Below are 57671 nucleotides of genomic sequence, written 5' to 3' on the forward strand. Positions count from 1 at the left end.
GGTGATCGATCTAGACATCACGAAATTGTATGCAATATTAAAAGAAAAAAGGCTAGATTCAATGCAAATTACCTGAAGACAAAAGGTATTCTCATGGAAATCTAGAAGGTGAAGGCAGACTGAAATGAGTCTGCCTTTTAGTTTTGTGATGATAAAGACATGTGCCAAAGGTTTATTGATGTACAATGGTTCTTTTTGCGGTTTCTTTTCGGTGTCTTGTAAATTTCTGTATGTCATAATAAATGTAATATAAGGCAATCTTGTGGAAGGGGAGTAAGGGGATGGAGAAGGTCCTTTCTTCACATGTTGGTGTGAAAATAAATGAATGGTATAAAATGATTCGTTAATTTAGTGTTTCAGATGCAGAGATTTTGAAAGCTGAGGTAGAACAAGAAATTGAACGAATGGAAGAAGACCAGGATTTACTGATTTACTATCAATTGATGTGCTTTCGTCATCAGCTTATGCTTGATTATATTAAACCCTCAGAGCAGCGCTCTTTATCCATAGCAGACTTAGTAGATAAAATAGAAAACTCCAACCATAAATTGTCCGGCATGCTGCAGTATTACAACGCGTTTTTTCGTGGAATGTATGAGTTCAGTATAAAAGAATATGTACAGGCCATTCAATATTACAAGATCGCTGAGCGGCAGCTCGCACTGGTTGTCGATGATATTGAGCAAGCGGAGTTTCACTTCAAGGTGGCTGAAGCCTACTATATTATGAAACAAACTCATGTTTCTATGCATCACATCATAAAGGCGCTTGAAATATACGATCAGTATGAGTTATACAAGATTAGAAAAGTTCAATGCTTATTTGTAATAGCAGGAAATTATGATGATTTTAAGCAGTATGAAAAATCATTAATACATCTGAATAAAGCCTATTCCATCGCTGAAGAAATAGCGGATAAAAGGTTGATTGCCAAGGCACTTTTAAATATAGGAAACAATTATGAAAAAAAACAAGATTATGCAAAGGCTATCCAATATTATCAAGAGTCTCTTGAAATATCAGAAGATGGTGTGGACGATGTAAAATCGGTCATATATGTTAACCTCTGTTGGGCACTATATAAGACAGGAGAAAATGATGAAGCATCCAAATTAGTGGATAAAGCTTTGGAACTTGTCTCTCATAAAGAGAACCCGCACGAAATTTTATTAATACGTTCTATAAGAACAACATATGAAAGTAATGATGAGGAAGAGATTCAAGCTATGCTACAGGCATTTGAAGAAAAGCAGTTGTTTGTTTTCGTAGAAGAATTCACTAAAAACCTTGCAGTGATTCATGAAAAAAGAGGAAAGTTTGAGAAAGCAACAGAATATTACAGGAAGGCATTTCAAGCCCAACATAATATTCAAAAAGGAGAGTGTCTTTATGAGTGTTAAAAAAATGATTGTTATAAGCTCTATTATCCTTCTAGGTGCAGGTGTATATGAAGCATCTAGCTTGATTAAACCAGCATCAAATCGGAATACAACAATGGAGGAGTCGAATAGAAATACAACTTTCATTCCACAAAAAATCGATCGAAACACGACAATGATCAATCGAAATACAATTTCTCAAAACGTATAGGCAAAATTAAAACAGACCATACAGGGTCTGTTTTTTTATGGGGACAGATTGGGGACGAACCTTTTCAGTAAACACACATTTTTTATCAGAATGGCTCATCATAGAACCTTATTAAATCAGTCTTTTTCAGGGAAGAACAAAGTAAAACCCCTGACTTTTATGGCTAGGGGATTTTTTCTGAGAACTTTCTTCAAATGTTAATCACAAAAAAACAAAGGCACCACAAGTGAGAAGTGTAACGCCAAGAGATACCAAACTGATAAGTGGCGTAATAGTTCGCATTAATTCCGCTTCGACATTCACTACTAAAACCAGCTTTCTCAATTTCTTTCTCTTGCAAAATGCCCACTATCTTAAAAAAACCTGCATTTTTGTTGTAATTGCAATAAAAATATTTTATTCTTACTAGTATAAGACCTTATAAATGCTTCACCTGGTTCAGACTAATATCAGAAAAGGATTGATAAACAATGCATATAAAAAAAATAACAACTGAAAATGACTTACAAGTTGCTCTTAATATTAGAAAGTCGGTCTTTATTGATGAACAGCAAGTACCTGAGTCTGAAGAATTTGATCAATTTGACACTCTTCAGGAACAATGTCAGCATGTCTTGGTATGCCATGACAATGAACCTGTCGGCACAGGTCGGGTGCGTATTGTGGATGGTACAGGTAAATTGGAACGAATTTGCATCCTAAAACCTTATCGTAAGTACGGTTTAGGCAAAGTGATTATCAGAGAACTGGAAAAAATCATGCAAGAAAAAGGAATTACAAAGATAAAGCTGCATGGACAAACACAAGCAGAAGGTTTTTATAAAAAACTTGGTTTTCAAACTGCTTCAGATGAATTTATGGAAGACGGGATTCTGCACGTTTTAATGATAAAAGAATTATCTTTAAGTAGAGATCATGTCTAATAAAAAAAAGTATGTTTCTTACGGTTTAGGTGTACTCGTATTAAGTTTAGGAATTTCATTAACAATACAATCAGGACTAGGTGCTTCCCCATTTGATGCCCTTTTAGTTGGCCTTTCCAAAGAATTTGGTCTTACCGTAGGGAGCTGGGAGGTCTTGATTTCTATCATCATCTTAATTTGCAATTCTATATTAGTGAGAAAAAAACCTGTTTTTTTAGGTTTGATTACAGCGTTCGTGACTGGAATCGGTATTGATCTGTGGTTACTCCTCATCAAATATGTCATTGATACAAGCACGTGGTTTAGCAAACTGACTTGCTTTGGAGCTGGTTTGATATTCATTGGTCTTGGAACAGCCGTATATCTTCAAACAAAATTCGCATCAACACCAATTGATCATTTAACACTCATTCTTCGAGATATTTCAAAAAGAACCATCGCATTTTCGAGAACAATATTATATGCATTTTTCTTCATATTAGCTTTTATATGCAAAGGACCTATCGGTGTTGGAACCATATTAACTATTTGTTTCGGAGGCATCATTCTTCACTTTTTCATGCCTATTGTTAACCGTCGGTTATTATCAAATTGATGATTTGGCTGGGTACGATAAAACAATGGAAAAGCTTCAGCAGCAGTAAGGGTAGAAGTGAATAGAGGATAGCACTCAAAATGACAAATTCTATATTGACAGTGGAGAAATATATATGGCACTAGAACCCTTCACGTTAGGGAAGATTACTTACGAAGAGTTGCTGGAGGCTTTATCATAAACAAAGCTCATGGTAGACTTTGAATGGACAGAAACATGACATAACTCTTGAAAGGATGATTGTGGTGGTGAAAACAGATAAAGTCTCCTCCTGAATACATGAAATAACATTCAGGAGGAGATAAAAAATGTTTAAACAAATAGATGAAAATTATCCGAGAAAAGAGCACTTTCATCATTATATGACGGTAACCCGATGCTCATATAGTCTGGTGATCGATCTAGACATCACAAAATTGTATGCAATATTAAAAGAAAAAAGGCTAAAAGTATATCCTGTGCAAATTTATTTGTTAGCAAGAGCTGTGCAAAAATTACCGGAATTTCGGATGGATCAAGTGAACGATGAACTTGGTTACTGGGAGATTCTCCATCCTAGTTATACGATTTTAAATAAAGAAACAAAGACGTTTTCAAGTATTTGGACGCCTTATGATGAAAACTTTGCTCGGTTTTATAAAAGCTGTGTAGCGGACATGGACACTTACAGCAAAAGCAGCAGCCTATTTCCGAAACCTCATATGCCAGAAAACATGTTCAATATTTCAAGCCTGCCGTGGATTGATTTTACTTCTTTTAACCTTAATGTATCTACAGATATAACTTATTTACTGCCAATATTTACGATAGGCAAGTTTAAGGTGGAAGAAGGAAAAATCATTCTGCCCGTTGCGATTCAAGTACATCATGCTGTTTGTGATGGCTATCATGTCGGTCAATATGTTGAATATTTGAGATGGCTTATAGAACATTGTGAAGAGTGGTTAGATTCATTGGATATGTCCTGAATGTCAGGAGTGATTTGCAAGAGGTGTTCCCGTGGAATTTAAAAGATAGCTTAAAGCAGACTTAAATGAGTCTGCTTTTTTGTTTTTTGATGAAAATTTAAACGTGACAAGTAGCTATTAATGGCAATAAAGATTTGTTTCTCATTTATTTTTGCGGTTTCTTTTCGGTGTTTTGTAAATTCTATCATGTGATAATAAATGGAATATAAGGGAACTTAATGAATTGTGAGTAGGGGATGTAGAAAATTTCAGCTTGAAACTGTTTTCAAGAGTAGGCCTGAAAAGTGATTTGTGATGATTCTGAGTATATTTAAGCTTCTAAGTCAATTAAAGATAGGTGATAAACTACGTAGTAATGGAATATAGAACGTTAATTCAACCATAGCAATTCATTATGCTGCTAGGGTTTACAGGAAATATGGTTTCGATTTTGATAAATATTAAACAAGTTATGGTTTATGACAACGTAAAAAAGATTAACAAATTAAATAACAGCCCAACAAAAGGTTAAATAAAATTTTGAAATTATTAAAACAAAATCAATGCGGAATACAACAATCAAAGAACAACAAAAAACATGTCGAAACACGACGATGATTGCTCGACGCACAGCATCTCAAAATGTATAAAACATATGAAAACAGACCTTAAGGAGGTCTGTTTTCATATTGGCTTCAGTCAAAATCATCATGAACATGAGGAAGATGTAAGTGTTGTATGCACTTTTGTTGTGCACAACATTTTATGTCAAGCCTCAAGGTTGTGTAAATAACCATCAAGATAAAAAGACATTGTATTCATCACATCTGTTTTAAAATCTCGTTTAAATTCATGCAAATTATGATTTTCAATAATAGTAATGACTTCATCTGGTAAAGTGGCAGTGAGTTTGCATCCAGTGATAATCGCTGCTTCAGCTTGAAAAATATCCATCACTTGCGCCTCATTGATCACATCATTTGAACAAAGTAAGTCTGTCATTTCCGTTAGCTTTTGAAATAATAACAGTTTTGATTGAAGCATGGTATCAGAGTCGATGTTTCTTTCCAAAACAGACGTGCGAATGGCTTCTAATCTAATGTACATAGGATTTTTATCAATGATTTCTTCCAATTCTTTCAGAAAAAGTTGTTTGATATCCTGAAGGTTTTTGATCTGTGTTTCAGAAATAATTTCAATGAAGCGTTCTAGTCTCTTTACATATTCCCGGCATAATAGTTGGAAGAAAAGAGCTTCTTTTGTTTTGAAATAAACAAATAGTATGCCCTTTGATAGCTTCGTTTCTTTGGCGATATCTGACATTTTGATTTGGTTATATTCATGTGTCTCAAAAAGCGCTGCTGCTTTATCTAAAATCGCTTGAGCTCTTAGAGCCTTCGCTTCATCTGTCATCGCTCGTTTCATTATTTTCAACCTCCATTTCAAAGGTAATTTTGATTTGGAGTCAGACAAAGAGATATTTAGGGGAGCAAGTGATTAGCTGAATCTTTTAATGATTTTGTCAAACGTACGATCACCCAGGAGATTTTTCATAAACACCATAGGTTTAGCACCAAACCCAACCAAATAGCGCGTTTTAGGTTTCGTTACAGTGACAGCTTTCACAATTGTATTTGCAATGACATCTGGTTTTGTTAAATTACTTCCTGAATACGTTTTTACCATATTATCTGCTGATTTGTTGGCAGCTTCTTTATAAGCTCCTTTTGCTGAAGCAGTTTTAAGTTTTTCTGCTGCAATGACGCCCCAATCGGTTGCGATCCCGCCAGGTTCCACAACAATCACATCAATACCAAATGGTTCAACTTCTAACCGTAAGCAATCAGAAAAACCTTCTACTGCAAATTTTGTAGCGTGATACCATGCGCCAAATGATGTCCACACTTTACCACCCATAGAAGAAATATTGACGATCTTTCCATAGTTGTTTTGTCTCATATTAGGCAGAACAAGCTGCGTCATTCTGGCCAGTCCAAACAGGTTGACTTCTACTTGTCTTCGAGCTTCTTCCATAGATACATCCTCCACCGCACCATATGAGCCATAGCCCGCATTATTGACAAGCACGTCGATTCTTCCTTCTTTGTCCAAAATCTCACGTACACAGTTTACCATAGACTCTTCATCAGTGACATCAAGTGAAATGGTGTGAATTCCTTGAGAGATGAGATCCTCCATCATTTCTTTTCGACGAGCAGCACCATAAACAATAAAACCTTTCTTATTTAATTCAATTGCTGTGGACTTTCCAATACCTGCTGATGCACCTGTGATAAGAGCAACTTTTTTACTCATTCGTTCTTCCTCCTTTTGATGACCTTTGGTCAATTATATTTGACTTATGGTCAATTATAAATGACTGACGGTCAACTGTAAAGGGGAATATGAAGATGTTTTATCATTTGTTTTAATGGTCGAATTTATGACCATGAAACGCTTTAAGAGTACAAAAAAGGTGTTTAATACTTTGACCGCCAATGGCCGGAGGATCTGGTGGTCATTTTAAAAATATGAATGATATACTTATCTCAATAAATACTGGGAGGCATCCATTTTGAATTTGAAATCATTCTGGGAGAAAGATGAAGAGAGTCCTTTTACGTTAGAAAAGATAGATGAGGAACAAATTCGTGAAGCAGAGGGAACACTTGGAGTCACTTTACCCGATACATACAAAAAACTCATTTTAGAATGGAATGGTGGTTTTACAGTTCGTAATGCTTTTCCAACCGAACGGCCGAATTCATGGGCAGAGGATCATGTTCAATTCGATCATCTAAGAGGAATCGCTAAAGATGATGGAATTATGAATAGTGTTCAGTTAAGTGATGAATTGGAGCTACCAGAGGGATTTGTTTTCATCAGCGGGGAAGAAGATACATGGATTGCCATGGATTATCGAGAAACGAAGGAACATCCTCCTATTCACTATTTCGATTTAGAGCTGGAAGTAGATTTTAAGCTGGCAGATAGTTTCGATGAATTTGTTAAGCGGTTATATACAGCTGGCGACGCCATGGTTGAAGTAATAGAGATTGAGGAGGAAGCTTCGGATTTATATATCAGTAAAGAAGAGCTTGAACACATTTTTGAGAGAGGAGACCTTCGTCAGCAGAATCTCTTCAAAATGGCACATTATCCGATGGAAGACATTGAAGAGATCGCATGGTTTTTCTTGCGCATGAAACAGTGCATCAAACAGATAAAAGATCAACATGTCTTGTATGAAACAGCTACTGCTATTCACTCCAACCTTCTGTTAAACCCAGATATGCCAAGGAATGACCGTATTAATCAAGAGCTGCAAGAAATTGCTGAATTTCTAGAAAATAGTGAAGATCCGAATACCGCCTTTTTGGGAGAGGACATTCATCCAGTGAAAAAACGATAGTGAAAGATGAAAAGCCCTTTCTAGGGCTTTTCGAAAGTAGTTTATGATCTCTTTTTATTTAAAATTTTCATAATGAATAATGCTATATATGAAGCAATGAATGAGCCTAAAGTGTAAACAACAGCCCAGCCAAAGAAAGAGACATTGAAAAGTGTAAATGTCAGAATGAGCAAAATGATAAAGCTCACAATTGGCATGAAATAAACCTTTTGTACAAACAATGTGACGATAAAAGAAGCGATGATCATACTGACTGGAAGCAAGCCGAATGCGAATTCTAAATGAGTCATATCCATTCTCCTTTTAAATGACTTAGCTACATTTGATTTGTTCTCATTGTCTCTCTTACACTCAAAATTCATAGTACATCGGGTTTTTGAGTTTAATAAATTATATTAGACAGAAGAATCAATAACCATATCATAACACATAAAAATGAAATTATTTCATTTTATGTAATTTAAAGGGTTTTTGATGATTTTAAATCTTTCTTTTTGTCATCTTATTGAAAGTCATATTTAAATAAAGTATAGTAAATTTATATGATATAGAGGAGGATGGTTAAAAATGATGCATGCAGGAAGATTACGCCAGAAAACTTTGAATCAGTAATTTCATATGTTCAAAGGCTCTGTTTTCATCAAACGGAGTAAACGGGGTAGTCTGCACATTTTTAATGATCTTCAGCGGGAAAGTATGCAATTTCACTAGAAAAGAGGCAGCTAATCGGTCTGTCTTTTTTTGTATGTTTTTTATGATGCAAAGAAAGGCATATGTCTAGCTTTGTTTACTCTGACCACATAAAGTAGCCTGTTTGTGGGTTTTGTGATGATATTCTTGATGCCTATTGATCATGACTAAATGAACAATTGGAGGATTGGATATGAATAGACTGGAATTAAAGCAGTTAGTCAAACATCACGGATTAGAGATTTTAGAGAATACCATCAAAATAAATGAATCAGGTGTGGATTTCCGTGTCGCTCACGTCGAAGATTTACATGGTGATCAATGGATAATAAGAATGCCTCGCAGACCTGAATCAATGAAACATACCTTACAAGAAAAAAAGACATTAGATTACATTAGTAATCAGGTTCACTTTCAGGTTCCTAAGTGGTCTATCTTTACAGAAAGTCTGATTGCTTATAAACAATTAGAGGGGGTACCGGCGGCTAGTATTGATGTGGAACAGCAATCTTATGAGTGGAGATTTGACCAAACGAATGTACCGCAAGCTTATTATGAATCATTAGGAAGAGTTTGAGCGAATGTACATTCCTTAGATCAACAGCCTTTTAAAACGATCGGTGTGGACATGCTCAGTGCTCATGAATTAAGAGGATCAATGAAACAGCGAATGGAACGTGTCAAATCGCAATACACCATTAACAGCGGTTTATGGGAGCGCTGGCAAGAATGGCTAGCTAAAGATTCTTTATGGCCGCCTTTTGTAGGAGTGAAGCATGGAGATTTGCATCCTGGTCACATTCTGATTGATGAAAATCAATGTGTTACCGGTGTGATTGATTGGTCTGAAGTGGGGGTTGGTGATGTATCTGCAGACTTTTTGTCGCATCAACTTCTCTTTGGGAAAGAAGGATTAACGAAACTTATCCATGCGTATGAAAAAGCAGGCGGGAGAACTTGGTCAGGAATGGATGAACATATAATAGAACTTCTGACGACAAGTGCGATCACTGTGGCCGAGTACGCACAGAGATCAGGATTGAAAGATATGTATGAAACGGCAGCATACATGTTGGCAAACGAAAGCTAATCAATCAGAACAAATCCAAAAAAAGCCCCTAAAAAGGGCTTTTTTTAATCTAATTCATGAAAAAACTGTTTGAGTTGATCAATGAAAACGGATTTGGATTTTCCTTTTTTATAAATGAACTCAATATTGATGTTGAAATTGATAGATGGCTCAATTGAAATTTGTTTTAGTGTTCCTTGTTCTACTTCATTTCTAACACAATGATGAGGAAGAAACGATAGTCCCATTCCTTGTAGCACTAAATTTTTTGCAGTTTCCATATGATCAACCTCAATGGAAATGTTCGGTGTGATGTTGTTTTTTTGAAATAATCGGTGGAGCATCAACCAATCAAATGACCCATAGTCAAAGAAAATAAAAGGTTGTTCTTCTAGTTCATTCATATTGATGTTGCCTAGGCTGGCAAGCGGGTGATGAGTTGGGACGAACAGCCCGATTGGATCGCTGAAAATCGGGATTGATTCAATTTGAGGATGTGTTTCAGTCCTGACAATGCCAAAGTCTACTTGGTTGTTAATCACTTTTTGGACAACATCCTTTGAATGTCCTGTTACAATTTTCACTTTCAGATTTTCGTATTTTTCTTTTAGGGCGGGCAATATGTTAGGCAATAGATTATTGGAAATAGAGGATGCGCATCCAATCGTCAATTCATAAGGGAGCATCGTTTGTTTGAGACTATGCTTTGCTTCTTGATAAGAATGGAGAATCTTTTTGGCATGCGGGTAAAACTGTTCATCTTTTTCCGTCAGAGATAGTTTATTTCTCTGTCTATCAAATAATTTCAGGTCTAATTCTTTTTCTAACGATTGAATACGTGCCGATACAGAAGGCTGGGTTAAATACAATGCTTCTGCAGCTTTATTGATACTGCCTAGCTGGCATACATAAATAAACGCTTCTATATTCTCAATATTCATGTTATCCCCTTATATGACGTTCTTTAAATGTTTAGTTTTTCAAGCTCATACACTAATTTTACAGCTTCTTTCGCCAAAATGACAGTAGGGTCAATCACTTTCACAGCTTTGGTTGACCTTAGAACTAAAGGAATTTCTGTACAGCCGGCAATGATGGCTTCTGCTCCTTGATTGATTAAAATTTCTGCAGCTAACGCCAGTTCACTTTCGCCTTTACTCAATTTCCCTGCTTTCACGGCATAAATCCCATTCATCACACTTTTCTGAAGATTTTCACTAGGAGTCATGACATCAATCTTGTGATGGGCACAAGCTTTTTGATAGAGCTGGGTTTTTAATGTGCCATCAGTACATAGTAAGCCCACAGACGTATAGTGATGTTTGTTCAGGTGCTTTGCGGTTTCTAATGGCATATTCATGATAGGGATATGAGTGGATTGTTGTACGTTTTCTAAAAAGAAGTGAGCGGTATTGCATGCAATCAGAATAAAGTCCGCTCCTGCGCGCTCTAATCTTTTAGCTGATGCAATCATATATTCTGTAGGATCTTCGCCTTTCCCAAATATGGCATTGGTTCTATCAGGGATTTGCGGATCATTATCAGCAATCACATGGAGATGATCCTGATCTTTTATCGCTGGTGTATGAGAAATGATTTTTTTCATCAGATCAATCGTCGCTAAAGGGCCCATACCACCCATAATACCAATTGTTGTAGACATGCATATCACCACATTTCATTTTTTTCTATTATAAAAAAAGAAAGGATGGTGAGTGTTATAGAAAAGTTCTATTTGTATATAGAAGGTTGATTAAAAGCACCTTTTATTTTCTTCTTTATCTGTTTTGCGGTATGAGTTGCAATCTAATCAAAAAACATTAGAATAAAGAAAAATTGATAAAGGAGCAACCATATGAATTTCAATTTGGATGAAGCTTTAGATATGTTGAGTCGAACTCCTCGTACAGTAGAAAGTCTTTTGTCAGGTTTATCGAAGGATTGGCTTCACAGTCGTGAAGGGGAGGGAACGTGGAATCCCGTTGAAGTCATTGAACATTTGATTGAAGCAGAGAAATTCAACTGGATTCCTCGATTAAATGTCATTCTTGCTGATGGAGAGAATGCCCCATTTCCTGCATTTGACCGCTACTCCCATTTGAATCAAACTGAAAGACAGATAGAACAAGCACTAGCGGAGTTTCATCATGTGCGGATGGAGAATGTGGCATACATTCAGCGTATGACACATTCAAGTCTTGATCTAGAGAAAAAGGGCGTCCATCCAGAATTCGGCGTCGTGCAAGTGAGCGAATTACTTTCTGCGTGGGTTGTCCATGATTTCACCCATATCTCCCAAATTGTTCGGGTCATGGCGGAACGATATCGAACCGATGTGGGTCCGTGGAGCGCTTATTTAGGGATTTTGAATAGGAAATAAATGTTTAATGACGCTTCGCGGCCCACTCAGATTGAAGAATGGCATATTGATATTCATCGACCCAATGTCCCTTCGACATATAATTTTGCAGCAAATGTCCTTCGCGTCTCATGTCTAAACGTTCCAGCACTCGAATGGATTTTTCGTTGCGTACATCTGTAAAGGCAATGATTTTATGCTTGTTCAGTGTAGTGAAAATATATTCGATCATTGAATTCAAGGCTTCATGAATATAGCCCTTTCCTTGAAATTCAGGCGCGAGTGTAAATCCTATTTCAACGATTCTAGGCTCGCTGCCGAGTGTATGAATGGCGCAATCTCCTATCAGCTGATTGGATTCAGATAAGGCAATCGCGTATTGAAACCACGTCCCTGGTTGATTAGGTTGTTGCGTCATTTGGTGTTGAACAAATGATTCAGCGTCTTCGTGCGTGTAGTTTTCCCAGGATTGAAATGTGGCAATAGAGGGGTTTGATCGGTATTGATAAAATGCTTCAATATCCTGCTGATCAAACTGACGAATCACGACCCGGTTTGTTCTTGTAAATATGCTGTTTGCATTCTTCATGTGTTACCCTCACTTTTTAGTTTGTTCTTGATTTGAAAAAGTCTATTAGCCATTCAGATAGCTGTTTTTGCGCTTTGGTCACAAATCGATCGGCATAATACGTTAATTCAAGATGCCGAACAGGAGCAGGGGCAGAAATAGGGATAGAGACAATATTAGGCCATGCTGAATGTTGCTTTAACAGCCCTCTTGGCTGGATGGTGGCGCCGATCCCGGCTTCAACCAACTGCAATAGTGAAGTGGCAGACCCAACATCCATGACCGTGTCCAATTCAAAACCGTGTTCTTTACATACGTCATCGACCAAATCTCTTCCTAGATAGCCTTTTGGATACATGACCAGTGCATGCTTTGTCAGCTCTTTTAGCGTCACTTCACGCCTTTTTGCCAGTTCACTGTCTGAATGAACAAACAATTCGTAGGGCTCATCGCCAAGTGGTATTTGAATCAGTCGTTTATCCGCAGGCCCGCGCAGCCCAATTCCGATATCGACTTTATGTGAGAGCACCTCGTCACGAACAAAGATGGTCGAAAAAGCCTTTAGGTTGATCTCTGGATACAGCGTTTTAAATTCTACAAAAAGCGGAACAAGCTGAAAGTCAAGATCAGAGGGAAGGACGGCAAGCCGAACGGTACCCCGCTGTTCAGATAACAGTTCTTTCATGGCATTTTTTGCATCTCGTTCAGCCTGAAGCATTTTCATGCCATATTGATAAAGAAGCGTACCAGCTTCAGTTGCAACTACTTTTTTACCGATTCGGTCAAAGAGCGGCATCCCAACTTCAGCCTCAAGCAGCTGAATCTGTTGGCTTAATGTAGGCTGTGATATACCTAGTTGCTCTGCAGCCTTTGTGAAATGTAAATGATCGAATACAGCCATAAAATAGGTAATGTGACGAGTATCCATATGCCATCCTTTCATTAATGATAGTATTTTCCTATCATCATAATACGAATTATTGTATTGATCAATGAATGAAGCGGATTTATACTCATAGTAACCTCAACAAGATGAGAGAGGAAGAAGAGTATTGATAAAAAAAATATTTTATTTAGCTGCTTTATTTTTAGCTGCCTTAAACTTGCGCCCAATCATTACATCCGTGGCTTCTATGATGAGCATGATTCAATCAGACCTTGGCGTTAGTGCACTCACGGCAAGTCTTTTAACCACTTTGCCGGTCTTGTGCATGGGAGTGTTTGCCCCTGTAGCAACGAAACTAAGCCGCCGGTTTGGATTAGAGAGAACTCTTTTTTTCTCGATTTTTCTTATCACAATTGCGACTGGACTGCGTGGTACAAGTCAAACGGTTACCATCCTTCTCATGACTGCTTTTGCAGGAGGAGTTGGAATTAGTTTTGCCGGACCATTGTTGTCTAGTTTTATTAAAAAGTATTTTCCGAAAAGTCCTGGGATTGTCAGTGTGTACTCTATATCGATGACAGTTGGCGCTGCACTTGCTTCGGGCTTGACCATTCCGATTTACCTTCGCAGTGAGCATAACCTTCCACTTGCGTTAGCCTGTTGGGCGGTTTTAGGCGTGATTGCACTGATTTTATGGCTCGGTCTAGCTCGTAAAAACCAACAAGCAGATCATGCAGATGTGCCGCTGAGATTACCGCTGCGAAACAAAAAAGCCATTCAATTCACCTTGTTCTTTGGCTTTATGTCTAGCATGTTCTATTCGTTAACAGCGTGGATTTCACCCATTGCGCTTGATTTTGGGAATAGTCCGCAGTATGCCGCCATGCTGCTTACGATATTTACGCTCATTCAGATTCCGGTGGCATTACTTGTTCCAGCAATCGTTAATCGTCTAGGAAAGCCGAAATTATTTCTGATCTTATGCAGTTTGTCAGAGCTGATTGGCCTCATATTCCTTCTACTGCCAATGCCGATCCTGCCAGCTGTTATTTTTCTAGGGATTGGAGCAGGTGGATTATTTCCTTTGGCGCTTATGCTGCCTATTATTGAAACGCGTACACCAGAAGAAGCCGGTACATGGTCCGCGATGTCACAGATGGGCGGGTACATCATGGGAGGATTTGGTCCATTTTTAATCGGTTTGATTTTCGATATCAGCGGACATTTTCAAGCTGCTATTGTCGCAATGCTCGCCATCGTGATGCTGATGATTGGCGTTCAGTTATCGATGAAGTTAGGAAAAAAACGTGAAGAGGTATCCAATTAAAGATCAATATACCGCTGCTTTTATATCATGACTCAATTTAAATCGCCATAGCCTATTCCTAAGTAGGCTATGGCGATTATTTTGCTCAATCTTTAAAAGATGCACCTGAATGAATTATCGTGAAAGAAATTTTTCAACTTTACGAGTGGCCATTTCTGCAGCCTCCATGATCATTTCACCTAATGTTGGGTGAGGATGAATCGTCATGGCTAAATCTTCTACTGTAGCACCAATTTCAATAGAGAGAGAAAGTTCTGATATAAGAGTAGATGCCTCTGCACCTACGATTTGTGCTCCTAAAATAAGGCCAGATTCAGCATGGGCCACAATCTTCACAAATCCTTCTGGTTCTTTTAATGCCAGTGCTCGACCATTAATAGAGAACATTGTTTTTCCAGTAACAGTCGGAATGGATTGTTGCTTGCAATCCGTTTCGCTCAGTCCAACACTCGTCAATTCTGGGCTAGAAAACACAACAAGTGGGATCGCTTTATAATCGATCATCGAAGGTTTCCCGGCGATTGCCTCTGCTGCCACCTTCGCTTCATAGGAAGCTTTATGAGCCAGAGCAGGACCCTCGGTGATATCACCAATTGCATAAATGTGCGGAATGGAAGTTCTGCATTGTTCATCAATTTTAACTAGTCCGTTAGGGGTAATGGACAAACCGATAGAATGGAGACCTAATGTTCCATCTGTATTCGGTTTTCTTCCGACAGTAATCAGTGCATATTCCGCTTGCACCGTGTAACTTTCTTTCTGTTTCTCATAATGAAGATCAATTCCGCTCATATGCTGCTCGGCACCTATGACGTTTGCTCCTGTAATCACGGTGATGTTATCTTCTTTCAATTGTCGAACAACAGGTGAGACAAGTTCACTTTCAAAACCAGGCAATACTTGATTGCCGCCTTCTAGAATGGTGACTTTTGATCCAAACCTTGCAAACATCTGTCCGAGTTCAACACCAATATATCCACCCCCAACTACGACAAGGCTTTTAGGGATTTCGGGAAGGGATAGTGCTTCAGTGGAAGACAATATACGACCTCCGAAAGGGAGTGATTTAATTTCAATTGGACGAGAGCCGGTTGCTAATATAAGGTGTTTGAAGTTGATTCGTTTTTCACCTTTTTCGGCATGTTGAATCACCGCTGTATGCTGATCGAACAAGCTTGCATCGCCTTCCAAAATGGTAACTCCAGCTGACTTTAACAAAAATTGGACGCCTCCAGCTTGTTTTTCCACAACAGCTTTTTTGAACGCTTGAGCTTCATTGAAAGAACCGCTTTCTTGAAAACCACCCCATTGTGTGCGGAGTTTGAACCGCTCTGCTTCTGCTATTAGCGCTTTAGAAGGGATACAGCCTACATGGGTGCATACGCCACCTAACTGATCACGTTCTACAATCGCAGTCTTCATGCCGAGATGAGCTGAACGTAACGCCGCCACGTAGCCTCCCGGACCTGATCCAATCACCAATGTATCTACTGTTTCTAAATGAATCATTTCTTACACCTCCAATTTCAAAATATGATGATCATAATATATTATAGTCATCATATTTTGGCGAAGTCAATCCCATCTGAGTGAGGAAAGATGGATTTTAGTCAATTGACACAAGATAATATGATAATTATAATATTTTAATAAATACACTTAGATGAGTTAAAAGGAAGGAGAAAAGAGGATGCCTTATCCGAAAGGTCATAAGTCAAAAGTGAGAGAGCAGATCATCGCTAGTGCTGCACGAGCATTTCGAACAAATGGCGTCCGTAGTATCAGTTTGCCATACATTATGAAAGGGGCAGGTCTAACTCATGGAGGGTTTTACGCTCACTTTAAGAACAAGGATCAGTTGGTGATAGAGACTTTTCATTTTGCTATTACTGATACGATCAAGCTGCTGCAAAGTGTTGCAGACAAGAAAACAGACCAGCCTCGAATTCAGACGATCATTGACTTTTATTTAAGTTCCGTTCACCGTGATCAGACGGAGATCGGCTGTATATTGCCTGCACTGGCAGGGGAGATTGCTCAATTATCGCAAGAGGTACGTAAAACCTATACAGATGAATTGAAACGGTTTATGGCGTTTACAGCTGATACGGGAAACATAGATCTCTCTACCAGTTACGCACTAGTAAGCAGCATGATTGGTACAATTGCTCTTGCACGAGCTGTCAATGATTCGCAGTTCAGTGATCAATTGTTAATGGCAGGTAGAACACAGGCAAAACACATTTTAAATTCAAATTAAAAAACATAGGGGATGTTGCGATGTTGATTAGAGAAGCAAGCATAGAAGATTATCCACAATTAAGACAAATCTATTTAGAATCCCGACGTCAGAGCTTTCACTGGCTCAATACAGAAGAAATCAAACTGCAAGATTTTGATCAAGATACGCAGGAAGAGCAAATTTTCTTAACTGAGGAGAACAATAAAATCCTTGGATTCATCTCATTATATGTACCAGATCGTTTTATTCATCTCTTGTTTGTACATCCAGAAGCTGCTGGTCAAGGGGCTGGCGATCTGTTGCTGAAACATGCGATCAAAGTGCTCGGAACACCAGTCACCCTCAAATGTGTATCCGAAAATCACAAAGCTTTGTCTTTTTATCAAAAAAGAGGATGGAAGGCTGTTGTAGAGGAAGGGGAGCCTGGGGCGAAGTACTGGGTGCTTGCTTATGAATAAGGATAAAATTGTAAAATAATCTAATGTGACTCACACGTTAGGTATTGGTGATCCTGCTTAAAAAAAGCCTCCATAATAGAGGCTTTTTAATTTACTTTCTAACCGTTATATAAAGAGCGCCTAATAGAGCGCCATTTGATTTATACATCCATACTTCTACTTGGTTACTACCTGAATCTTTTAACCCTTTAATATCTCTACCGGATACAGAGACATACTGTGATCCTTTCACAACAACAGCATATGAGGCAATGTCATCAATAGGATAACTAGATCCTACGTTAATTGTGATATTTCTTGCATTTGTTTTAATTGGAGCATCCGCGGATAAAGATTTTAGCGTAATAGGCATAGATGAAAGATGATTAGTTTGAACGGATTCTTGAGCAGAAGCAACCCCTCCAATAGTAAAAGTCAATGCAGAAACAGCAATAAGAGAATACATAGATTTCTTCATTTTCATTCTAAAGCACTCCTTTTAAATTAGTTTACAAGTCATTAATTCGATATTAAATCGAGATATTCCTGTTAAAAAGTGTTAATTAATTGTGAACATTTTCCTTTCGGGATGAATTGAAATTTTCTGTGAAGAAAACGACTTAATATCTATCTATTAAAAATTTAAAACATTATTTTTTAGTAAGAATATTGCTCATTACTCGTATTGCTAAAGCTCCTTCTCGATTTGAATATCTACCTATTTTAAGAAATTTCCTCAGAGAATTGTGAAGAGGAAAAGTCTAATCTTTTCCCATGGATGATATTGAAAAAAATCTAGCCATTTCCTAATTCTATCTTCATTCATTCGCCGCTTAAAAGATCATTTACAACTAAAGAAGTGACACGGCATTGACCGTTTGCGGGACTCTATTTTGAACTAGATTGTGAAAGCCAAGCTTTATCAAGAGCATCATAATTATTTCAGTTTTGTAAGGTCCTATCATTAATGTCATTTCAGTGTGAATGTAAGTATTCAAGTCTATATAGGCTTTTTCAAGAATTAACAGGTCTTGGTTCTTATTGAATGTTTTTTGTATAAATGAATAAAGATAGACTATATGTTAAAACGAACACAAATTACAGAAGAAACTTATGTTAAAAGGAGGAACGATTATGAAAAAACTTTGCCGGGAAGTCTGGATCGAAGTTAATCTTGATGCAATTAAAAGAAATATCGAAGCCATTCAAGCGCATATTCCAAAGAAGAGTAAGATCATGGCTGTCGTGAAGGCGAATGCTTATGGACACGGTTCAGTGGAGGTAGCGCGGCAGGCACTAGAAAGCGGTGCGACGGAGCTCGCAGTTGCTAGCTTAGAAGAAGGGATTGTATTGCGAAGAGCAAAAATAGAAGCACCTATTCTTGTGCTTGGATTTACACCGCTCGATTGTGTGAAAAGGGCCGCAGCCTGGAGAATTGATCTCTCCGGCCTTCGAGAAGACTGGATTGCTCAAGCAAATGAGATCTTAGCGGAAGAAGAAAGCAAGCGACGGCTTGGGATTCATGTCAATGTTGACACGGGGATGGGGCGATTAGGTGTACGGACAAAGGAAGAGCTGTTAGCGGTGGTGAAGGCGCTTGAAAAGAGTGAAAACCTGAGGTGGGATGGAATATTTACGCATTTCTCCACTGCGGATGAGCCTGACCCTGATTTCACGTTGCTGCAGCACAGCATCTTCATTGATTTTCTTCGGTTTTTGAAAGAAGAAGGGATCAAACTGCCGACCGTACATATGAACAATACAGCTGCTTCGATTGCGTTTCCTGAATTTAGTGCCGATATGATCCGGCTTGGTATCGGACTTTATGGATTGTATCCCTCGCAATACATTGAAAGCTTAGACGCTGTTCAGCTAGAGCCCGCTCTCAGTTTAAAAGCAAGAATTGCGTTCGTGAAGAAAATGGTGACAAAGCCAAGAACCGTCAGCTATGGGGCAACCTATGTGGCAAAGCCTGACGAAGTCATTGCAACCATACCGATTGGTTATGCAGATGGGTACTCACGTGCTTTATCCAATCGAGGGTTTATGCTTTTCCGCGGAGAAAGAATGCCGATTGCTGGCCGAGTCACAATGGATATGACGATGATCAGCTTAGGAGAGATGAAAGCAAAGCAAGGCGAGGAAGTCGTCATTTATGGCCGTCAAAAGGGCGGAGAAATTTCTGTTGATGAAATTGCTGAAATGCTCAATACGATTAACTATGAAGTCATTGCAACATTAAGCCGCCGTGTTCCAAGGTTTTATCGTCGAGGCGGGAAGATTATTAAAATATCGACGCCGGTGATGTATGTGTGAAAGTAAGGACAGCATGAAATTGCAAAAATCCCCCTTTATAAAGGGGGATTCAGATTGTAGAGAAACTCATATTTTTCTACAATCTTTTTTATTTTCATCGTAATGATGATGGATTTGAGTTTCACGTCTTATTTCGGCTTAAGCTCGATACTCTTTATCTAAAATAAGAATGGGTTTAATCGTAGATCCATTTTTAGAATCTTCAAAAGCTTGTTCAATCTCTTCTAATTCGTAGAATTTTGCTAGTTTCTCAACTGGGAATTGTCCATTTTTAAAGAACTTGACTAGTTTAGGAATGAATAGTTGAGGAACGGCATCTCCTTCTATCACACCTTTTAACGTGAGCGCATTGAGCATGAGATCATTTGTCACATTAAACGTTAAATCGCGCTTTCCTACTGCTACTGTTGCACAAGTTCCTTTGACACGCAGGCAGTGAAGAGCAGCTAACGTGACTTCTGGTACTCCAGTTGTTTCAAATGAGTAATGTGCTCCTTTTCCTTCTGTGATTTCCTTCACTTTTTCAGCTGGATTCTCATGTTTACTGTTGATGACATGTGTTGCACCTAATTCTTTTGCTAGCTCAAGGCGGCTATCATGGATATCAACGGCAATAATCGGATCACAGCCTGCAATTTTTGCTGCCATTAACCCACTTAAACCAACAGCGCCTGTACCGAACACAACAAAGCTTGTACCTGGAGCTGGAGCAAGTGAATTTAAGACAGTACCGCTCCCAGTCATTAAGCCGCAGCCGAATGGTCCTAAATAACGTAAATCAGTTTCTTTGTCTACTTTTACCACATTTTTCTCATCAACCGTTGCATATGTACCAAATGACGATTGACCAAAAAATTGTGATACATCTTGATGATCATGTGTATGGATAGGCGTTTCATTATGTTTATTACGACCAGAAAAATTCAGTGGAATCATGTTTTCACATCCACCAGCGTTCCCGTCAAGACAATTATGGCAATGACCGCAATAAGCGAAACCTAGTACAACGTGGTCTCCTTCTTGAACGGTTGTGACATTAGAACCTGCTTTCACGACAATGCCAGAGCCTTCATGTCCTAATAGAGCAGGACGCGGGACAGGGAGCGTGCCATCTAATACAGTGGCATCCGTATGACAAACGCCAGATGCAACGATTTTGACAAGCACTTCATCTGCTTTTGGATCATCTAGTAATAGTGTTTGTTTCTCGAAATCTTTTTCATTTGTTGTAACCATCGCTTGAATTTCCATATCATGTGCCCTCACTTTTTGTATAGTATGATATTCTGAAGAAAGGTTAGATCAAATGTCACAAAAAATTCATTTCTTTATGACTAAGTTGATTGTAGGACGAAAGATTTTCCGTTTCAATCAGCAAAAAATCTTTTTTGTATAGGTTTTCAACACAAATGAATTTATGTATCTCTAATCAACATTTTTTAAAAAGTGTCTAAAGGAGGGGCCCATGATCAAAAAAGAGGATCGCCGTGTTGAGCGAACAAAAGAAACACTTCGTCAAACATTCAAAATACTAGTAAAAGAAAAAGGATATTCGCACGTAAAAGTGAAGGATATTGTGGAAAAGGCAAACTATAATCGGACGACGTTTTATGTGCATTATGAAAGTAAAGATGAATTAGCAGCAGATGTTATTCACCGGGAAATGGTCGATTTCGAATATGAATTTTGTAAGCCGACTCGTGAAAATCCACTGTTGGATTTAACTCGCATGAAACCAGAAGGCACTGATGTATTTCAATATATCGTTGAAAATCGCGACTATTATGATTTATTAGTGATGGAAGACCGAATTCCCCACATACAAGAAAAATTGCTTAAAAAAATACAATATATTTTCCAAAATAGAATGTCGTTTGTGAGTGATCAGTATGCAGAAATCAACGACAGTTATTTTGTCCAGTATCGTTCATACGGCATCTTTGGTTTTATCATTGAATGGATCAGAAATGACTACAATGCATCTCCCTCAGAAATGGCACGACGTATTATCAATTTATTATATATTCAATCCTCACTTATGATTCAGTTGAAAGATGAAGAAACGATTATGAAAAGGTAATGTCATATAAAAGTGATATATGTAGAATGATATTAATAGAAATAAGTGCACTCTGAATTTATGATGGTCACAATTTATCCGTTAAAAGCTCATGCAGCTGAGACAAATGGTTGGACGAAGCGAGCGGACTTACCGGAAGAATGTATTAATGCTGGGGTAGGAGTAGTTGATGGAAAGATTTATTTATTTGGTGGAGCAAGTGAAAAAAATAAGTTAAATAATCAAACATTTATGTATGACCCTAAGAAAGATATCTGGGAAGAAAAAACGAGCATGCCGAGAAATAGAACAGGCGGTACATATGCTACAGTAGGTAAGAAAATATATCTAATAGGTGGAAAAAACGAAGAGACAAAAACAGCTTATAACACAATTGATATATATGATACAGAACTTGATCAGTGGGCTGAAGAACCAATTCAAATACCTAGGGATACTGTACCTAAATTATACAATAAGGGAACTTTGCACGCAGTTGCGGTGGAAGAGAATATATATATTGTATCTTCAAGAAATACTTATACGAATAATGTCTATTGTTACAATAAAACTACTGGTGAATGGAAGAATCTGAATTCATCAGTTTTGCCTTCTCGAAATGGGAGAGCCATTTCTGAAATTGACGGAAAAATATATGTTGCAGGTGGCGAAAATTCGTTTGGTCATAGTAGAGAAAAGAATTTGTTTCAGTATGATATTGCAACAGATACTTGGAAGAGGCTTATCGATGTTCAATTGACATCTTATACATATGAACCCTCCTATGAAACTTACAACGGTAAGTTCTTTATTATTGATGGGCAATTATATGGTGATAATTAGGAAAAAATATGGTAAACAAAGTTCAGATTTTCAATCCACAGGATGGTCAATTTAAAAATTCAGCTTATGAATTGCCAGAAGGAAGAGTATCAGCTGTTGCAACAATTGTTGATGATCAATTATATGTCATTGGCGGACGTGACTACTCTTATAGTATGAGAAATCTTTCTGTAAAAAGTGATTACAGATCAGTGATTTCTATTTCATTAAAAGACTTACAAGTGACTGAGGATGAAACAAAGCCGGATGATGGGATAGCAGAAGACCCAAAGGATCAAGATGGGACAAAGCCAGGTGATGGCACAACAGAAGAGCCGAAAGACCAAGATGGAACAATTCCAGGAGAAGAAACTGCGAAAGGTATACTTTCCATTACCATGAATCAATGGGTTACAAAAGGATTACTGCTCTCAATGAAAGAAATCAACGATTTTCTTAACTGGTGTAAAGAAAGAAGCTTTGGAATCGGAATGAACTTTTATGAGATCAATAATGAACACAATAAAGGACCTTTCACAAGTAAGAAAGATTATGTCGTGTACCAAAATATCTTAATGTTTGATATCAAGCAATATTAATAAAATGAAAGCTGCTGATAATAGATTAGCAGCTTTTTATATTTTGCATTATTGTTAAAATTAGGATGAACATCATAAAAAAACAAGATATTTTTTTAAAAATCTGCTAAACATCCCATAACCACGTCCGATAATAGAATTGTCAGGGTTGATAAGCCCTAGAATAAAGGACTTTTTTCAGACAAGGACGTCTGTCAGGTCCCACATACATGGAGGTAATAGGAAATGAGAATTAACCACAATATCGCAGCACTTAACACATTAAACCGTTTGTCTGCAAACAACGGTGCGAGCCAAAAGAACATGGAGAAACTTTCTTCTGGTCTTAAAATTAACCGTGCAGGAGATGACGCAGCAGGTCTTGCGATCTCTGAAAAAATGCGTGGACAAATCCGCGGATTAGAAATGGCTACTAAAAACGCACAAGACGGTATCTCTCTTATCCAAACAGCTGAGGGTGCATTGACTGAAACTCACTCAATCCTTCAACGTGTACGTGAGCTTGTTGTTCAAGCTGGAAACACGGGAACACAAGACGATACAGACCTTGGTGCTATCCAAGAAGAAATCGCTAACCTAGTTCAAGAAATTGGTAACGGTTCTGGCAAAAACGGTATCTCTGATCGTACAGAATTTAACGGAAAGAAACTACTTGACGGTTCTTTTAGCGCGACTGGTGCTAATGCAAAATCATTAACTTTCCAAATCGGTGCAAATAAAGCACAAAAATTAGATGTGAACATCGAAGCAATGTCTTCTACAGCACTTGGTGCGGTTGGTGATGATGGCGCTCTTATTGCAGACCGTGCAGTTGCCGACATCGATGTAAGACAATTTGCTGATCCAACTGATGCTGACGCAATTTCTTTTGATGACCAATTAGATATCGTTGATGGAGCGATCAAACAAGTATCTAACCAACGTTCTAAACTTGGAGCAGTCCAAAACCGTCTAGAGCACACAATCAACAACCTTGGTGCTTCTGGTGAAAACTTAACAGCTGCTGAGTCTCGTATTCGTGACGTTGACATGGCGAAAGAAATGAGTGAGTTCACTAAGAACAACATTCTTTCTCAAGCGTCTCAAGCAATGCTTGCACAAGCGAACCAACAGCCACAAAACGTACTTCAATTACTACGTTAATGAAAGGCCCCTTGATGGGGCTTTTTTTTATGCTGTTTTTTCCTTCACATTTTCTCCAGTCTTATGATTCTTAAATCCCTCTGTTAAATCATGAAAAACGACCTTTAAATTTGGCATACTCTAGCGAAACAATCATAATGAATAAGACTTTTTCCTTATTTATTCCTTTTTTGTTAAACATATTCCATTAAAGTTCGATAAATGGATTGTAAGGCTTACAAAAAAATTCTAATTTAGAACTTTTAGACATGGATGTCTAATTGGTTCAAACACATGGAGGTCATTTAATATGAGAATTAACCACAATATCGCAGCACTTAACACACTGAACCGTTTGTCTGCAAATAATGGAGCAGGGCAAAAGAACATGGAGAAGCTTTCTTCTGGTCTTCGTATCAACCGTGCAGGAGATGACGCAGCAGGTCTTGCGATTTCTGAAAAAATGCGTGGACAAATTCGGGGGTTAGAAATGGCGTCTAAAAACGCACAAGATGGTATTTCTCTTATTCAAACAGCTGAAGGTGCATTAACTGAAACACATGCGATTCTTCAACGTATGCGTGAGTTGACAGTTCAAGCGGGTAACGTAGGTACACAGCAGACTGAGGATTTAACGGCGATTCAAGATGAGATTAAAGCACTTGTTGAAGAGATTGATGGTATCTCAAGCCGCACAGCATTTAACGGAAAGAACCTTTTAAATGGAGATGTTACAGACGGATTCCAATTCCAAATTGGTGCGAACAAGGAACAACATATTATTGTTGAAATTGGTAAAATGGATGCAGAAACATTAACAGTTAAAGATATTGATGTAAGTGTTGATGGCTTCAATTTCGATACTGAAATTGAAAAAATCGATGCGGCAATCGGCGCTGTATCTAAACAACGTTCATCACTTGGGGCGGTCCAAAACCGTCTAGAGCACACAATCAACAACCTTGGTGCTTCTGCTGAAAACTTAACAGCTGCTGAGTCTCGTATTCGTGACGTTGATATGGCGAAAGAAATGAGTGAGTTCACAAAGAACAACATTCTTTCTCAAGCTTCACAAGCAATGCTTGCACAAGCGAACCAACAGCCACAAAACGTACTTCAATTATTACGTTAATTAAAAGCCCCCGTTGAGGGGCTTTTTTTATGTTGATTTTAGCAATTGATGTAATTGAAAGTCTGGAACGGCTTCATAGAAGAAAGCTCGATTTAATTCATCATTCTTTTGATCCCACCTATGCCACCAGTGGCCGACCTCACCAGTGGAGTCAGCTTGAATCATGTCTTGCAGCTGCTCTAGGTTGATGATTTTTCTCGGTTCTATTAAGAATGAATGCATACGATGATATGCCTCAAGGTATTTAGTTTGTTTTGTTTGAACGGCATATTGTACATAATAATTGAAAAATTCTTGTACAAATGTCAGATGCGGAATGGGGGTTCCTTTTAACTCGACGCCTTCCCATGCCATATCCGCAATTGCACAAAGCCACCAGCCAAGCTCATTGGCATGCTGCATTTGTTGTAAGGTATGCCGTTCAAAAGAAATAAGCTCATCTTCTTGTGCTTGTTTGAGCATACGCTCAAGTGTCTGTGCCTCAAGAGCTGCCTTTGTCATTCCCTGACCATGTATTGGATCTAATGTGCATAAGGCATCACCCATGACCAATAAGCCGCTTGGCCAATCTTCCATTTGTTCATAGTGGTTTCTGACACAAGCCGGAACTCTAAATCCTTTTGGTTTCGTATAGGGAATTAAATGAGTGATGGCTTCTGCTATCGAGGGATTGGTCAGCCTAGCGGTCTCTACATCAAACTGATCAGCGTCCGTTGTTGGATAATGAGAGCCGCCAGCTGCTGAGAGAAGAACCGCTACTAAATCATGATCTACTCGTTCAAACAGTCCTGTTGGAATTTTCTTATTTGGCTGTCCAATGATGACCATTGGTTCCAGATTCGGTGCCTCAGGTGGTATTTGGTAGTATCTTGTGCTATAGCCAAGAGACACGATTAGCTCATCTGTCTGGGGCAAGGTTCGTCCTGCGCTTTTCAGCCATTTTGGCAATTTAGACATTCTTCCAGACGTATCAATGACTAAGTCCGCACTCATTTTGTTGATGATTCCAGGCTTTATCCTCCGATCTTTGACCTGTAATCCACTCACTTTAGTCGTTTCTTCTTCAAAAAGAAGAGCGATCGCTTCATGTTTTTCTAAAAATTGAACACGTTCCTCACGTAACATTCTTTGCATCAGCACCCACTCTAGCATGGCACGTCGTGTGACAGCTGTTTCTTCAGTATCCGTGAGTACTAACTCGCCATCTTTTGTCAAAAATCGAGATGTCTGATGCCATGTGTTGTACCCGCCCATTTCGAGTAATTCTTTTGTATAACCAGGAAATAGACGTTCCACTATTTGTTTGCCTAGTGGCAGCATTCTATGTGGATGAAAAGCTTGAGGCGTGCCAAGACGATTCTCAGGAGCGTCTGGCAATTCGTCCTTTTCAATAATCAATACTTCAAGGTAAAAACTTGATAAAACCTTTGCAGCGAGCATTCCCGTTATTCCGCCTCCGATGACGATCGCCCGCTCATACTTCATGGGTTGTGTCACAACATGCGCCTCCAGTGAATATATAAAATGGTTACATGACCATTTCATCATATGTTGATTTTCTAAGTATAGCAAATTCTTGTTTTTTTGAATATAGAAAGGAATTGGCATACTTTTTACTCGTAAATATGAAAAAAACTTCAATCTTGATCATTATTTTTAAAAAATAATAATCAAATTTGAGAGGAATGACCGATAAATACATTAAGGGGGTAGAGAGAATGGATATACTACAGAGTATTGTAACCGCAGCACCTTATATGATGAAGATTTTAAAAGATGAAGTGACGATGGGTGTCATTGATCGAGAAAAATTCTTGCTGTATTTGCCATCAAAAGATGTGGATTTTCAAATACGGACAGGAGATCCCATTAAACCAGATGATCAGAATATGAAAAATGCGCTTAGAGGAGAAACATCAAGTACATTCGTACCTGAATCGGTGTATGGGACGCCTTTAAATGCAATGGGATTGCCGATTTTCGATGAAAATCAACAAGTCATTGGTGCAATCGCTTTAGGTTTTCCACTTAAAAATCAAATAGAACTTGAGGCGTATATGGAGTCATTGAACGACATCATTCAAAGTATTCAAGAAAAAGTACATGTGGTGGCGGCTCATTCAGAAGAGCTCTCTGCGACAAGTGAGGAAATGACATTACAAACACAGCAAACACTTGAAAGCTCGAAAAAAACTTCAGATATTACTAAAATGATCAAAGGTATCTCTAAACAAACGAGTTTGCTAGGATTGAATGCTTCAATTGAAGCGGCCAGGGCAGGAAAAGAGGGAGCGGGTTTTAGTGTGGTAGCAAGCGAGGTTCAAAAGCTCTCAAGCGAAACCTCACGTGCAACGGAAAATATAGAAAGCTCATTACAAGGGATTTCCTCTAATATACATACATTACTTGAGAGTATGGGCCATATGAAAGGGTCATCTTCAGAACAAGCTTTATTAGTGACGGAGTTTAGTGAAATTGTAGATAGGTTGACGACGGTTAGCAAAGAAATGAAAGAATTTATGCAAAAGGTGATGTCAACGTAAAAAACGAATCCAAAAAGGGTTCGTTTTTTTGTTGGCTCGTTATTTTCTGTTTTTCTGATCAAAGCGATAATCGTATGTTTCACCTTTGACCACATTTAAAAACTCATGTCCAATTTGAACGAGCTGTGCATTTTCCCATTTAATCAGAGGATCTTTATCAGGGTACTTCCAGTAGATTGTTTTCTTGTGATGGGTGAGTTTGTTTTCAATTTCTGCTCTGACCGCATTCTCTTTTAGCTTTCCTCCGCTATGTCGATATGTGTTAATGGTATAGGTTCCATCAGGTGATGATATCGAGCGGATAAATGTTCCGTGAGACACGCCTTGAAGAGAGAAGCATTTCCAGTAAATAATTCCGGCGAAGCTAAGACATAAGATGGCAAGGATGATGGTGGTTTTCTTTTTAAACATGAATTCCTCCAGGTGTAGATCGCAATATTCTAATATATGAGAGAGATTACAAAAAGATTCATATAGTCCAAAAGTTCTATTCATTTCAATTATCGGCCATTTTTTCTCAACATTCAACAGTTAGCCCGTAAAGATAAGGAAAATTTAAGGATGCATTCAGATCACACTGGTCATTCGAAAACACTTTACAAAAGAATTTGCGATCAGTAGACTTATGCTCATATAGAGAAATGGGGCAGATGGAATGAATCAAATCATAGATACGTATCAAAATTATGAAGAGCTTTCCGCTCATGAAAGAAAAGGGATTGACTATCAGATTCTTCATCAGCGGAAAGGGGATCAGCTTCTCGTCCTGTCACCTCATGCGGGCGGAATTGAATCTGGCGTGAGCGAGCTGGTCCATGAAGTAGCAACCGATTATTCTATGTATTTATTCGAGGGCCTTAAAGTGAAAGGCAATCATGTTCTTCATATTACGAGCACACGTTTTGATGAGCCGATTTGTCTTTCTCAAGTGCATACACATCATTATACGTTTGCACTCCACGGCTATGGAGAAACAGACGTCCTACAAACTTTAGTTGGCGGTACCGACAGGGAAAAAGCTGCTGAAACAGTGAAGCGTCTCACACAAAATGGCTTCCATGCCTTACTTTTATCTGAATCGGATCAATTTGCTGGAACACATCCTCAAAATATTAATAATCAGTGCCTCACAGGAAAAAGTGTTCAAATTGAAATTAGCCAAGCTCAGAGAAGAGCTTTCTTTCAAGACTTTAGGCGGAGCCGTAGGCGTGATACACAAACCGAACAATTTTATCAATACACAAATGCGCTGAAACAAGTGTTAAGCCTTTATGAATAAACTTCTGACGTCACGTGTGCTGACGCTTTTGTTTGATATTCAGCTTCATTTTCTGCGACCTTGCCGGCTCTCATTAAATAAGAAGTAAATTCTTTTTGAAATTGAATGCCGGCTCTTCGCTGTTCAAATAGAGCAAGCCGTTTTTCAGCAAAAGCCCGAGTGACATGAAATGTTTGAGCAATATGCAAAATGGCTTGCTGCCTAAGGTTTGGGAACGTCATTTGCAGCAGCATAAAAGTCGGAACACAAAAGTGATACATGAATTGTTTTGCTTGAAACTCTTGCAGTTCTCGAAAGAGCTTGTGCATGTTAAAGTGGTTGCCTGTATGCTTCAGCACATGACAAAGCTCGTGGGCGAAATCCTGCCACTGTTCTTCTGACGATAAGGCTCTGTTTAAAATAATACTGTAAAGACCTTGATGTTTGATCATCATGCTGCCAGTATCCTCGTAGTGTACCCATACATGAAATTCAGCTGCGATCCTATGCATGTCTACATAGGCAGGGCCGCTTATTTGCAGTTGAGTGTATAACCGTTTAATATCTTCTTCTAAATGGGTTAAAAAATAAGTCATGTCAAAACCTCCATACAAACGTATGTTCTATTTTTGCCGTAAAAGAAAAGTCCATATAGGACTAAATGGCTAATAAAGCTATCGCTTACTTTTTATATCGGCTTGTTTTTAACAATTTTAACATAAAATCAAAGAAAATTGGAAGTTTTTCCTGTTTTTTTTGTTCTATTTTTTATTTTTTACAAAGATAAAACGGCGATTGAATTCAAATTTTACCATAGTCTTATGACGAAAACAAACAAATTTGTCTTACGTTTGCCACCGATTGATGAGCAAGATCAAACATCAATTTAGCAAAAAGGAGTGCAAAACATGGTACAAATTTATCAAGATTTTATTCCAGTTGGAAACGGAAATCGCCCAGGATATGCTATGACGCCGCTTTATGTAACTGTGCATAACACAGCCAATACATCTAAGGGAGCTGACGCAAAAAGTCATGCGGCATATGTCAAACGCTCAACAACAGAGGTAAGCTGGCACTTCACAGTGGATGACAGAGAAATTTTTCAGCATCTCCCTTTAAATGAAAATGGGTGGCATGCTGGGGATGGACATGGAGATGGCAACCGAAAATCGATTGGCATTGAAATTTGTGAAAACGAAGATGGAAACTTTCAACAAGCTGTCAAACATGCCCAGTGGCTTATTCAAAAGCTTTTAAAAGAACATGGCATTCCATTAGCAAATGTGGTGACGCATCAGCATTGGTCAGGAAAAACATGTCCACGTCTGCTGCTAGCTACATGGGATGAATTTAAAAGAGGAATTGAGACTGCAGGTGATCCGGAAACGGTGATCACATATGTGGTGAAAAGCGGGGATACGCTAACGAGTATTGCCAAAGCCCATGGTGTCACAGTGAGTGATTTACAGACATGGAATCAGATTAGTGACCCGAACATGATTCGAGTTGGACAAGTTCTCAAAATTTATCATGCAGAAGAAAAGCTCAGTTATGAATTGCCGGATGGGGTGTTAAAGGTGACATCACCTCTGACGAAGGGGGAGCATGTACGTCTCGTCCAAAAAGCGCTTGCTGCTGTGTATTTTTATCCTGATAAAACAGCTGTAGATAAGGGCATTGATGGCGTTTATGGGGAAAAAACAGCCAATGCCGTCGCGCGATTTCAACTAATGAATGGTCTAACAAGTGATGGGGTATACGGTCCTAAAACAAAAGTGAAGCTGCTTCAACTATTAAATCAGTAAGTCTTTCTTTTTGGCCGCTTGAATGACGGCTTCACTCTTTTCATGTAATCGGCAGACATAAGGGGATGGCTTAAATTCAGCAAACTGAACATATCTCAATTGTTTAAGTTTCTTTTTCATAATGGCACCTCAATCGTTGCAGCAGTTGGTTTTATTGTATGCAAGTAGATGTGAAAACGGAAGTAGGACGCGGATGAAGTTCCGCGTCCTTTAGTGTAATCAAGCTTTTTTATTTTTATACTCATCTAGGAGCTGTTCATTCTTTTTGAAAATACGCTCCGTATGGGGACTTACTTTGTAATCAGCCATACTAATATGGCGCTTTTTCTTTAAAATCTTAAATGGGTTTTTCTTGCGATTGTTATTATCCCCTTGAAGTGCGTGTTCCATCTTCATCACCTTCCTCTTCGTCAGGCAAGATTAGGTCATAAATCGTTGTAAGTGAAGTCATTAATAAATAGTCGAATTCAGTGACAATTTCCTCAGAGGTCAGCTTAATCACAAAGTGTGCATCCGCTACTGAAAACGGGATGAGAACCAATTTGCCGAAATCATCGTAATACACTTCCTGCCTGTCAAGCTTTGCTTGAATGAGCGCTCTCTGATCAAGTGTCCGCAGCAGGTCATCTTTTTGCTCCTGCGTATCATAAGGACAAAGAACTGCTTGAATATTCATTTTTTCTGCAAAAGAATAGATCAGTCGTTCAATTCCCTCTATATATGCTTCTATACTTCCATAATATACATGGATCGGTTCGTTTTTCAATAGGTATTGGTACGTTTTTAGTTTATTAAGGTAAGAATGAAGCAGGTCGTTATTTTGTTCTAGGAGTTGATGGGTGTCGGTTTCAAGTTCATGATTTCCGAGTTTTTTAATATAGGAGCTGAGGAAAATAAAGGCATCAGTTAATGCGAAAAAAACAGCAATAATCAGGTAGTGCATCCAATCGGTGAAGATTGAAGCAGGGTCATTTGTCCAGTACACAACAGCACCCGCTACATAAATCCAATACCACGTTTTACGAATCGCAAACATCTTTTCTTTTACTTTTTGTTCAAAGCGCCATACCGCAAATACATATACAGCAAGAGCGCCTAGCAATAACCAAACAGTCAATTGAAAAAATAATAGCATGTTCTTCTCTCCCATAGACAGATGGATACTTATTTATTTCTATGGATATGATTGGAAACCCTGCTTCATGAAAAAATGGCTTGCAGAAAAAGACCATTTGAGGATGCAAACAAATAAAAAAAGACCTGTTAGACAGGTCTTTGATATTAGAGAATCGCATTTAACACAAAGTATATAAGTGCCCCTAGAGTTCCCGAAATCGGTAATGTGATCACCCAAGTGACAAGCATACGTTTTGCCGTACCCCAGTTGACTCCTTTTACTCTATGTGCAGATCCTACACCTAGAATAGAAGATGAGATCACGTGAGTGGTACTAACAGGTAAGTGAATAAATGTTGCACCGAAGATAATAGCTGCACCCGTTAAGTCTGCAGATACTCCGTTTACTGGACGAATCTTCATGATTTTACCGCCGACTGTTTTAATAATCTTCCAGCCGCCAATAGACGTACCTAGTCCCATTGCAAGCGCACAAGAGAATTGTACCCAGAAAGGAATGTCGTCTGTTGTATGCAAATTACCTGCAATTAAAGCCATCGTAATAATTCCCATCGCTTTTTGCGCATCGTTTGTTCCGTGGGTATACGATTGCAGTGCAGCCGTTAAAATTTGAACACGTCGGAATTGTTTATTTGTTTTTGCGAGATTGTTGTTTCGGAATATAATTTTGATAATGGTATACACGATATATCCCAAAACAAAAGCCAGGATAGGTGAAAGCAAAAGTGCTTGAATGATTTTAATGAATCCCGAATAGTTTAAAGCGCCAAAACCAGCAGAGGCAATAACAGCTCCTGCAATTGATCCGATCAGTGCGTGTGAAGAACTACTCGGAATCCCGTAATACCAAGTAAGCAAGTTCCAAGTTATCGCTGCAATTAATGCAGCCAAAATGACGACAGATCCGTTTTGAAGTGTAAAAGGATCTGCGATGTCTTTTGTAATGGACTTTGCCACACCTGTAAATGTCATTGCTCCTAAGAAGTTCATAAACGCTGCCATAATAATAGCATGTCTTGGCTTTAACGCCTTTGTTGAAACTGAAGTAGCAATGGCATTTGCTGTATCGTGGAATCCGTTAATGAAATCAAAAGCAAGTGCACAAATGACAATAAGTATGGTAAGGATGAGTAATGTATCCATGTTTAACTAACCCCGTTACGCATTCTTCATAATGATTGTTTCTAGATTGTTGGCAACACTTTGACAGGAATCTGCGATTTCTTCAAGTGTTTCGTAAATTTCTTTGTATTGAATGACCTTAATTGGATCCGTTTCTTTTCCAAACAAGTTCTTTAGTGATTTGCGGTGAAGATTGTCACAATTATGCTCAATCTCTTTAATTTTGATTGCGTGCGGATGAATATCTTTCAAGCGATTATCAGCCAGTAATTCAATAGTCGTTAAAATTTCTTTCGCACATTCTCTGATGTAGTGGCTGAATTTGTCGATATGTTCGTCAGAGCTTGTAATTGAATAAATTTCTAAAGTTGCTGAAAAATGCTCAATGCCGTCTAAAACATCGTCGAGGCTATTCGTCAATTGAAGAATGTCTTCACGTTCAATCGGTGTAATAAAGGCTTTGTTCAGCTCTTTAATCATGGTATGAACATGATTATCACCTTTTGTCTCATATTCCTTCAATGTGTCAGAAAATTCTTTCAGAGTGGTTTGATTTGTTACTTTATAGCTAACAAAATACTCAGCAGTTTCATCTAAATTTTTAGCAATTTCCGTTAACAAGACGGAAAACTTGTCTTTTTTCCTTTTTAACATGTAAAAACCCTCCATTGTATAAATGAGACAATGCACACATCAAATAATTATATATTCTTTTGTCGAAAAAAAACAGGTGTAGTCGAAAATTTCTTCACTTTTTCTATTTGATCTTATTCTGACCTAAAGATGTGATCTCAACTCACCTTTTTCAGAAAGGGGAAAAGAAAGCAAAAAAGCGGACCATTTTTGGCACCGCTTAAAAGTTAAGAAGCTGAATAAACAAGCTTAAACCGCTCACAAACAAGAAGCATATCTTCCTTAAATGTTAATCCGTACGGCTTAAGGGCTTCTGTGAAAAATTCTTCATGTTCTTTGTACCAATAGTCATATGAAAGATCGCCTTCACCTTCTGCTTTTGCAAATGATTCAGGAACCTCATTCATTGGCATGATATCTACTTGTGTGATCTCTATGATGGCTTTTGGTTCCTCCCTGCTGTCCAAAATGACCGCATATTGACCGGGTTTTGGAAGAGGCTCTTGTTCTTTTTCGTAAAAAAGGTATCCAGAACAAGTGGCTGTTTTTTTCCCTTGTTGTACAAGGTCAAGCAAGTGATCTGGATCTGCGCCAAATGCCCAAGCAGAAACAGAGGCGTGATCAGGAGTTTTTTCTGATTTTTCCTCCCAATAAGATTCCCAAAATAAAGTGCTTTTGTGGTTCATCCTTTTTCCCCCTTTGTTATGAGTTTATTATATCGTGAAGTTTCAAACTTGGAAATCGTATGTCTTTATTACTACAAACTGTGCATGTCATATGTTTTGAAAACATGTGTTTTGTTTGGCAGATATAGGATGATAGAATGAAAAATTTTGAAATTTTAGAATAATCTATTGTATTCTGGTCAAGAAGTCGGTAAGGTCAAAGTAAGAATATGGAAGGGGTGTTGTTCATGAAACGCATTTCTCTAACTGTTTTGTCCATATGTCTGTTTGTTTTCTCGTTTTTCCTGCCGGTCAGCCAAGTCACTGCAAACGAAACTCATGGGAATAAAGTAGCTGTTGGCAAAGATGGTATGGTGGCTACTGCACATCCGCTTGCATCGGAGATTGGTGCTGACGTATTGAAAAAAGGTGGGAACGCAGTGGATGCTGCTGTTGCCATTCAGTACGCACTTAACGTAACAGAGCCAATGATGTCTGGAATTGGCGGTGGCGGATTTATGATGGTTTATGATGGGAAGACAAAGGAAACTTCCATCATCAATAGCAGAGAGCGAGCACCACAGGGCGCAACACCTGACATGTTTTTAACAGATGATGGAAAAGTTATTCCATTTGCTGAGCGATCTACACATGGAAATGCGGTAGGTGTTCCAGGGACTGTAAAAGGTCTTGAAGCTGCATTAGATAAGTGGGGTACTCGTTCTATGAAGGAATTGATTGAGCCCTCCATTCAACTTGCAGAAGATGGTTTTAAAATTGATTCTGTCTTGGCAAAAGCGATTGATGATCATCAAGGAAAATTGAAAAAAACGGCCGCAGCGCCAATTTTTCTTCCGAATGATCAGCCGCTCGAAGAAGGAGATCTGCTTGTCCAGCCAGGTCTTGCAAAAACATTTAAACTCATTGCGAAAAAAGGAAGCAAAGCGTTTTATGAAGGGAAAGTAGCAAAGGCACTTGCAAATACAGTTCAAGATTTTGGCGGGACGATGACTTCAAAAGATATCAAACGTTATGAAGTCAAGACTGACAAGCCAATCTGGGGAGACTATAAAGGATATCAGCTTGCAAGCATGCCTCCACCAAGCTCAGGCGGGGTGTTTATGCTACAAATTCTCAAAATACTTGACCATTTTAACCTGTCTCAGTATGACCCCAAATCATTCGAAAAATATCAGCTGCTTGCTGAAACGATGCACCTCTCCTATGCTGACAGAGCCGCATATGCCGGCGACCCCGAATTCGTAGATGTTCCACTAAAAGGACTACTAGACGATGATTACATTTCAGAAAGAGCCTCTCTCATTCAATTAGATCAAATGAATCGCAGCCCGAAAGAAGGAGATCCTTGGGCATATGAGGATGAGAAAAATCCATCCCCAATTGTTCCTCAGCCAGAAGATAAAACCATCGGTGAGACGACCCATTTCACTGTTGCAGATCAGTGGGGAAATGTTGTGTCATTTACAACAACCATTGAACAATTATTTGGTACAGGGATTCTTGTTCCAGAGTATGGATTTTTCTTAAATAATGAACTGACTGATTTTGATGCAAGACCTGGCGGGGCAAATGAAGTCCAGCCCAATAAACGTCCATTATCAAGTATGACCCCGACGATCATTTTTAAAGATGGAGAGCCTGTCATGACTGTTGGGTCTCCTGGTGGAACGACGATCATTGCTTCTGTTTCACAGACGATTCTCAATTTACTTGAATATGACATGGAGCTTCAGGATGCGGTAGAAGAGCCAAGAATCTACACAAACAGCTTAACTTCGTATCGTTATGAAGTAGGTGTCCCTCTAGATGTAAGAACAAAGTTAAATGATATGGGTCACCAGTTTGGCAGTTCCCCTATTGATATAGGGAATGTGCAAGCTTTACTGATTGATCGAAAAGCAGGGATATTCACTGGAGTAGCTGATTCAACGAGAAATGGAACTGCTGTTGGTGTCAATCTAAAGGTAGCTGCAGATCAATAGCATTTCCCGGGAAAAGAAGCGCCTCATCAAGAAGGCGTTTCTTTTTAGTTTTCATTAAAATAAAAACACAGTTGACACCTGTGAATAGTTTGAATAATATATAGACTAACATCAATCATACATAGCTGATCGGACAACCGAAGGCTCTTGGCATTGACGTACAGGACTTTTTTGTACTTCAATCGCTGAGGGCCTTTTTTGCGTATAGAACTGAAAACGGCAAGGTTGGTGTCACTATTCAATGTGAAAGGGAGCGGATAACATGAAAAAAAGGATATGGATGTCTATTGCGATGACACTTTTCATCATCACAAGTGCCGCATGCTCAAATGCGAATGAAGCCTCAAATCAAAATGGAAAGGTTGAGCTGTTGAATGTGTCATACGATCCTACACGTGAATTGTATCAGGAATACAATCAAGCCTTCCAGACTTATTGGAAAGACAAAACCGGTGAAGATGTGACGATACAGCAGTCTCATGGAGGGTCGGGTAAGCAGGGGAGATCGATTATTGATGGACTCGAAGCAGACGTGGCTACACTTGCTCTTGGGTACGACATTGATGCCATTGCAGATCGAGGGCTACTTTCAAAGGATTGGCAAAAAGAATTTCCGAATCAGTCCACACCTTACACGTCTACGATTGTGTTTCTTGTGAAGAAAGGGAACCCCAAAAATATTAAAGACTGGGATGACTTGCTTCAGCCAGGTGTATCTATCATCACACCAAATCCAAAAACGTCAGGCGGTGCAAGATGGAATTATTTAGCCGCATGGGCATATGCCGATAAAACCTTTCATGGGGATGAAGAAAAAACGAAGGATTTTGTGAAAAAGTTATATGAACATGTCGAGGTGCTCGATTCAGGTGCTCGCGGCGCCACAACAACTTTTGTCGAGCGCGGTCTTGGTGACGTGTTAATTGCTTGGGAAAATGAAGCCTATTTAACACTGCATGAATTAGGCAAAGACAAATTTGAGATTGTCAGTCCCTCCATTAGTATTCTAGCAGAGCCGCCCGTTGCCGTTGTCGACCAAAATGTGAAACGAAAAGGAACAGAGAAAGTGGCAAAGGCTTATTTAGATTATTTGTATTCTAAAAAAGGACAGGAAATTGCGGCGAAAAACTATTATCGACCAAGAAATCAAGAAGTGCTAAACAAATATAAAGATCAATTTAAAGAGATTGATATGGTGACCATTGATCAGGCATTTGGCGGATGGCGAAAGGCGCAGAAAAGATTTTTTGATGATGGCGGATTATTTGATCAAATATATAGCGGACAAAAATAGGGGGCGACGTGATGAAGAAAGGCTATACTGCCGCCAATAAAAGAAAACGTGTATTGCCTGGATTCGGGCTGAGTCTCGGAGTGACACTTGTTTATGTCAGTGCGATTGTCGTGATTCCTTTATCTATGGTATTTATTTGGACGGCTTCATTAGGAGCAGAAGGAATTTGGAATGTCTTTAGTGATGCGCGGGTGCTAAAGTCGCTGCAGCTTACGGTTACGACTTCTTTTGCAGCTGCACTCATCAATGCAGGTTTCGGTGTACTGATCGCATGGGTTCTCACGCGGTACTCGTTTCCAGGAAAGAACATCCTGGATGCCCTCATCGATTTGCCGTTTGCTCTTCCAACGGCAGTGGCTGGCATCGCTTTGACGACTCTATATTCTCCGAATGGGTGGATTGGGCAATTTTTGCATGTGAAGGTGGCTTACACCCCGCTCGGTATTATTTTGGCACTGATTTTTATTGGCATTCCATTTGTCATAAGAACGGTTCAACCGGTCATTGAGGGGCTTGAGCAGGAAGTGGAAGAGGCCGCAGCCATACTTGGTGCTACAAGAAAACAGACCTTTTTTCATGTACTGCTGCCTGCCTTGTTTCCAGCGGTGCTGACTGGATTTTCTCTTGCATTTGCAAGAGCACTCGGTGAATATGGCTCCGTTGTGTTTATAGCGGGAAATATTCCGTTTAAAACAGAGATTACACCACTGATGATCATGTCTAAGCTTGAGCAGTATGATTATCAAGGTGCCGCAGCCATTGCCTGTTTCATGCTGCTCTTATCATTTGTCATTTTGTTATTGATTCACGGATTGCAGTGGTTTGTCGAGCGGAAAAAACAAGTGGAAGTGAGGTGAGACGATTGGAAAGGGAGCTTCTTAAAGAGCACCGCATCAAGTACAGGAGTCCTGTGACGGAATCAAAAGCGGTGAAGAGTATGTTGATTGGTGTGGTGTATGCTTTTTTGATTTTGTTTTTACTCATGCCGTTGATTGCTGTGTTTTCAAAGGCTTTTGAGAAAGGATGGAGTTCTTATCTTCTTGCCATCTCACATCCAGACACGCTTGCGGCAATTAAATTGACTGTTTTCATTGTGATGATCACATTGCCGCTTCAAATGATTTTTGGGGTCAGTGCTGCTTGGCTCATCACAAAATTTCATTTCCCGGGAAAACGTTTGTTAACGACTGTCATTGATCTTCCGTTTGCGGTGTCACCTGTCATTGCAGGACTTGTATTTGTACTTTTATTTGGTTCAAATGGACTTTTAGGACCGTGGCTATTAGCAAATGGATGGAAAGTGATTTACTCTGTACCGGGGATGATTCTTGCGACCATCTTTGTGACATTTCCTTTTGTTGCGAGAGAATTAATTCCGTTTATGCAAAATGAAGGCATTCATGAGGAAGAAGCATCGCTTACGCTTGGTGCCAGTGGGTGGAAGACCTTTTTCCTTGTGACACTTCCAAATATAAAATGGGCCCTTTTTTACGGCGCCATTTTAGCAGGGGCAAGGGCGATTGGTGAATTTGGTGCAGTGTCAGTTGTATCCGGTCATATCCGCGGAATGACAAATACAATGCCGCTTCATATAGAAATTCTATACAACGAGTATCAATTCCAAGCGGCTTTTGCCGTGGCCTCTCTCATGGCGTTTGTTGCGGTCATCACATTAATCATCAAGCAGATCATTCAGCAGAGAGATCACAGGCTTGGCAAGCGTTCAAAATAAATGGAGGGATCATCCTTGGGGATTACAGCGAAACAAATATCAAAGCAATTTGGGCAGACGAAGGTTTTGCAAAACGTGGATTTGACGATCGGAAATGGGGAATTAATATCCTTACTAGGACCATCTGGATCAGGTAAGACGACTTTATTAAGAATTATTGCAGGGCTTGATGATGCGAATGCAGGACAGATCTTATTTGGAGAACAGGATTATACTCACATCCCAGTGCGAAAACGGCAAATTGGTTTTGTCTTTCAGCAATATGCGCTTTTTCGAAATATGACGGTATTTGATAATGTGGCTTTTGGATTGAAGATGAAACCTAGAGGAGAAAGGCTGCCTAAAAAAGACATCAAAGAGCGCGTGCATGAGCTGCTGAAAGTCGTTCAATTAACGCAGTATGCTCACCGTTATCCAGAGCAGCTGTCAGGTGGACAAAAGCAGCGTGTAGCACTTGCACGTGCGCTAGCCGTTAAACCGAAAGCTCTTCTCTTAGATGAACCTTTTGGTGCACTAGATTCAAAGGTGAGAAAAGACTTAAGACATTGGCTGAAAAAAGTTCATCAAGAATTTCAAATGACGACCATCTTTGTGACGCATGATCAAGAAGAAGCGTTTGATATCGCTGATCGTGTTGTGGTGATGAATGAGGGCAGAATCGAAAAAATCGGCACAAAAAAAGAAATGACAGAGCAGACTGACAACCTTTTTGTAGCTGAATTTTTAGATATAGGAAGCCATATTTAACAAGAAGTTGATGCGATGTAATGAAAGAGATGCGGCAAAAAGCTGCATCTTTTTTTATAAAAGTTTTCCTAGGAACATTGACTTATAATTTTGAATATTATAATATCTTTACAAAGGTAACAGCATTGAACATTTTATAAAACATCTATTTGTAAGCGCTTCACAAAAGGTTCTATTTTAAAATGTTCATTCTTTTTGTTACATGTGTTCATATTTATACCAAATGAAAGGGGTGGTTGTTTGAACAGCTTGTTTGAGTTAGATCAACAGCTGATTGAGCTGCAATACGAAGCATCTTCAAGTGAGGAGGTGACTGCCTATTTAGCAGAAAGGTTAGAAACTGGAGGGTATATTAAATCGAGCTTTTTACCAGCAGTGCTTGAAAGAGAAAAAACATATCCGACCGGTCTTCCTCTTGCGACCTTTGGGGTGGCCATTCCCCATACAGATCCTGAACATGTAAACAAACCGGCGATCAGTGTAGCGACATTAAAGGAACCTGTTATTTTTCATAAGATGGGAAGCCCTCATGAGACAGTTCAAGCCAAAATTGTGTTCGTTCTGGCAATCTCTGAACCTAGTAAGCAGCTCGTGATGTTAGAGAAACTGATGACGCTTTTCAGAAAAGAAGAAGTAATGACAAGTTTATCTCAGATGACATCGTATGAAGAAGCTGTTGATGTACTTCAAAAAGAATTAAACCAATAGTTATTCACGACATAATGTAAGCGCTTTATCTAAAATCAGGAGGTGGATGTATGATCAAGCAAGCCGTCGATTTTATCTTAGACTTAGGGCCAACAATTATGCTCCCAATTATTATGACGTTATTCGGTATGATTTTAAGGCAAGGATTTAAAAAATCCTTCCGTGCAGGTATTACGATCGGAATTGGATTTGTCGGGGTCAATCTTGTCATTAATTTACTCGTAAGCGGTCTTGGACCAGCAGCCAAAGCCATGGTCAATTCTCTTGGATTAAAGCTTGATATTTTAGATGTCGGCTGGCCGATTGGAGCCGCTATTTCATTTGGTACACCTGTTGCCCCTTTAATGATTCCTCTTGTGCTCTTGTTAAATGTTATTTTGCTGTCTGTTAACTTTACGAAAACATTGAATGTGGATATTTGGAATTTCTGGCATTTGATTTTCGCTGCTTCTGTTACTTACTACGCTTATCATAATATGTTCTTAGCCCTTGCCGTTGGTTTAATCGTTTCTGCGATTACACTAAAACTCGCCGATTGGACGGCACCGACGATTGAACACCATTTCGGATTAAAAGGCGTATCGATGGCTCATGCTGAAACGGTCAACTTCGCTCCGCTGATGTATGCGTCAAACCGCGTGATTGATAAAATCCCTGGTTTAAACAAAATTCATGCGGATCCAGAAACTTTGAAAAAACGTTTTGGCATCTTTGGTGAACCGCTTGTAATGGGTCTTATACTTGGTATCATTATTGGTCTTCTTGGTGGCTATGATGCAAAAGGTGTCATGACCCTTGGAATTCAAATGGCTGCAGTGCTTGTGTTAATGCCAAGAATGGTTGCTTTATTAATGGAAGGACTTATTCCAATCTCTGAGGGTGCTCGTTCTTATATTCAAAAGCGTTTCCCTGGAAAAAATGTCTATATTGGTTTGGATACAGCGATTGTCATTGGTCATCCAGCGAATATGGCTGTAGCCCTTTTGATGGTGCCAATCACCATTTTGCTCGCTGTCGTCCTTCCTTACAATGGCATGCTGCCGTTTGCAGACTTATCGGTTCTGCCATTTACAGTCGTATGGGCAGTAGCAGCCGCTCGTGGGAATATTATTCGCGGCCTCATTAACAGTATTTTTACCTTAATGATTGTCTTCTTCATTGCAACGAACCTTGCACCACTCGCCACAACAATGGGGAAAGCAGTTGGTTTCGACTTCCCAGAAGGGGCAAATATGATCTCTGGTATCGATCTTGGTTCACACGTCATTCCTTGGATCATGGTGAGACTTCTTGATCCGAGCAATCCTTACTTCATTGCAGCGATTGTCTGTGCACTGGCATATGCGCTTCTTTGGTACTGGGTGCGAAATGATATTAAAAAGCAGTATGCAAAAGAAATGGGCTTAGATCAGAAAGATCAATAAACGACCTGGAGGGATTCTCATGGCAAAAAAAATATTAGTATCTTGCGGAACGGCAGTTGCTACGTCAACGGTTGTGGCAAAAAAGGTAGAAGAGACATTAAAGGAAAAAGGATACGATGTCATCGTTGAACAGTGTAAGGCATCTGAGGTTCCGCAGAAAGCGGAGGGTGCTGATTTAATTGTGACGACAACGCCTGTTAGTGATACAAAAGGAACGCCTGTGATTCAAACGTTATCTTTTTTAACGGGATTTGGCATTGAAGAAGATATTGAAAAAATTATCGATCATATTAAGTGAACGATGATTGCGTGGAGGAGCTGCGAAAGCTCCTTCCATGTCATTTGAAAGGAGGAGCTCTCATGCAGCAGCATGCTTATAGCCGAACGTCTGCCATGTTTTCTATTTTCCTTCCGGCCTTGTTAATATGTGTGTTTTTTCTCTGGTCTCTTTATACGTTGATGTCGGCAGGACCTGAGCCATTAGCTGTGTTAGGTGTCTATACGCTGCCTATCCTTATGCTTTCTAGCATCACTGGCCTGAATCAGCCAACGAATATCATGATTAGTGAAGATGAGCTGAAAATAGGTGCTTTTGGCAGGTGGCACACATATGCCGTGTCCGATATTAAAGGAAAATTGTTTTTAAAACCATATCCTCATATCGGGAAAGTATATGTCAGAGTGGGACCTGCGCGAATATTTGGCGGACGCTACTGGATTTCAAGTGAGATGAGTGAGTACAAGCAGCTCGTTCAATCCTTGCAGAGTCTTGCGACATGTGATGAAAAGGAGGATGCGGCTAAATGAAATCAGCTGTCTTTTATTCTTCAGAGGACATTCGTTACGAGGAGCGGAAGCGGTCAGCCATTGGTGATGATGAAGTATTATTAAAAATGCGTGCCTGCGGGTTATGTGGGACGGATATTTATAAAGCGACACATGAGACGGTACCTCCTGGCACAGTGCTAGGGCATGAAATCGCTGGTGACATTATCGAAACAGGCCGTCACGTCACACATGTTCAAACGGGAGACAGGGTGTATGTAGCGCATCATGTCCCTTGTTTCACTTGTGACTTTTGTCAAAGAGGATTTTATACAATGTGCCCGCAATTTGCAGCCACAAATGTAGAGCCGGGCGGTTTTTCGGAATATATTCGTGTTCCTGCTTTACATGTGAAGCATACAATGGGCAAGCTCCCACATGACGTCTCATATGAACAAGGAGCGATGGTCGAACCGGTTGCCTGCTGTCTTCACGGCTTTGAAAGGGCGCCCGTTCATCCTGGAGATTCGGTCTTGATTCTTGGAGCGGGGCAAATAGGCTGCATTCAATTACAGCTTGCCAAATATTATTTGGCTGGAAAAGTGATGATCACAGACGTAAATGAGAACAGGCTCCTTCAAGCAAGAAATCTTGGGGCGGACGTCGCTTTTCATCCAGCATCTGAGCCAGTAGAAAACCGCGTCATGAAAGAAACAGATGGAAAGGGAGCGGATCTTGTCATTATTTCTGTGGGGAGCAGTGCGCTTTTAAAAGAAGCATTTCAAGCTGTCGCAAGAGGCGGAACGATTTTGGTCTTTGCTCACTTTCCGAAAGGGGATGTCTCCATTCCAGCAGAACGTTTTTTCCATGATGAAGTGAAAGTAGTCGGAGCTTATTCGTCGCATCCATACCATTATCGTGAAGCGCTGGAGCTCTTAAAAGCAAAGGCCGTTCATACAGAAAAAATGGTGACGCATCGATATCCATTAAGTCAGCTTCGTCAGGCGATAGAATGCGCTAGGCATCCAGAAGGTGAAAGCGTCAAAATCATGATGTATCCAGATGAATGAGAATGTACGAGATGGAGAGAAAGAGAAGGTCTTTGGAAAAGGGCTTTGCCTTTCTCTTTTTTTCTGAAAAAAGATGAAAACGCTTAAAAAATAAACGGAAATGCTTGACTTCAATGAGAGTTAAACGTATGATAATTACAAATGTAACACATAAGAACAAATGTAAAGGGGAGAGAAGAAATGCAAAAACAAATCACTTTGCCTGAACAGATTAGTCATGAGAAATTAGCAGATTTATATAAACAAATGTGGTTAGTAAGATATTTTGATGAAAAGGTCGATCAATTCTTTGCTAAAGGATTAATCCATGGAACGACCCATTTATGTGTTGGACAGGAAGCATCGGCTGTTGGGTCTATTGCTGTGTTAAAGGATGAAGATAAGATTGTCAGTACACACCGCGGACATGGTCACTGTATTGCAAAAGGTGCAGAGGTCAATAAAATGATGGCTGAACTATTCGGACGTGAAACAGGTTACTGCAAAGGAAAAGGCGGTTCCATGCATATTGCCGACTTAGAAAAAGGAAACCTTGGGGCAAATGGAATTGTTGGCGGCGGTATTCCGCTTGCAACTGGTGCGGCGCTCACGTCCAAGATGAAAAAGGAAGGCTTTGTGGTCCTTTGTTTCTTCGGAGACGGCGCTACAAATGAAGGCAGCTTCCATGAAGCGCTGAATCTTGCTTCCATTTGGGATTTACCTGTTGTGTTTATTTGTGAAAACAACCAATACGGCATGTCTGGTCCTGTGAAAGAAATGATCAACATTGAAGACATCTCAACAAGAGCCAAAAGCTACGGAATGCCAGGGAAAACAGTTGATGGAAATGACATGGTTGAAATCATGAATACAGTAGATGAAGCGGTAAGCCGTGCAAGAGCTGGAGAAGGGCCATCACTCATTGAAATGAAAACGTATCGCTGGAAGGGTCACTCAAAGAGTGATGCGAAAAAATACCGTACACGTGAAGAAGAGACAGAATGGAGACAAAAAGACGGAATTAAACGCTTTAAGTCACTCTTAATGGAGCTAGATGTTCTGACAGAAGAACAGGCTGCTCGTTTACAAGAAGAAGCGAAGCAAGAGATCGAGGCATCTGTTGAATTTGCGAAAAATAGTAAAGAACCATCAATTGACACACTATTAGAGGATGTATACGCCTAATTAGGAGGGGAATCACGTGACAAACACGACAGTGAGAGAGATTTCATATTTAGAAGCCGTTCGAGAAGCAATGAGTCAGGAAATGAGAAAAAATCAAGATGTCTTCATTTTAGGTGAAGATATCGGCGTATACGGTGGCGCATTTGGTGTCACGCGCGGGATGATCGAGGAATTCGGTCCAGAACGCGTCCGCAATACGCCGATTTCAGAGGCTGCCATCGCAGGAGGCGCAGTCGGAGCGGCTTTGACAGGGATGCGTCCGATTTTAGAACTACAATTCTCTGACTTTATTACAATTGCAATGGATCAGCTTGTAAACCAAGCAGCGAAAACACGTTACATGTTTGGCGGAAAAGGGAAAGTGCCGCTTGTTGTCAGAACACCAGCAGGTTCCGGGACAGGTGCCGCAGCGCAGCACTCCCAAAGCTTAGAAGCGTGGATGGCTCATATTCCTGGACTAAAGGTGGTTCAGCCTTCAACAGCTTATGATGCAAAAGGACTTTTAAAAGCAGCAATGGATGATGACAACCCTGTCATTTTCTATGAACACAAGCTTTTATATAAAACAATTGGTGAAGTACCAGAAGAGCAGTACTCGATTCCTTTAGGGAAAGCGGATGTGAAGAGAAGCGGAAAGGACGTCACAATTGTCGCAACAGCCATTATGGTGCACAAAGCGCTCGAAGCAGCGAAGGAACTAGAAGCGGAAGGAATCGATGTCGAGATCATTGATCCGAGAACGCTCGTCCCATTAGATGAAGAAACCATTATTGAATCTGTGAAAAAAACAGGCAAATGTATCGTTGTGCATGAGGCAGTGAAACGAGGCGGCTACGGCGGAGAGATTGCGAGTATGATAGCGGAAAGTGAAGCCTTCGACTATTTAGATGCACCTATTAAACGACTTGGCGGTCTTGCCGTCCCAATACCGTACAACCCAACGCTGGAAAAAGCAGTCATTCCACAAGTGCCAGATATTATTGAAGCAGCAAAAGAGCTCGTGCGCTCTTAAGTAAAGGGGGAGAAGATCATGCCAAAAGAGATATTTATGCCGAAGCTAAGCAGTACGATGGAGATCGGTACCTTGCTTCAATGGTTTAAAGAAGAAGGAGATTCGGTTGAAATCGGTGAGCCTCTATTTGAGATTATGACAGACAAAATCAATATCGAGGTTGAAGCCTATGATGATGGCGTTTTTCTAAAGAAATATTACGAAGCAGATGATCAGATTCCAGTCAATGCTGTCATTGGATATATCGGAGAGGCAAATGAGCAGGTACCGAGCGAGCCGCCAGCGCAGTCAGATGAAGCATCTTCTGAAGACAGCGGAACGTCATCACCATCTGAACCATCTGTTTCGACTGACGTTGAACCAACGGTGAGTGAGAAAGTACGCGCAACACCTGCAGCGAGAAAAACGGCAAAAGATCACCAAGTTGCCATTCACGAAGTATCTGGTACAGGACCAAAAGGCAGAATTCAAAAACGGGATGTCGAAGCGGCCCTTCATACGAACGAGGAAGGCCAGCGCGTATCACCACTTGCAGGAAAAGTGGCTGCTCGTGAAGGAATCGACTTAGCGAATGTTGCTGGTTCTGGCGCTCACGGCAAAATCATGAAGAGTGATGTGACAGCAGCAGGCGCACAAAAGGCAGAAGCTGCTCCAGTGAGAACACAAAAACTAGCCGGGATGAGAAAAGTGATCGCAGATCGCATGTCACAAAGTGCCTTTACAGCACCGCACGTCACATTAACAAGTGAAATTGATATGACAAAAGCAAAAGAAGTGCGCAAACAGCTGCTCCCAGCGATTGAAAAAGAGATAGGCTACAGATTGTCGTTTACAGAAATCATCATCCATGCGGTCAGCAGTGTCCTCACGCGCCATCCGCAAATCAATATGACGTTTGAACAAAATGAGCTCCATTTCCATGAGGATGTGCACATTGGTCTTGCGGTTGCTGTGAAAGACGGCTTAATGGTTCCGGTCATCTCTCATGCAAATCAAAAAGGGCTGAAACAGCTCACAAAAGAAGCAAAAGAAATTGGTCGAAATGCACGCGATCAAAAGCTGCTGCCAGACCAGTTGAAAGGGTCTACATTTACCATTAGTAACTTAGGGATGTATGCCATTGATACGTTTACCCCAATTATTAATCAGCCGGAAGTGGCGATTTTAGGTGTTGGACGCATTCAAGAAAAACCTGTAGTGATCGATGGAGAAATTCAGGTGCGGCCAATGATGGGCGTTAGTTTATCATTTGATCATCGAGTGGTAGATGGTGCACCAGCAGCAGCCTTTTTAACAGACCTTAAAAAAGTGCTTGAACAACCATTTGAATTGCTAATGTAGGAGATGAATCGGATGACAAAAACGTATGATCTGACAGTCATTGGCGGAGGGCCTGGCGGATACACTGCCGCCCTTCAAGCCGCTGAACGTGGACACAAGGTTGCATTGATTGAAGAGGATTTTCTAGGGGGGACTTGTTTAAATCGAGGCTGTATCCCTTCAAAGACACTGCTCAAACATGCAGAAGTCATTGAATCCATTGAGAAAGCAAAAAGCTGGGGAATCGAAACAGGTGAGATGGTTCTTTCCTTCGATAAAATGAGAAAACGTAAAGATGATGTCATCGAAAAACTCAGAGGCGGAATCGCCTTCTTATTAAAGCAAGGAAAGATTGATGTATATAACGGCAGAGGCACAGCTGTGACAAAAAATCGTATTGACATTGAAAAACAAGATGGGTCAGAAACGATTGAAACAAAAGAGCTGATCATTGCCACTGGCTCATCACCTGCTATTCCGCCTATTCCAGGGCTCAAAGAGATTCAATTTGACACAAGTGATACGATCTTTGACATCCCAGATATTCCTGCATCTGTCGTCATTATTGGCGGGGGTGTAATTGGTCTTGAGCTGGCATGTATCTTCCAGAGTCTCCAATCAAAAGTCACCATTATAGAAGCCGCTCCGTCGATTATTCCGCAGGAAGATGAAGAAGCGTCGAAATTACTAGAAAAAGAATTGAAGAAAAAAGGCATCCATATCGCAAAGAAAACGACGGTGACAGAGGTAACAGAAAGCGAAGGAGTCAAAGCGATTCATGCGACAGACGATAAAGGAGAGACGCACATCTTTACGGCTGAAAGACTGCTAGTTTGCGTCGGAAGAAGACCAAATGTCTCTGCTGTCAGTCAGCTCGATCTTCAGCTGGATGGTCCTTTTATTAAAGTAAACGACGAGATGAAGACAAGTGCTGAAGGTGTATATGCAATTGGAGATGTAGCCGGCGGCTATCAGCTCGCTCATGCGGCGATGGCAGAGGCAGCTGTTGCGGTTAGCAATATATGCGGCGAGCCTGAAAGAATGAATCACGACATCGTTCCTAGATGTATTTATACATTGCCAGAAGTAGCGAGTGTGGGACTGACAGAGAAAGAGGCAAAAGCCAAAGGGCTAAACGTGCGGGCAGAGCGATTTGATTTAGCTGCAAGCGGAAAAGCGTTGGCAGCAGGTGTTCAAACCGGTTTTATTAAACTCGTGTACGATACCGTATATGGTGAAGTCATTGGCGCTACAATGGTTGGTCCGCACGTAACGGAGATGATATCAGAGGCTTCCTCATTTATGTATTTAGAAGGAACAGCTGAAGAGATGGCCAAAATGATTCATCCGCATCCAACCATCTCAGAAGGCTTTTATGAAGCAGCTCTTGATATTGTGAGTAAGCTGAGAAAATAAATGCCAAACAAGGGATAGGGAGGAGATCCGTGTGCACGTCCAGCTTCATCAGAAAGTGGCACTTGTGACAGATAGCACAGATGGATTTGGAGAAGCCATCTGCCTGGCTTTGGCCCGGGCAGGTGCACATGTTTTCATACACGCTTTTCGTGATGAATCAAAAGCAAAGTCGATAAGCGAAGACATTGAAAAATTAGGCGGCCAATCGACTGTTGTCATCAATCCGCTTGAGACACCGCGTGATGCCACGCTGATGCTAAGACAAGTCATCGATACATGCGGCAAACTTGATATTTTAGTCAATCAAGCCGAGCAAACAGCAGATGGGGAGATTGATGACGTAAGTCCTGAGATATGGGTCGATGAAGTGGAAAGGTCCGTAAATACAGTCTTTCTTTCCAGTCAAGCCGCAGTGTGGCATATGGTGGATCAGAAGAAGGGCTGCATCATTAATATTTCCTCATCAGGCAGCATAACAGGTGATGGCGGGATCTCACATGCTACATCAAATAGTATGTTGAATGCCATGACAAAAGGATTAGCGCGCGAATTTAAAGACAAAGGCATCCGGGTATTGGCACTACTTCCGCCGCCTCTCCATTTGCTTCCTGACAAAGAGCAAATCAAGGAGACGGTGGCTCATATGACTGTTTTCTTAAGTACATCGTACGGTGCATTTACAGATGGAGCAGCGATTATGCTCGATGGGGGTGAGAGCGCTGGCTAATCAACAAAAACCAGTTCTCATCGTAGGTGGTGCCCAAGGGATCGGCAAAGAAATTGCTCAGCGTTTTTTAAAAGAAGGGCATCGTGTAGCTGTGTCAGATATAGATGAACAGGGACTTTCGCTTTTAAAACAACAGCATCCTCAGCTGCTGACGTTCCAAGCTGACGTTTCATCGTGGGAAAGTGTTCAGCAGATGACGTCAGCAGCTGAAAGGGAGCTGGGTGGCATTGGGCATCTTGTCTATTCAGCAGGAATGACGAAATCCCTTCCTTTTTTAGAAGTTGATTTTTCACTTTGGAAAAAAACACTGGCTGTGAATCTATATGGTCTTTTCTACTGCATCAAAGCATTAGCACCCTATCTATGTGAGCGGAAAGAAGGCAGCGTCGTCATTATTGGATCAGGATCTGCGATAACAGGCTCTGGCGGCGGCATCCAGTATTACGCGTCAAAAGCCGGGGCATTTGGTCTCATGCGTTCGCTTGTAAAGGAATTGGGTTCCCATCATGTCCGCATCAATGTCATTGCACCACGCGTCATTGAATCTCAGATGCTTGATACGCTCTATCCGACTGAGCTTGAGAAAAGTCAGCTTCGATCACTTATTCCTATCGGGAGATTAGGAAAACCAGAAGATATTGCTGGAGTCACTTTATTTCTCGCAAGTGACGAGGGAAGCTATTTGCACGGACAGATACTCTTATTAGATGGCGGGAGAACGTATCAGCCTAAATATAGCGAGGGAAAAAGAGCGGAGAGTTGATCGCTCTTTTTGTCATTTTCATAACAATTGTTCCAATTAGAAACGAATGTTTGGTATACTGGTAATCATAGTATATTAAAAGGATGATGTCACATGCTGAATTGGGAAGAAAGACGACAGCTCGTCAAGGTTGCTCATCTTTATTATACAGACGGGTGGACGCAGCAAGAGATTGCAAAAAAACTCAATGTCTCAAGACCAGTCATTTCAAAGCTCTTACAAAAAGCAAAAGATGTGGGAATCGTAGAAGTGTACATTAAAGACGAAAGTATTCATACAGTGGAACTTGAAAAACAGCTGGAAACGACCTTTCAATTAACGGATGCTGTCGTTGTTCCAAGTGTCGGGACAATGTCTGAGATGGTCAAACGGGCAGTCGGTCAAGCAGGTGCCTATTATCTTTCTAAAAACATGAAAGGCGCTGAGAAAATCGGTATTTCATGGGGGACCACACTTGCCGAGCTAGTGAAGGAATATCCATTTGAACGAAGAAACGATGTCAAAGTCATTCCTTTAGAGGGCGGAATGGGCAGGCAGGCAGTCGACATTCACGCGAATCAGCTGGCATATGAGCTGGCAAAAAAGATGAATGGTACGTGTTCCTATTTATATGCACCTGCGATTTTAGAAACAGAAGAATTAAAAGAGCGGCTGATGGCGATGCAGGACATAGAAGCTGTGCTTGAAGAAGGCAGAAATGTTGATATTGCCCTCATCGGTATTGGGAATCCGCATAAAGGCTCTACATTAAAAACAGTCGGTTATTTAAAAGAAGAGGATTTGTCTGGTTTAAGGCAATCAGGAGCTGTTGGTGATATTGGTTTTCGTTTCTTTGACGGGGAAGGGAAACCAGTCCAAGATGAGCTGAACCAAAAGGTGATTGGATTATCGTTAGAACAATTAAAGAGCGTGAAAAAAGTCATCGCAGTTGTGGAAGGAACCCATAAAGCTGAAAGTATTTTAGGAGCCTTAAACGGTGGCTTTATTCAGGTGCTCGTCACCGACGAATTAACTGCGGCAGCTATTTTAAAGGAAGCATCTGTCCAATAAACAGCTGACAGCTATCGTATTGTATAAAAAGAGCAACATCAAACGAGAAAGGAGCTGTGTATCTTGAAGAAAACCGAAATGGAAGCAAACCTACACTGTACTCGGTGCCAAGAAGAGACCCTCCACAGCATCGTTTATGTGAATGATCAGATGAAAAGCGTTGAGTGTACAGAGTGTCATCAGAAAATCAGTGTGCAAGTCGACATCATAAAGGAATTTTACAAAGAAGTATATGAAAAAATTGCCACAAAGCCGAAGCGGATGACGCAGGAGTATAAGGCGAATCTGAATGGATTTATTTCAAGACTCCCAATCCGGGTTTTAAGTAAGCCATACCGGCTGATGAGATATTTAAACGAATCTTATAAGGTCATTAAGCAATATAAAAAATAAAGCAGAGGCTGTCTTAGCGCTCTGCTTTATTTTGTGTTTTTTTCATATAGTAATAAATCGGCAGTCCGGCAATGCCGATCAGCATGGAGATCAGGCAGCTTTGCCAATCGGTGATCATGGTGCTGATTAAGACAAAGAAAGAGCCGATAATCGCAATGATCGGTGTGAGCGGATAAAGTGGTACGCTATAAGCGCGCTTCATTCCCTTGTTTTGTTTTCTTAGCTTAAAGACAGCGAAAAAGGCCATCACATAAAAGATGTAAATCATGAAAATCGAAACCTCTGACAGCTTCTCGGGATTACTGACGATCATAAACACAATGGCAATCAAAATCTGTACAAATACAGCGATCCAAGGTGTTTGAAAAGTAGGATGAATGCGTGAAATGGCTTTGGCAAATGGAATTTGTTTTCGTTCTGCCATCGCAAAAATGACACGCGGGAACGAAAGAACCTTTCCATTCAAACAGCCAAAGATACTAATGATGATTCCGATACTAATAATTTTACCGCCAATGGGACCAAAGAGCATTGTAGCAGCTGTGCTTGTGGCATTTTCACCTAGTTGAACGATTTGATCAGCTGGTAACACGTGCAAAAGGGCGATGTTAATAAAGAGATAACATGCTGTGACAATTAAAATACCGCCTGCCATCGCGCGAGGAAGCAGTTTCTCTGGATTTTTCATTTCACCGCCAAGCGCTGCAAGCAAAATCCAGCCATCATAGGCGAATAATGTCGCCAAAATTGCTGCACCGAAGTTCATCTGAGCGATACTCTCATTGACGGCTGTGAAAATATGTTCATTTCCTTTCCATAAGCCAAACACAATAATTGCTGCAATTGGAACAAGCTTTCCGATCGTAGTCAGCCCTTGGACAAAACCGCCGTATTTCGTTCCTATGATGTTGATCACACATAAAAAAAGAACGGTGATAATGCCAATGGTTGTAGCCCATATAGATGAAAGAGAAAATAAATTAGCTAATAATGAACCAAAATAAAGACCAAGAGCACCAATAATCGCTGGCCCGTAAATAATAATTTGCACCCAGCCACATAAGTAGCCCCAAAATTCACCGTATACTTCTTCAAGATAGGCATATAAACCGCCAGTACGCGGGATTTGTGTACCAATTTCAGCGACTGTGAGTCCGCCTGCAAGGGTTAAGATCCCGCCTAACAGCCATGCGAATAAGGCGATGCCTGAGCTTCCTGAATAAGAAAGGACGTTGCCAGGCTTCATAAAAACGCCAGATCCAATAATTGTTCCGATGACAAGAGATAGGGCAAAAAATAAGCCGATGTCTTGTTTTAACGCTGGTTGTTCTTTGTTCATTACACACGACCTCCTGCATCACTTTCATACGTTACTGTGACATGTATTTTGTTCATTGTAATACGATTTTAGGAAAACAAGAATTAAAAAAATTTTCTGATTTTCGTATTTGTATTTAAAAGTGTTCGTTTATTGGGGATATTAGGATGAATGTTATCTTAAAAGCGAACAATACAAGAATATTTTTGATTTAATGTTAATTTAATAGGCGAAAGCCGAACATCCAATAAAGATGCAGCCGAATGGTTGACTTTTCTTCTAAAATGACCTATTTTATTCATAAGGATATTATCTTGAATTCGAGATATTTTATAATAGGAGTGAACACAATGAAAATAAATGGGATTCACCACGTATCAGCACTAACAGCAAATGCTCAGAAAAACGTTGATTTCTACCGCCAAATCCTTGGCTTAAAACTGGTGAAAAAAACAGTCAATCAAGATGATCCATCGATGTATCATCTATTTTATGGAGATGAGGTCGCCTCACCTGGTACAGAGCTGACGTTTTTTGAAATACCGATGCTCGCCCGCCGGCTGGACGGAACAAATGCGATCTCACGCACAGGTCTGATTGTCACTTCAGAAGAGGCACTCGCCTTTTGGGAAAAGCGCTTTGAAGAAAAAGGTGTAAAGAAAGAAACAGCTTCTTTAAGAGGCGGCAGACCTGCCTTGAAATTTACAGATCCAGAAGGACAGCAGCTGTTTTTGACTGTAGAACCAAGCGTGCAAGATGGAGCGAAGCCGCCAGTGCATGATGAGATTCCTGCTGATTTTGCGATCAGAGGTTTGGGGCCAGTAGAATTAACAGTCGCAGAAGCAGATAAAACGATCAGTGTGTTAACGAGCATCCTTGGTTTCACAGAAAAAGCACGTGAACAATCAAATGATGGGGAAATCGTGACGATTTTTGAATCAGGACAAGGCGGAGCTGGAACAGAGATTCATGTCATTGAAAAAGCAGAAGGACCTGTTGAGCGATCTGGCAGAGGGAGTGTTCATCACGTAGCTTTTCGTGTAGCGGACGCAGAAGAGCTTGAAAAATGGCATGATAAAATAGCCAAAGCCGGTTTCACCAACTCTGGTGTTGTAGAACGTTTTTATTTCAAAGCCCTATATTTTAGAGAGCCAAACGGCATTTTGTTTGAAATCTCAACAGACGGTCCGGGATTTACAGTGGATGAAAGCGTGGATGAGCTTGGTGATCAATTAGCACTTCCACCATTTTTAGAGCACAAACGAGCAGAAATTGAACAAAGATTAGTCCCAATCAAGTGAACATGAAAAAAGCAGCTCATAAAAATTGAGCTGCTTTTTTCGTTAAGAGCTGACTTGCTTTGATTCAGATTGTGTTAATGTCACTTGTTTTGTTTCTTCTGTTCCATTACGAACGAGTGTGATGCTGACGGTATCTCCTACTTTTGCATTCGTGTAAAGCTCGTGGCGTAATTCACTGCCAGTTGTCACTTTTTTGCCATTGATGGCGGTGATGACATCCTCTGTCTTTAATCCAGCTTTTGCAGCAGGTGAGCCAGCAGCGATTTCTTTTACGTACACGCCTTTATCGAGCTGACTGTTTGTCAGTCCAAGCGTTTCCTTCTGATAAGCATCTGGTACTTGTTCGAGATCCAGCATGCTGATACCGATATAAGGTCGTTCGATTTTTCCTTTTGTGAGAAGCTGCTCTGCAATTGGTTTGACATCATTGATTGGGAGCGCAAACCCGATACCTTCCACACCTGTTTCAGAAATTTTCATACTGGTGATCCCCACAACCTTTCCGTCTGTTGTTAAAAGCGGCCCGCCGCTGTTGCCGGGGTTAATGGCTGCATCTGTTTGAATGACATTAATACTGCTTTCGCCAGCTGATGTATCCATAGAAACTGTTCGATCGACACCGCTGACAATTCCTTGTGTCACTGTTCTTGATAAATCTTCACCAAGCGGGTTTCCGATTGCGATGACGGTTTCTCCCGCACGAAGGGATGAGGAGTCTCCAAGTTCAGCGACTTTTGTAACGCCGCTGCTACTAATTTCCACGACAGCAAGATCAGTCAGTGGGTCAGAACCGACCACTTTTCCTTCCACCGTCTTGCCATTATGCAAGGAGACTGTTAATTTATTTGCTCCTTCAATCACATGGTTGTTTGTTAATACATAGGCTTTACTGCCGGATTTTTTGAAGATAACCCCTGATCCTGTACCGCTTTCTTGCTCTTGACTGCTGCTGTTTTGATTTTGCTGTGATCCATCAAAAGGTGTGTTCATATCGCCAAAATCTGTGGTTGTTTGACTTTGTGTTTGATAGTTTGTAATGCCGACGATGGCTGGTGATACGTTTTCGACCATATTGGAAATACTGCTGGTCGAATTCGATGTTTGTGACGCTGTTGTTTTTGACGAATTTGTACTTGTATCATTTGTCGATACAGCGGCTGTTTTCGTTGACGAATCAGTTGAATGATTTTCTGAATGCTGAGCATATGGAGATAGAACGTAAACACCTAACGCTAACGTACCGCCTACAATCCCACTGACAAATGGCTTCAGCCAGCCACTTGGCTTCTTCTGTGTTTTTTTTGGCTGTTCAATGGTTTGTAATTCATAAGAAGTGTGTTTTTCATCTTTGTGTTGTGTCATTAAGATCACTCTCTTTCATCGATTTTTACATGTATGTGTTTAAGGTGATTGACTGTATGTGATGGATACTGACTTTATCGTAAGAAAAAAGTGTGGGATAAAAATGAAAACATTGTGGGAAATTGTTAAAATAAGTAGTGAATCTAAGCAAAATAGAGGAGATTAAACTGTGGTGACTATTGGAATCATTGGATATGGAAGCATGGCAGATATGATGGTACAAAAATGGCTGGATAAAGGAGTACTTCATGCCAGTCAGTTTATGATCCATACAAGAAGTGAAACGGAGCGGCTGCAACAGCTGAAAGAGAAGAACCAGCATGTCAACATTTGCTCTTTAGATGACATCTCTGCATCATGTGATGTCGTGTTTGTTTGTGTACCACCGCTTGCTGTACTTGATGTCTTAGATCAGCTGAGCCCCGCAAAGACATCTCTTCATATCGTATCAGTGGCAGCGGCTGTCACGTTAGACAAATTAATGCAACATACGAATCAGCCGGTGTCTAGATACATTCCCACTTTGACATCAGCCGTAGGAACGGGTGTATCCCTTGTGGCGCATGGTGAAACCGCTGGGCAGGAGGCGCAAGAACGGCTCCACCACCTGCTTTCAGCTTTTAGTATCGTCAGGGAAGTGGAAGAGGACCGGTTTGATGCGGCGAGTAATTTGACAAGCTCTTCTCCGGGCTTTATTGCAGCAATCTTTGAAGAAATGGCGAGAGCCGCTGTTCGGAATAGTGAGCTGTCTTTAGAAGAAGCCTATGAATTTTTAACATATGCGCTTCTAGGAACAGGTCAGGTTCTTGTTGAACGAGGACTGACATTTGCTGAAACGGTGAACAGGGTCGCAACAAAAGGCGGGATTACAGGAGAGGGCGCTGCAGTCATTCAGCAGCAGGCACCGCAAATGTTCGATGACTTGTTTACACAAACGATGAAAAAATATGCGCAGCTAAAATCGCAAATCGATGAAGCAGACAAACACCACTAAAGACATAGCTAGTGGTGTTTTTTCTGTAAAATAAATCCTTTCGCATCAATGCTTTTGACCTGTATTACCTGAGTCTAATTTCCTTATTTTCAGACATTGTATTGAAAAATCAATCAAGTTCTCATATAATTTTTTAGAAAATTTAGAAAAATATACACAAATTTTAAGTTTAATTAAAGGGGGATGGGGATGAAGCTCTATTTATCAGTCGATATGGAGGGAATTACTGGTCTAGCTGATCATACATTTGTTGATAGCCGCCAGCACAATTATGAGCGCGGGAGAAAAATCATGACAGGTGAAGTGAACGCCTGTGTAGAAGCTCTTCTTACACATGGGGCGACCGATATTTTAGTGAATGATAGCCATTCTAAAATGAATAATCTGTTGATTGAAGAATTGCATGAGGAAGCATCTCTCATATCAGGTGATGTAAAGCCTTATTCAATGGTCCAAGGATTAGATCAAACGTATGATGCCGCTGTTTTTTTAGGCTACCATGCGAGGGCATCAATGAAAGGTGTGATGTCTCACAGTATGATTTTTGGTGTCAGACATTTTTACATAAATGATCATCCGATTGGTGAAATGGGCTTTAATGCGTATGTCGCAGGCTATTATGGTGTTCCGGTCATTCTTGTATGCGGAGACGATCAAGCGGCACTTGAAGCAGAAAAGTTAATGCCTGGCGTGAAAACAGTGGCGGTGAAAGAAACCATTTCAAGATCTGCTGTGAAATGCTTAACACCAGCGAAAGTGAGCACCCTCATCTCGCAGCAAGTGGAAGCTGCCATGAAACAAATTCATCAAATGAAGCCGCTCACGCCTCCTGAGCAGCCAGTGCTGA

At 40.2% G+C, this 57671-nt stretch carries 58 protein-coding genes and 4 pseudogenes (1 of these 62 running past the window's edge); 40 read left to right on the forward strand and 22 right to left on the reverse strand.

Annotation, left to right across the window (positions count from 1 at the left end; all coding sequences use genetic code 11):
* Positions 1-281 precede the first annotated feature (281 nt).
* From ACTJKA_RS17180 to catA, 5 genes and pseudogenes are all read left to right on the forward strand, one after another.
* Positions 282-1400 (forward strand): annotated as a pseudogene (locus ACTJKA_RS17180) (tetratricopeptide repeat protein).
* Positions 1390-1590 carry a hypothetical protein gene (locus ACTJKA_RS17185; RefSeq protein ID WP_008348369.1) on the forward strand — a complete coding sequence of 67 codons (201 nt, stop codon included), beginning with the start codon at positions 1390-1392 and terminating at the stop codon, positions 1588-1590. Before ACTJKA_RS17180 ends, ACTJKA_RS17185 begins: the two are co-directional and overlap by 11 nt.
* A gap of 470 nt (positions 1591-2060) precedes the next feature.
* Entirely contained in the window at positions 2061-2513 is a 453-nt protein-coding gene (locus tag ACTJKA_RS17190) for a GNAT family N-acetyltransferase (protein WP_046343304.1), read from the forward strand.
* A complete protein-coding gene (locus ACTJKA_RS17195; protein ID WP_007498941.1) occupies positions 2506-3108 on the forward strand; it encodes a YczE/YyaS/YitT family protein in 603 nt (200 codons plus the stop codon). The genes ACTJKA_RS17190 and ACTJKA_RS17195 overlap by 8 nt, the downstream gene beginning before the upstream one ends.
* Positions 3109-3416: 308 nt before the next feature.
* Positions 3417-4076, forward strand: a complete 660-nt coding sequence (gene catA, locus ACTJKA_RS17200; RefSeq protein ID WP_008348362.1) for a type A chloramphenicol O-acetyltransferase — start codon at positions 3417-3419, stop codon at positions 4074-4076.
* Positions 4077-4823: 747 nt separating this feature from the next.
* On the opposite strand, the gene ACTJKA_RS17205 is transcribed toward catA, so the two are convergent.
* Positions 4824-5480, reverse strand: coding sequence for a TetR/AcrR family transcriptional regulator (locus tag ACTJKA_RS17205; protein ID WP_060832251.1), 657 nt, complete (start codon positions 5478-5480; stop codon positions 4824-4826).
* A 72-nt stretch (positions 5481-5552) separates the two neighbouring features.
* Positions 5553-6371 carry an oxidoreductase gene (locus ACTJKA_RS17210; RefSeq protein ID WP_008348355.1) on the reverse strand — a complete coding sequence of 273 codons (819 nt, stop codon included), beginning with the start codon at positions 6369-6371 and terminating at the stop codon, positions 5553-5555.
* 265 nt (positions 6372-6636) lie between these two features.
* Here ACTJKA_RS17210 and ACTJKA_RS17215 point away from each other — a divergent pair, with 265 nt between their 5' ends.
* Positions 6637-7467, forward strand: coding sequence for an SMI1/KNR4 family protein (locus ACTJKA_RS17215; protein ID WP_182489225.1), 831 nt, complete (start codon positions 6637-6639; stop codon positions 7465-7467).
* Between the two features lie 41 nt (positions 7468-7508).
* On the opposite strand, the gene ACTJKA_RS17220 is transcribed toward ACTJKA_RS17215, so the two are convergent.
* Complete coding sequence (locus ACTJKA_RS17220) at positions 7509-7757, reverse strand: DUF2651 family protein (RefSeq protein ID WP_035392368.1); 249 nt, start codon at positions 7755-7757, stop codon at positions 7509-7511.
* A 593-nt stretch (positions 7758-8350) separates the two neighbouring features.
* Between ACTJKA_RS17220 and ACTJKA_RS17225 the strand changes: the two are divergent.
* Positions 8351-9247: pseudogene (locus ACTJKA_RS17225) on the forward strand (macrolide 2'-phosphotransferase).
* 44 nt (positions 9248-9291) lie between these two features.
* Here ACTJKA_RS17225 and ACTJKA_RS17230 read toward each other — a convergent pair.
* Together ACTJKA_RS17230 and ACTJKA_RS17235 are read right to left on the reverse strand one after the other, a co-directional pair.
* Positions 9292-10167 (reverse strand): LysR substrate-binding domain-containing protein, encoded by an 876-nt coding sequence (locus ACTJKA_RS17230; protein ID WP_440607864.1) that lies wholly within the window; start codon positions 10165-10167, stop codon positions 9292-9294.
* Positions 10168-10190: 23 nt separating this feature from the next.
* Positions 10191-10889: an aspartate/glutamate racemase family protein gene (locus ACTJKA_RS17235; RefSeq protein WP_035392360.1), complete on the reverse strand. Its 699-nt coding sequence runs from the start codon at positions 10887-10889 to the stop codon at positions 10191-10193.
* Between the two features lie 192 nt (positions 10890-11081).
* Here ACTJKA_RS17235 and ACTJKA_RS17240 point away from each other — a divergent pair, with 192 nt between their 5' ends.
* A complete protein-coding gene (locus ACTJKA_RS17240) occupies positions 11082-11606 on the forward strand; it encodes a DinB family protein (RefSeq protein WP_046527478.1) in 525 nt (174 codons plus the stop codon).
* Positions 11607-11610: 4 nt separating this feature from the next.
* On the opposite strand, the gene ACTJKA_RS17245 is transcribed toward ACTJKA_RS17240, so the two are convergent.
* Together ACTJKA_RS17245 and ACTJKA_RS17250 are read right to left on the reverse strand one after the other, a co-directional pair.
* Positions 11611-12174 (reverse strand): GNAT family N-acetyltransferase, encoded by a 564-nt coding sequence (locus ACTJKA_RS17245; RefSeq protein ID WP_035700391.1) that lies wholly within the window; start codon positions 12172-12174, stop codon positions 11611-11613.
* 16 nt (positions 12175-12190) lie between these two features.
* Positions 12191-13096, reverse strand: a complete 906-nt coding sequence (locus tag ACTJKA_RS17250; protein ID WP_019743043.1) for a LysR family transcriptional regulator — start codon at positions 13094-13096, stop codon at positions 12191-12193.
* Between the two features lie 109 nt (positions 13097-13205).
* Here ACTJKA_RS17250 and ACTJKA_RS17255 point away from each other — a divergent pair, with 109 nt between their 5' ends.
* Positions 13206-14366 carry an MFS transporter gene (locus ACTJKA_RS17255; RefSeq protein ID WP_412055006.1) on the forward strand — a complete coding sequence of 387 codons (1161 nt, stop codon included), beginning with the start codon at positions 13206-13208 and terminating at the stop codon, positions 14364-14366.
* A 114-nt stretch (positions 14367-14480) separates the two neighbouring features.
* On the opposite strand, the gene lpdA (ACTJKA_RS17260) is transcribed toward ACTJKA_RS17255, so the two are convergent.
* Complete coding sequence (gene lpdA, locus ACTJKA_RS17260; protein WP_108611765.1) at positions 14481-15875, reverse strand: dihydrolipoyl dehydrogenase; 1395 nt, start codon at positions 15873-15875, stop codon at positions 14481-14483.
* 181 nt (positions 15876-16056) lie between these two features.
* On the opposite strand from lpdA (ACTJKA_RS17260), the gene ACTJKA_RS17265 reads away from it, so the two are divergent.
* Together ACTJKA_RS17265 and ACTJKA_RS17270 are read left to right on the forward strand one after the other, a co-directional pair.
* Complete coding sequence (locus tag ACTJKA_RS17265) at positions 16057-16626, forward strand: TetR/AcrR family transcriptional regulator (protein ID WP_035392352.1); 570 nt, start codon at positions 16057-16059, stop codon at positions 16624-16626.
* A gap of 20 nt (positions 16627-16646) precedes the next feature.
* Positions 16647-17066 (forward strand): GNAT family N-acetyltransferase, encoded by a 420-nt coding sequence (locus tag ACTJKA_RS17270; RefSeq protein ID WP_017359613.1) that lies wholly within the window; start codon positions 16647-16649, stop codon positions 17064-17066.
* Positions 17067-17157: 91 nt separating this feature from the next.
* Here ACTJKA_RS17270 and ACTJKA_RS17275 read toward each other — a convergent pair whose 3' ends face one another.
* Positions 17158-17529 (reverse strand): hypothetical protein, encoded by a 372-nt coding sequence (locus tag ACTJKA_RS17275; RefSeq protein WP_008348328.1) that lies wholly within the window; start codon positions 17527-17529, stop codon positions 17158-17160.
* A 338-nt stretch (positions 17530-17867) separates the two neighbouring features.
* A pseudogene (locus tag ACTJKA_RS17280) lies at positions 17868-17927 on the reverse strand (YunG family protein); the annotation flags it as partial.
* A 252-nt stretch (positions 17928-18179) separates the two neighbouring features.
* Here ACTJKA_RS17280 and alr point away from each other — a divergent pair.
* Positions 18180-19361, forward strand: a complete 1182-nt coding sequence (alr, locus tag ACTJKA_RS17285) for an alanine racemase (protein ID WP_046343326.1) — start codon at positions 18180-18182, stop codon at positions 19359-19361.
* Between the two features lie 138 nt (positions 19362-19499).
* Here the strand turns inward: alr and ACTJKA_RS17290 are convergent, their stop codons facing one another.
* Positions 19500-20612 carry an NAD(P)-dependent alcohol dehydrogenase gene (locus ACTJKA_RS17290; protein ID WP_007498906.1) on the reverse strand — a complete coding sequence of 371 codons (1113 nt, stop codon included), beginning with the start codon at positions 20610-20612 and terminating at the stop codon, positions 19500-19502.
* Positions 20613-20826: 214 nt separating this feature from the next.
* Between ACTJKA_RS17290 and ACTJKA_RS17295 the strand changes: the two genes are divergently transcribed.
* The 4 genes and pseudogenes from ACTJKA_RS17295 to hag (ACTJKA_RS17310) all read left to right on the forward strand — a co-directional run bounded on the left by ACTJKA_RS17295 (position 20827) and on the right by hag (ACTJKA_RS17310) (position 25095).
* Positions 20827-21441: a TetR/AcrR family transcriptional regulator gene (locus ACTJKA_RS17295; protein ID WP_173407959.1), complete on the forward strand. Its 615-nt coding sequence runs from the start codon at positions 20827-20829 to the stop codon at positions 21439-21441.
* 60 nt (positions 21442-21501) lie between these two features.
* Positions 21502-22841 (forward strand): annotated as a pseudogene (locus ACTJKA_RS17300) (Kelch repeat-containing protein).
* Positions 22842-23066: 225 nt separating this feature from the next.
* Positions 23067-23984 carry a flagellin Hag gene (hag, locus tag ACTJKA_RS17305; protein WP_440607865.1) on the forward strand — a complete coding sequence of 306 codons (918 nt, stop codon included), beginning with the start codon at positions 23067-23069 and terminating at the stop codon, positions 23982-23984.
* Positions 23985-24273: 289 nt separating this feature from the next.
* Entirely contained in the window at positions 24274-25095 is an 822-nt protein-coding gene (gene hag / locus ACTJKA_RS17310) for a flagellin Hag (protein WP_008346306.1), read from the forward strand.
* A gap of 27 nt (positions 25096-25122) precedes the next feature.
* On the opposite strand, the gene ACTJKA_RS17315 is transcribed toward hag (ACTJKA_RS17310), so the two are convergent.
* Positions 25123-26592, reverse strand: a complete 1470-nt coding sequence (locus tag ACTJKA_RS17315) for an NAD(P)/FAD-dependent oxidoreductase (protein ID WP_440607866.1) — start codon at positions 26590-26592, stop codon at positions 25123-25125.
* Positions 26593-26813: 221 nt separating this feature from the next.
* Here ACTJKA_RS17315 and ACTJKA_RS17320 point away from each other — a divergent pair, with 221 nt between their 5' ends.
* Positions 26814-27638, forward strand: coding sequence for a methyl-accepting chemotaxis protein (locus ACTJKA_RS17320; protein ID WP_440607867.1), 825 nt, complete (start codon positions 26814-26816; stop codon positions 27636-27638).
* 39 nt (positions 27639-27677) lie between these two features.
* On the opposite strand, the gene ACTJKA_RS17325 is transcribed toward ACTJKA_RS17320, so the two are convergent.
* A complete protein-coding gene (locus ACTJKA_RS17325) occupies positions 27678-28049 on the reverse strand; it encodes a DUF5412 domain-containing protein (protein ID WP_017359605.1) in 372 nt (123 codons plus the stop codon).
* Positions 28050-28293: 244 nt separating this feature from the next.
* Between ACTJKA_RS17325 and ACTJKA_RS17330 the strand changes: the two genes are divergently transcribed.
* Positions 28294-28917: a poly-gamma-glutamate hydrolase family protein gene (locus ACTJKA_RS17330; RefSeq protein ID WP_074042083.1), complete on the forward strand. Its 624-nt coding sequence runs from the start codon at positions 28294-28296 to the stop codon at positions 28915-28917.
* Here the strand turns inward: ACTJKA_RS17330 and ACTJKA_RS17335 are convergent.
* The gene (locus ACTJKA_RS17335; RefSeq protein ID WP_440607868.1) at positions 28908-29492 is read right to left on the reverse strand and encodes an ImmA/IrrE family metallo-endopeptidase; all 585 of its coding nucleotides are present in this window, start codon (positions 29490-29492) and stop codon (positions 28908-28910) included. The genes ACTJKA_RS17330 and ACTJKA_RS17335 overlap by 10 nt on opposite strands.
* Positions 29493-29804: 312 nt before the next feature.
* Between ACTJKA_RS17335 and ACTJKA_RS17340 the strand changes: the two genes are divergently transcribed.
* On the forward strand, positions 29805-30704 hold the full coding sequence (locus ACTJKA_RS17340) for an N-acetylmuramoyl-L-alanine amidase (protein WP_079920023.1): 900 nt from the start codon (positions 29805-29807) through the stop codon (positions 30702-30704).
* Here ACTJKA_RS17340 and ACTJKA_RS17345 read toward each other — a convergent pair.
* The 6 genes from ACTJKA_RS17345 to ACTJKA_RS17370 form a co-directional block, all read right to left on the reverse strand.
* Positions 30693-30824, reverse strand: a complete 132-nt coding sequence (locus ACTJKA_RS17345) for a hypothetical protein (RefSeq protein WP_008346290.1) — start codon at positions 30822-30824, stop codon at positions 30693-30695. The two genes, ACTJKA_RS17340 and ACTJKA_RS17345, sit on opposite strands and share 12 nt — an antisense overlap.
* A gap of 99 nt (positions 30825-30923) precedes the next feature.
* Positions 30924-31100: a type II toxin-antitoxin system SpoIISB family antitoxin gene (locus ACTJKA_RS17350; RefSeq protein WP_008346289.1), complete on the reverse strand. Its 177-nt coding sequence runs from the start codon at positions 31098-31100 to the stop codon at positions 30924-30926.
* Complete coding sequence (locus tag ACTJKA_RS17355; RefSeq protein ID WP_017359599.1) at positions 31069-31839, reverse strand: type II toxin-antitoxin system SpoIISA family toxin; 771 nt, start codon at positions 31837-31839, stop codon at positions 31069-31071. The genes ACTJKA_RS17350 and ACTJKA_RS17355 overlap by 32 nt, the downstream gene beginning before the upstream one ends.
* 146 nt (positions 31840-31985) lie before the next feature.
* On the reverse strand, positions 31986-32984 hold the full coding sequence (locus ACTJKA_RS17360; RefSeq protein ID WP_017359158.1) for an inorganic phosphate transporter: 999 nt from the start codon (positions 32982-32984) through the stop codon (positions 31986-31988).
* 15 nt (positions 32985-32999) lie between these two features.
* Positions 33000-33617, reverse strand: coding sequence for a DUF47 domain-containing protein (locus ACTJKA_RS17365; RefSeq protein ID WP_017359157.1), 618 nt, complete (start codon positions 33615-33617; stop codon positions 33000-33002).
* Between the two features lie 206 nt (positions 33618-33823).
* A complete protein-coding gene (locus ACTJKA_RS17370) occupies positions 33824-34282 on the reverse strand; it encodes an ASCH domain-containing protein (RefSeq protein ID WP_035392337.1) in 459 nt (152 codons plus the stop codon).
* Positions 34283-34509: 227 nt separating this feature from the next.
* Between ACTJKA_RS17370 and ggt the strand changes: the two genes are divergently transcribed.
* The 18 genes from ggt (at position 34510) to ACTJKA_RS17460 (ending at position 51849) form a co-directional block, all read left to right on the forward strand.
* Entirely contained in the window at positions 34510-36264 is a 1755-nt protein-coding gene (ggt, locus tag ACTJKA_RS17375) for a gamma-glutamyltransferase (protein ID WP_440607869.1), read from the forward strand.
* A gap of 280 nt (positions 36265-36544) precedes the next feature.
* A complete protein-coding gene (locus ACTJKA_RS17380) occupies positions 36545-37558 on the forward strand; it encodes a sulfate ABC transporter substrate-binding protein (protein WP_051488413.1) in 1014 nt (337 codons plus the stop codon).
* Between the two features lie 11 nt (positions 37559-37569).
* Positions 37570-38415 (forward strand): sulfate ABC transporter permease subunit CysT, encoded by an 846-nt coding sequence (gene cysT / locus ACTJKA_RS17385; protein ID WP_046526582.1) that lies wholly within the window; start codon positions 37570-37572, stop codon positions 38413-38415.
* A 5-nt stretch (positions 38416-38420) separates the two neighbouring features.
* Entirely contained in the window at positions 38421-39290 is an 870-nt protein-coding gene (gene cysW / locus ACTJKA_RS17390) for a sulfate ABC transporter permease subunit CysW (RefSeq protein ID WP_041507422.1), read from the forward strand.
* 15 nt (positions 39291-39305) lie between these two features.
* Positions 39306-40037, forward strand: coding sequence for a sulfate/molybdate ABC transporter ATP-binding protein (locus ACTJKA_RS17395; protein WP_008346267.1), 732 nt, complete (start codon positions 39306-39308; stop codon positions 40035-40037).
* A gap of 240 nt (positions 40038-40277) precedes the next feature.
* A complete protein-coding gene (locus ACTJKA_RS17400; protein ID WP_017359150.1) occupies positions 40278-40745 on the forward strand; it encodes a PTS sugar transporter subunit IIA in 468 nt (155 codons plus the stop codon).
* Between the two features lie 50 nt (positions 40746-40795).
* A complete protein-coding gene (locus ACTJKA_RS17405) occupies positions 40796-42169 on the forward strand; it encodes a PTS galactitol transporter subunit IIC (RefSeq protein WP_007498866.1) in 1374 nt (457 codons plus the stop codon).
* Between the two features lie 19 nt (positions 42170-42188).
* Complete coding sequence (locus tag ACTJKA_RS17410; RefSeq protein WP_008346262.1) at positions 42189-42467, forward strand: PTS sugar transporter subunit IIB; 279 nt, start codon at positions 42189-42191, stop codon at positions 42465-42467.
* A gap of 62 nt (positions 42468-42529) precedes the next feature.
* Complete coding sequence (locus ACTJKA_RS17415; RefSeq protein ID WP_008346260.1) at positions 42530-42976, forward strand: hypothetical protein; 447 nt, start codon at positions 42530-42532, stop codon at positions 42974-42976.
* Positions 42973-44004, forward strand: coding sequence for an alcohol dehydrogenase catalytic domain-containing protein (locus tag ACTJKA_RS17420; protein WP_440607870.1), 1032 nt, complete (start codon positions 42973-42975; stop codon positions 44002-44004). Before ACTJKA_RS17415 ends, ACTJKA_RS17420 begins: the two co-directional genes overlap by 4 nt.
* 180 nt (positions 44005-44184) lie before the next feature.
* Positions 44185-45168, forward strand: a complete 984-nt coding sequence (pdhA, locus tag ACTJKA_RS17425) for a pyruvate dehydrogenase (acetyl-transferring) E1 component subunit alpha (RefSeq protein WP_041092295.1) — start codon at positions 44185-44187, stop codon at positions 45166-45168.
* 31 nt (positions 45169-45199) lie between these two features.
* Positions 45200-46180 carry an alpha-ketoacid dehydrogenase subunit beta gene (locus ACTJKA_RS17430; RefSeq protein WP_026050078.1) on the forward strand — a complete coding sequence of 327 codons (981 nt, stop codon included), beginning with the start codon at positions 45200-45202 and terminating at the stop codon, positions 46178-46180.
* A gap of 18 nt (positions 46181-46198) precedes the next feature.
* Positions 46199-47521, forward strand: a complete 1323-nt coding sequence (locus ACTJKA_RS17435; RefSeq protein ID WP_268357730.1) for a dihydrolipoamide acetyltransferase family protein — start codon at positions 46199-46201, stop codon at positions 47519-47521.
* 12 nt (positions 47522-47533) lie between these two features.
* Positions 47534-48916, forward strand: coding sequence for a dihydrolipoyl dehydrogenase (lpdA, locus tag ACTJKA_RS17440; protein WP_008346251.1), 1383 nt, complete (start codon positions 47534-47536; stop codon positions 48914-48916).
* A gap of 31 nt (positions 48917-48947) precedes the next feature.
* Positions 48948-49643 carry an SDR family NAD(P)-dependent oxidoreductase gene (locus ACTJKA_RS17445; protein WP_017367080.1) on the forward strand — a complete coding sequence of 232 codons (696 nt, stop codon included), beginning with the start codon at positions 48948-48950 and terminating at the stop codon, positions 49641-49643.
* Entirely contained in the window at positions 49621-50406 is a 786-nt protein-coding gene (locus tag ACTJKA_RS17450; RefSeq protein WP_008346247.1) for an SDR family NAD(P)-dependent oxidoreductase, read from the forward strand. Before ACTJKA_RS17445 ends, ACTJKA_RS17450 begins: the two co-directional genes overlap by 23 nt.
* A gap of 93 nt (positions 50407-50499) precedes the next feature.
* Positions 50500-51456, forward strand: a complete 957-nt coding sequence (locus ACTJKA_RS17455; protein WP_007498849.1) for a sugar-binding transcriptional regulator — start codon at positions 50500-50502, stop codon at positions 51454-51456.
* A gap of 63 nt (positions 51457-51519) precedes the next feature.
* Positions 51520-51849: a hypothetical protein gene (locus tag ACTJKA_RS17460; protein ID WP_017359142.1), complete on the forward strand. Its 330-nt coding sequence runs from the start codon at positions 51520-51522 to the stop codon at positions 51847-51849.
* Between the two features lie 13 nt (positions 51850-51862).
* On the opposite strand, the gene ACTJKA_RS17465 is transcribed toward ACTJKA_RS17460, so the two are convergent.
* On the reverse strand, positions 51863-53188 hold the full coding sequence (locus ACTJKA_RS17465) for an APC family permease (protein WP_268357731.1): 1326 nt from the start codon (positions 53186-53188) through the stop codon (positions 51863-51865).
* A 329-nt stretch (positions 53189-53517) separates the two neighbouring features.
* Here ACTJKA_RS17465 and ACTJKA_RS17470 point away from each other — a divergent pair, with 329 nt between their 5' ends.
* On the forward strand, positions 53518-54468 hold the full coding sequence (locus ACTJKA_RS17470) for a ring-cleaving dioxygenase (protein ID WP_046343339.1): 951 nt from the start codon (positions 53518-53520) through the stop codon (positions 54466-54468).
* Positions 54469-54510: 42 nt separating this feature from the next.
* On the opposite strand, the gene ACTJKA_RS17475 is transcribed toward ACTJKA_RS17470, so the two are convergent.
* Positions 54511-55830: a S1C family serine protease gene (locus tag ACTJKA_RS17475; RefSeq protein ID WP_350385179.1), complete on the reverse strand. Its 1320-nt coding sequence runs from the start codon at positions 55828-55830 to the stop codon at positions 54511-54513.
* Between the two features lie 169 nt (positions 55831-55999).
* Here ACTJKA_RS17475 and proG point away from each other — a divergent pair, with 169 nt between their 5' ends.
* Positions 56000-56824, forward strand: coding sequence for a pyrroline-5-carboxylate reductase ProG (proG, locus tag ACTJKA_RS17480; protein WP_350385177.1), 825 nt, complete (start codon positions 56000-56002; stop codon positions 56822-56824).
* Positions 56825-57013: 189 nt separating this feature from the next.
* Positions 57014-57671 carry the 5' portion of a M55 family metallopeptidase gene (locus tag ACTJKA_RS17485; RefSeq protein WP_008346235.1) on the forward strand. Its footprint extends 167 nt past the window's final position, so only the first 658 of its 825 coding nucleotides appear in the window; it begins with the start codon at positions 57014-57016; its stop codon lies beyond the right edge, outside the window.

The organism is Bacillus sp. 22190 (assembly GCF_052045575.1).
Taxonomy (GTDB): domain Bacteria; phylum Bacillota; class Bacilli; order Bacillales; family Bacillaceae; genus Bacillus; species Bacillus altitudinis.

Coding starts and splice junctions, on each gene's coding strand:
- ACTJKA_RS17185 (WP_008348369.1), top strand. CDS start 1,390: ATGAGTGTTAAAAAAATGATTGTTATAAGCTCTATTATCCTTCTAGGT.
- ACTJKA_RS17190 (WP_046343304.1), top strand. CDS start 2,061: ATGCATATAAAAAAAATAACAACTGAAAATGACTTACAAGTTGCTCTT.
- ACTJKA_RS17195 (WP_007498941.1), top strand. CDS start 2,506: ATGTCTAATAAAAAAAAGTATGTTTCTTACGGTTTAGGTGTACTCGTA.
- catA (WP_008348362.1), top strand. CDS start 3,417: ATGTTTAAACAAATAGATGAAAATTATCCGAGAAAAGAGCACTTTCAT.
- ACTJKA_RS17205 (WP_060832251.1), bottom strand. CDS start 5,480: ATGAAACGAGCGATGACAGATGAAGCGAAGGCTCTAAGAGCTCAAGCG.
- ACTJKA_RS17210 (WP_008348355.1), bottom strand. CDS start 6,371: ATGAGTAAAAAAGTTGCTCTTATCACAGGTGCATCAGCAGGTATTGGA.
- ACTJKA_RS17220 (WP_035392368.1), bottom strand. CDS start 7,757: ATGACTCATTTAGAATTCGCATTCGGCTTGCTTCCAGTCAGTATGATC.
- ACTJKA_RS17230 (WP_440607864.1), bottom strand. CDS start 10,167: ATGAATATTGAGAATATAGAAGCGTTTATTTATGTATGCCAGCTAGGC.
- ACTJKA_RS17235 (WP_035392360.1), bottom strand. CDS start 10,889: ATGTCTACAACAATTGGTATTATGGGTGGTATGGGCCCTTTAGCGACG.
- ACTJKA_RS17240 (WP_046527478.1), top strand. CDS start 11,082: ATGAATTTCAATTTGGATGAAGCTTTAGATATGTTGAGTCGAACTCCT.
- ACTJKA_RS17245 (WP_035700391.1), bottom strand. CDS start 12,174: ATGAAGAATGCAAACAGCATATTTACAAGAACAAACCGGGTCGTGATT.
- ACTJKA_RS17250 (WP_019743043.1), bottom strand. CDS start 13,096: ATGAAAGGATGGCATATGGATACTCGTCACATTACCTATTTTATGGCT.
- lpdA (WP_108611765.1), bottom strand. CDS start 15,875: ATGATTCATTTAGAAACAGTAGATACATTGGTGATTGGATCAGGTCCG.
- ACTJKA_RS17265 (WP_035392352.1), top strand. CDS start 16,057: ATGCCTTATCCGAAAGGTCATAAGTCAAAAGTGAGAGAGCAGATCATC.
- ACTJKA_RS17270 (WP_017359613.1), top strand. CDS start 16,647: ATGTTGATTAGAGAAGCAAGCATAGAAGATTATCCACAATTAAGACAA.
- ACTJKA_RS17275 (WP_008348328.1), bottom strand. CDS start 17,529: ATGAAAATGAAGAAATCTATGTATTCTCTTATTGCTGTTTCTGCATTG.
- alr (WP_046343326.1), top strand. CDS start 18,180: ATGAAAAAACTTTGCCGGGAAGTCTGGATCGAAGTTAATCTTGATGCA.
- ACTJKA_RS17290 (WP_007498906.1), bottom strand. CDS start 20,612: ATGGAAATTCAAGCGATGGTTACAACAAATGAAAAAGATTTCGAGAAA.
- ACTJKA_RS17295 (WP_173407959.1), top strand. CDS start 20,827: ATGATCAAAAAAGAGGATCGCCGTGTTGAGCGAACAAAAGAAACACTT.
- hag (WP_440607865.1), top strand. CDS start 23,067: ATGAGAATTAACCACAATATCGCAGCACTTAACACATTAAACCGTTTG.
- hag (WP_008346306.1), top strand. CDS start 24,274: ATGAGAATTAACCACAATATCGCAGCACTTAACACACTGAACCGTTTG.
- ACTJKA_RS17320 (WP_440607867.1), top strand. CDS start 26,814: ATGGATATACTACAGAGTATTGTAACCGCAGCACCTTATATGATGAAG.
- ACTJKA_RS17325 (WP_017359605.1), bottom strand. CDS start 28,049: ATGTTTAAAAAGAAAACCACCATCATCCTTGCCATCTTATGTCTTAGC.
- ACTJKA_RS17330 (WP_074042083.1), top strand. CDS start 28,294: ATGAATCAAATCATAGATACGTATCAAAATTATGAAGAGCTTTCCGCT.
- ACTJKA_RS17335 (WP_440607868.1), bottom strand. CDS start 29,492: ATGACTTATTTTTTAACCCATTTAGAAGAAGATATTAAACGGTTATAC.
- ACTJKA_RS17340 (WP_079920023.1), top strand. CDS start 29,805: ATGGTACAAATTTATCAAGATTTTATTCCAGTTGGAAACGGAAATCGC.
- ACTJKA_RS17345 (WP_008346290.1), bottom strand. CDS start 30,824: ATGAAAAAGAAACTTAAACAATTGAGATATGTTCAGTTTGCTGAATTT.
- ACTJKA_RS17350 (WP_008346289.1), bottom strand. CDS start 31,100: ATGAAGATGGAACACGCACTTCAAGGGGATAATAACAATCGCAAGAAA.
- ACTJKA_RS17355 (WP_017359599.1), bottom strand. CDS start 31,839: ATGCTATTATTTTTTCAATTGACTGTTTGGTTATTGCTAGGCGCTCTT.
- ACTJKA_RS17360 (WP_017359158.1), bottom strand. CDS start 32,984: ATGGATACATTACTCATCCTTACCATACTTATTGTCATTTGTGCACTT.
- ACTJKA_RS17365 (WP_017359157.1), bottom strand. CDS start 33,617: ATGTTAAAAAGGAAAAAAGACAAGTTTTCCGTCTTGTTAACGGAAATT.
- ACTJKA_RS17370 (WP_035392337.1), bottom strand. CDS start 34,282: ATGAACCACAAAAGCACTTTATTTTGGGAATCTTATTGGGAGGAAAAA.
- ggt (WP_440607869.1), top strand. CDS start 34,510: ATGAAACGCATTTCTCTAACTGTTTTGTCCATATGTCTGTTTGTTTTC.
- ACTJKA_RS17380 (WP_051488413.1), top strand. CDS start 36,545: ATGTCTATTGCGATGACACTTTTCATCATCACAAGTGCCGCATGCTCA.
- cysT (WP_046526582.1), top strand. CDS start 37,570: ATGAAGAAAGGCTATACTGCCGCCAATAAAAGAAAACGTGTATTGCCT.
- ACTJKA_RS17405 (WP_007498866.1), top strand. CDS start 40,796: ATGATCAAGCAAGCCGTCGATTTTATCTTAGACTTAGGGCCAACAATT.
- ACTJKA_RS17410 (WP_008346262.1), top strand. CDS start 42,189: ATGGCAAAAAAAATATTAGTATCTTGCGGAACGGCAGTTGCTACGTCA.
- ACTJKA_RS17415 (WP_008346260.1), top strand. CDS start 42,530: ATGCAGCAGCATGCTTATAGCCGAACGTCTGCCATGTTTTCTATTTTC.
- ACTJKA_RS17420 (WP_440607870.1), top strand. CDS start 42,973: ATGAAATCAGCTGTCTTTTATTCTTCAGAGGACATTCGTTACGAGGAG.
- pdhA (WP_041092295.1), top strand. CDS start 44,185: ATGCAAAAACAAATCACTTTGCCTGAACAGATTAGTCATGAGAAATTA.
- ACTJKA_RS17435 (WP_268357730.1), top strand. CDS start 46,199: ATGCCAAAAGAGATATTTATGCCGAAGCTAAGCAGTACGATGGAGATC.
- lpdA (WP_008346251.1), top strand. CDS start 47,534: ATGACAAAAACGTATGATCTGACAGTCATTGGCGGAGGGCCTGGCGGA.
- ACTJKA_RS17450 (WP_008346247.1), top strand. CDS start 49,621: ATGGGGGTGAGAGCGCTGGCTAATCAACAAAAACCAGTTCTCATCGTA.
- ACTJKA_RS17455 (WP_007498849.1), top strand. CDS start 50,500: ATGCTGAATTGGGAAGAAAGACGACAGCTCGTCAAGGTTGCTCATCTT.
- ACTJKA_RS17465 (WP_268357731.1), bottom strand. CDS start 53,188: ATGAACAAAGAACAACCAGCGTTAAAACAAGACATCGGCTTATTTTTT.
- ACTJKA_RS17470 (WP_046343339.1), top strand. CDS start 53,518: ATGAAAATAAATGGGATTCACCACGTATCAGCACTAACAGCAAATGCT.
- ACTJKA_RS17475 (WP_350385179.1), bottom strand. CDS start 55,830: ATGACACAACACAAAGATGAAAAACACACTTCTTATGAATTACAAACC.